Consider the following 57671-nt stretch of genomic DNA (forward strand, 5'->3'; position numbering starts at 1 on the left):
CATCTAAATTAGTGGATTGGTTCGGAAAATTTCTTACACCATTGTTAGTATTGATTGTTGCTGTTATTGTCGGAAAGGCAATTATTGATCCGATTGGAGAGCCAGCTGCGCCGCTAGCGGCATACAAAGAAAATGCTTTCTTTGGTGGATTTATACAAGGATATTTAACAATGGATGCAATCAGTGCTCTCGTATTTGGAATTGTCGTTGTACAAGTTATCCGCTCTAAAGGGATAAAAGAGAGTAGTGAAGTTGCAAAAATAACAGTAGTATCAGGTATTATTGCTGTACTTGGTTTAACGTTAATCTATTTATCACTTGCTTATCTTGGTTCAACGAGTACATCACTTGGTGTATCAGAGAATGGTGGGCTTATTTTAACGAATGTTGTAAATGAGTTATATGGAACAAGTGGTAAAGTTTTATTAGGACTTGTTATTATACTTGCTTGTTTAACAACTTCTGTTGGATTAACATCAGCTTGCGCGGGCTTCTTTACAAACTTATTCCCAAAACTTTCGCATAAAACGATTGTAACAATGGTATGTGTGTTTAGTTTAATTGTATCTAACCTAGGTTTAACACAATTAATCGCAGTTACTTTACCAGTGTTAATGATCATTTATCCAGTTGCAATTGTATTAATTGTACTTTCTTACTTCCATAAATGGATTGGGAAGCGTAATACCATTTATATTGGAGCTATTTTTGGAGCATTGTTAATTAGCTTCTTTGATGGTTTAGAAAGTGCGAACATTAAAATTGACGCGATTTCTAACGTACTACAAATGTTACCATTATATAAAGAAGGAATAGGGTGGTTAATCCCATCATGTATTGGCGGGATTCTCGGTTTCTTCTTCTATAAATCAAATGAATCAAGTGAACTACAAAAGAAAGGTGCTTAGGCGCCTTTCTTTTTTTAAAGGTGATTTTTACATTTTGTCTAAGTAATAAATGGGAGGAATGATAAAATGGCCAATTTTGAAGATTTTTTAACTTTGGATGTAAGAATTGGAACTGTAATACATGCTGAGGAATTTAAAGAAGCGAGAGTTCCAGCCATTAAGCTGAAAATTGATTTTGGAGAGCTTGGAGTTAAGCAGTCAAGTGCTCAGATTACGAAGAGATATACCCCAGAAGATTTAATCGGTCAGCAAATCGCTGCTGTTGTAAATTTTCCGCCAAAACGTGTAGCTGGATTTAAATCAGAAGTACTTGTTTTAGGAGGAGTACCTGAAGCTGGTGATGTCGTATTACTGCAGCCGAATATGGAATTACCAAATGGAACGAAAATTAGTTAGTGTAAAGGCGGGGGAACATGGATATTGGACGAGAATATTTACAATGTACCATTTCAAATTTTAAAGCAACAAAGAAACAAGGAGAGAGGGTACTTTCGCAATTATCGTATGAACAGATTGAATGGTCTTCTCATGAAGAAACAAATAGCATAGCAATCATAATTAAGCATCTGCACGGTAATATGCGTTCTAGATGGACGGATTTTTTAACATCTGATGGTGAAAAAATAGATCGTAACCGAGATGCTGAATTTGAAGGTGGCTATCATTCTAAAGAAGAGGTTCTCACAGCATGGAATAAAGGATGGGAATATGTTTTTAAAACAATGAATGTCCTAACGCCGGAACATTTATTACAGACGGTATATATTCGCGGTGAAGCACAGACTGTTATGCAAGCAATTGAAAGACAAATTTCTCATTACGCTTTGCATATTGGACAGATTATTTACATCGGTAAAATGTTAAAAGAAAATGAGTGGGAATGTTTAAGTATTCCGAGAGGACAGTCTGCACTTTATGTAGAGAAAAAACGTTCCAAATAATAATAGGAAAGAAACCGATATAAAATGGGAAATAAAAAAATAGCCCAAATAATAGAGTGTTCTGTAATCATAAGAATGCTGCCAAAAATAAGTCCATATATAATAAGAAAGAAATTAAAAAGCGTATTCACAGGGATGAATCGTGAGATGAACACTTGCTGTCGTTTAAAGCAATCACTGTGAAATAAATAAAAGCGGAAGTACGATGTGGCAGTAATAAGATCTTTCTTTCGCGCAATTCTTTTTTTGCATATATGACAGATGAATGGTGGTCGCATTTCATTACGCTCCATGTTTCATATTTATAATCATGTAAGACAAAAGTAAGTATAAAGTGTATATCCCTATATATGCTCCTGATATAAGAAAAAATGGATTTAGTAAAATACCATGAATGCTTGTCATGAAAACTAAATCTTGTATTAAAACATCGTATATATTGATAGAAATAATTGTACCGAGTACATAAAGTGCTAAGTACGCTGAAATATGTAGTGCAACACGGATTGTAGGATGCTTAGCAAGCCAATAAAAAATAAATGATAGTACAATGGGGAATGTTCCTATTAGTAGCTTCAATTCATTTCACCTCATAAACAATATAGCCGGAATTTAGACGGTCTATTCTCTAGAGCTTGTACATAACTTGGAATAGAGAGGGTGATAGTATGAATCGAGGCTTTTTTTATGTGAAATTCACAAGTGTACGTAAGTTAGTTTTATTTATTATTGCTACAGTACTAGCGACTTTTTTTCTTATTAGTATGATGGTAACTTCTATGAAAGAGACAAAGTCAACGTATTTATATAATTGGTTAAATGAGCTATCAATGAATGGTTACATGTACGTTCTTGGGAAAGAGAATCATTATTTTACACAGGAGTATCGAAATTTAAATAAAGATTTTTCGATTTCTTCTTTTCTCTTTTCGATGGCTACGAATATTCGCTTTAACGATGTTCGCAGTTTTGTCGGCAAAGAGCTACCTGGTTTTGGAAAGTACGATACAGAAATTGTAATTGCGGGTGAAGGGACAAATTATTCTAACTTACCGATAGAGTCGAGCGTTCCACTTGAAGAAGTAGTAAAAGAACGGACTGGTGAAGCTGGACAGGCTCAAAAGCCAGATACGAACAAAGAGAAAAAGCAACCGGCTCAAACGACAGGAAAAAGACAAGTTGCGTTTATTTATCATTCGCATAGTTGGGAATCTTATTTGCCGTTACTAAATTTAGCAAATGATCCCAATCCGAATAAAGCGACCAGTTCTGTCACGAATATTTCAATAGTTGGCGATCGGTTTCGTGAACAATTAGCAAGCGAAGGGATCGGAGCTACTAACGACAAGACAGATATCGGTCAAAAGTTGATTAGTAAAGGGTTAAATAGTAATAGTTCTTACAAAATGTCACGGGAAATTGTACAAGAAGCAATGACTGGTAATAAAGAACTACAATACTTTTTCGACATACATCGTGATAGTGCTCGGAAGAATGTTACGACAAAAACCATTGGCGATAAATCATATGCAAAGCTTGCATTTGTAGTAGGGAAAGGAAATAAAAACTATGAAAAAAACTTGCAATTAGCGACGGCTTTACATGAGGCGATTAGTAAGAAGTATCCAGGAGTGAGTCGAGGTGTCATTCAAAAAGGATTCCAAACAGGAAATGGTGTCTACAATCAAGACTTATCCGGGCAAGCGATATTAATTGAAGTTGGTGGTGTAGATAATACGGAGGAAGAACTAAATCGATCGATTGATGCCCTTGCTAAAGCGTTTGGTGAATATTTCTGGCAGGCAGAAAAGGTGAATGGATAAAGTGAAACATAAATAAGTGGAAGAATTTGAAAAAACGTGAGTGTAATACTTACGTTTTTTTGTCATGATGAGACGTCACAGAATAGACATAATTTGTCGTTGTTATAGTAATATCGAAATTTGTCAAATTATACTGGGAGATTTACAAAGGGATTTTCAGGAAAGTAGAGAAAATCTTTTTACAAGGAAAACTTTTTATTATGAAACTGATAGGGTGATAGAAGTGATTAGGGAGATCAAAATAGAAGATGCAGCACCATTTTTGCAATTAAGTAAGCAACTAGATGAAGAAACGAAATTTATGTTATATGAACCAGGAGAAAGAAAATTTACAGACGAGCAACAAGAACAGATGATTCATCGATTTATTGAAAATAAGTATGCAACGATATTGGTAGCAGTTGAAGATGAGAGAATCGTAGGGTTTATTTTAGTGAATGGAAATCATATTCAAAGAAAAAGACATGTAGCAAGTATTGTAATTGGTATTTTGCAAGAGTATAGCGGGCGAGGTATTGGGACGAGATTGTTTAAAGAGGCTGAGAAGTGGGCAAGATTACATGATATATGGCGTTTAGAATTAACGGTAATGGCCCACAATACAAGAGCTCAGGCACTATATACAAAAGCTGGATTTGAGAAAGAAGGTGTCAAAAGAGCTGCTCTTATTATCGATGGAGAGAACATCGATGAGTATGAAATGGCCAAATTATTAAAATAAGAGGTCGTTATATGAAAAAAAGATGGACACTACTTGGTATCGTAGCGATGATACTCATTGTTGGAGTAGCAGGAATCAATTATAAAATGTATAAGGATAAGCAGGCGCGTGAGGTAAATGTAAATAACATATTTCCGAAAGCGAAAGAAACGATTGCGAATATGGATGGTGATATTGCGGTAATTAGTAATCCAAATTCGATGCTTGTGCTTGTGAATAAAAATAGGCGTTTACCAGATGGGTATAGACCGCCAGATTTAGTTATTCCGAAAGTGCGTTACTCAAGTGAAGGTGATCAAGAAAAGAAAAAAATGAGAAAAGAGGCAGCAGGGGCGCTTGAGGAAATGTTTCAGCAAGCTGATAAGGAGGGCGTTTTTCTTTTTGCGGTTTCTGGATTTAGATCTTTTGATCGACAAAAAGCATTAAATACGATGTATAAAAAACAAGATGGAGAAGCAAAAACAGCGATGTCTAGCGCAGTTCCTGGAACGAGTGAACATCAAACTGGTCTAGCTATGGATATTACATCTCAATCTGCTAAGTTTCAATTAGAGACAATTTTTGGCGAAACGAAAGAAGGGCAGTGGCTTTCTGAAAATGCCCATAAATTTGGTTTTGTCATCCGATATACAAAAGAGAAAGAATCGCTTACAGGTTATCGATATGAACCATGGCATGTGAGGTATGTGGGAAATCCACAAGCTACATATTTATATGAAAATCAATTGACACTTGAAGAAGTAACGCAGTGAACAATTGAGGGGAGAGAAGGAGTATGACGGTGTTATATAAGAAAAAAGTACACGCATATGTAACAAGAGAAAAAGAAGGAGTTATGCAACTGCTTGTTTTTAAACATCGTGATATACCTGAAGCTGGTATACAAATACCAGGGGGAACAGTTGACGAAGGGGAAACGTTAGAAGCGGCGCTTTTACGTGAAGTACAAGAAGAATCTGGATTACGTCATTTATGCATAGAAAGATTCCTAGCCGATTACATCATACTTGTGAAAGACAAAAAAGAATATCAAAAGCGCCATTTCTTCCATGTAACGTTACTAACAGATGTAAAAGATGATTGGGAGCATATTGTAAGTGCCGGTGAGGAAGATGAAGGTTTAGTATTTTGCTACGAATGGATTGATATTGCAAAATGCCCTGAATTAGCCGGAAAACAAGGTGAGTTTTTACATTTGCTAGATGAGGTATATGTAAAGTAGTAAAAGAGTCTGAAGCGGAAGTTTATTCGTTTCAGACTTTTTTTATTTTTCAGGAAATAAAAGGTTTTTACATTGGTAAGTTGAATTCTTTTAAAGGGATTGTATTTGTATATACGAGGAGCGGAGAAAATGAACAAGTAATAAGATACATGATATCAATAAAAGGCTTTATCCCACTTTAATGGGCAGTAAGACCCCCACCTCAAAATGCAGCGAAAGCAAAGAATTTAGGTGGGGGATCAACTGCCCATTAAAGTCCGATTGGTTCAACTAATAATCAGTGGGGGATGAAGAAAACCCCCACTGATTAAAGTTTCACTTTACAGAAGGAGAATGACGATGGAGATTCAGTTCAATACACGATTACAAAAAGAATTAACAATTCATGAAATACAAGCAGCGATGGAAGCTGGGCAATTAACTTCAAAAGAATTAGTTATGTATTACCTCCATAGAATCGCAAAATATGATCAAGGCGGACCAAAAATTAATTCTATTTTAGAAATCAACCCGGATGCAATCTTTATTGCAGAAGCGTTAGATTATGAAAGAAAGATAAAAGGTGTAAGAGGTCCATTACATGGTATTCCTGTGTTACTTAAGGACAATATTGAAACGAATGATTCCATGCATACAAGTGCAGGTACGATTGCTCTAGAACAAAATATAAGTAGTGAAGATGCATTTCTTGTGACGAAACTGCGAGAAGCAGGAGCGGTCATAATAGGAAAAACAAATATGACAGAATTAGCAAATGCAATGTCATTTGACATGTGGGCTGGATATAGTGCAAGAGGTGGGCAAACAATAAACCCTTACGGTACAGGTGAGGATGATATGTTTGTTGGTGGCTCAAGTACAGGATCTGCGATAGCAGTTGCAGCTAACTTTACAGTAGTATCTGTTGGAACGGAAACAGATGCTTCTATATTAAGTCCAGCAGTTCAAAACTCTGTAGTCGGTATTAAACCGACTGTTGGTTTAATTAGTCGTAGAGGTATTATTCTGTTCACGTATTCGCAAGATACAGCCGGTCCATTTGCTAGGACAGTAACAGATGCCGCTATTTTGCTTGGGAGTTTAACTGGGGTAGATGAGAAGGATGTAGCTACTCATAAAAGTGAAGGTATAGCAGAGCGTGATTATACAAAGTATCTTGATGTTAATGGCTTACATGAAGCAAAGATTGGTGTATTTAGCAATGCACCGAAAGATTATTATGAAACTGGAGAGTACGATGAACAATTGTTTAAAGAAACAATTGAGGTGTTGCGTAGTGAGGGATCAACAGTAATAGAAAATATTGATATTCCTTCTTTTCATAGAGAATGGAGCTGGGGAGTTCCGCTTTATGAACTAAAGCATAGTTTAGATAACTATCTTTCTAAATTACCTTCTACTATGCCAGTACATTCTATTTCAGAGCTAATGGCGTTTAATGAAAACATAGCTGAAAGAGCTTTGAAATATGGGCAAACTAAGTTAGAAAGAAGAAAAGATTTTCCCAATACGTTAAGGAATCCTGAATATATAAACGCAAGATTAGAAGATATATATTTTTCGCAAGAACAAGGTATTGACTTTACACTGAAAAAATATAAACTTGATGCAATTTTATTCCCTTCCTATATCGGCTCCACTATATGTGCGAAAGCGGGTTATCCGTCTATAGCAATACCGGCGGGATATATGGATAAAGGGAGACCGTTTGGAATTACTCTTGCAAGCACGGCTTTTTCTGAGGGGACCTTGATTAAACTAGCATATGCTTTTGAACAAGCGACAAAGTATCGGAAAATCCCTAACTTATCATGAATAAAATAAATAGGACAGGAATTCCTGTCCTATTTATTTTGTTAATTAAAGTGAAATATCTTTTTGCTCTGTTTTATCATATTTTAATAAATTAAAGGATAAACAAGCAGAACATAGTATAAGGATTGAAGCGAGAATATAAATCGTACGAACACCAAATAAATCGGTAATAATTCCAACGCTAAGCATAGAAAGACCAGAAGCTGTCGAGAGGAGTGCGCCATGAGCTGTATACATTTTTGATAATAAAGTAGGAGCGACACTTGATTGTAGTACTGTCGTTTGAGAAATATCTCTAATTTGATAACATGGACCCATTAGAACGCATAGAAAAAGCGCAATAAACCCGCTACTTGTCATTCCATATAAAAATGTAAGAACACTAAACATAAGAGAACCTATCGCCATGGAACGTATTAAATTGTTTTGAATGTATGTACTCATCTTCCACGCTAATATCCCGCCAATTAACGTCCCTACATAATAACTTGTATTAATATACCCCCACCATTCTTCGCCTTTATGAAGGACAGTCGTTACATAAGCCATCGTAATAGCACCGATCCATATCGTCCCTGCGAAAGTTTCAATTAAGTCCATACATGTAACGATACGGAGAGACGGGTTCTGAAATAAGAGTTTCCAACCTTCCAATAAAGCATTGCCTTTTGAAGAAGAAGGCTCTATTACTCGTTCATTATGTATGGAACGTAATGAAACGTGTAGTGCAACACACCCGAAAATCATCAATATGTTATTCATCATAAGTGTAGAAGTAGCGCCGATAAGAAGAACAATAACACTTGTAAATGAATAAGCAGCGGCTTGCGTAATTTGTGTGGAAAAGGAAAAAATACTATTTACTTTTACTAATTTTTCTTTTCGTGTAAGGCGAGGCAGGATACTGTATAATAATGGTGCGCTCCAGCCGCTACATAATGAAATGAAAAAAATGAAAATGAATAGTGCTACAACGTTTGTGGACAGGACTGGGAATAATATCATTAATAAAAATAATAGAGCAGTTTTTGTCCATTGTAGTGTGAAAAGTAATGAATAAGATGGAAAACGATTCATTATAAGTGGTGCAGAAGTATTTGCTATAAGATTAGTTATGACTTGGAGTAATGGAAACAGAGCAGTTAATGTTGCTGATTTAGTTGTGATATACATATGGGTTGTAATAATCATGATGTATACGATGTCAGCGAGAGTAATGCATATTTTTGATCCTAAATAGTAAGTTAATGAACGATTTTGCAAATAAATACACCGCTTTCTTTAAAAAAATTCACTAGCCAGAATAATTATAATTTGGAAATTAAATTTTCGAAAGAATTTAATTTTTTGTCACTTTTTGAAAGGGATTTTCATGTATAATGAAGAATATATTAATATAGTATTTTAATAATACTCATTATAATAGTGAATATGTACAATAGCTTGTAGTAAGCGCCCATGTATAAGAAAGGGCGGATAAACCATTCTTTTTTTCATATACATATAGAAAATGAGAAAGAAAGTGAGGGTTGTATATGGCTGCTTGGGTAATTTGGTTTATAATAGCTGGTATTTTATTTATTGCAGAAATGTTGTCGATTACGTTTTATATGCTTTGGCTTGGAATTGGAGCTGTTGTCGGAGGTCTAATTGCTTTGTTTGCTCCTGATGCACTACTGTTACAAGTTATTGCTGGCGCGATTGTAAGTTTAACATTGACTTTCTTTACAAAAAGAATTTCAAAAAACTTTCGAGAAGCAAAAGGTTTTACTGATACAGTAGATATGCTAGTTGGTAAAAAAGGGATTGTTATGCAAGCGATTACAAGTGAAGCGAATGGTATTGTGAAGGTGGATGGAGATACTTGGACAGCTATTGCAGATGATCCAATTGATGCTGGAGAAAAAGTTATTGTTATAAAGAGGAATAGTACTATATTACAAGTGAAAAAGGAGAGTGAATAAATATGGCAGTAGCATTAACATTAACCATTATTTTCGCACTAATTGTTGTTACATTTATCGCATTAACAATTAAAATTATTCCACAGCAAAAAGTTGGAGTCGTTGAAAGATTTGGTAAGTTTCAGCGTATTATGGAGCCGGGATTAAATTTATTAATACCAATTGTAGACCGCGTTCGTGTATATCATGACTTACGTATTCAACAAACGAACGTACCACCGCAGAAGGTAATTACGAAAGATAATGTACAAGTAGAAATTGATACAATCATTTTCTATCAAATTGTGGAACCAGAACTTGCGACATATGGTATTTCGAACTATGAATATGGTGTTCGTAACATTACTTCTGCAACGATGCGCCAAATTATTGGTAAAATGGAACTGGATGAAACGTTATCTGGTCGTGAAAAAATTTCAACAGAAATTCGCTTAGCACTTGATGAAGCAACAGAAAAATGGGGCGTTCGTATTGAACGTGTTGAAGTTGTTGATATTAATCCGCCGAAAGATGTGCAAGCATCAATGGAAAAACAAATGAAAGCAGAACGTAATAAACGTGCGATCATATTAGAAGCGGAAGCTGCAAAACAAGATAAAGTCCTTCGTGCTGAAGGGGAAAAGCAAAGTAAAATATTAATGGCTGAAGGGGATAAAGAAGCACGTATTCGAGAAGCTGAAGGTATAAAAGAAGCAAAGGAACTAGAAGCGCAAGGGGAAGCAAGAGCGATTGAGGAAATTGCGAAAGCAGAACAAAATCGAATTGAATTACTTCGTGCAGCAGATTTAGATGAACGCGTACTCGCTTATAAATCATTTGAATCATTGATTGAGGTTGCGAAAGGACCAGCAAATAAAGTCTTTATTCCGTCTAATGCAATTGAGACGCTTGGTACACTTGGAGCGATTGGAGAAATCTTTAAAGAAAAACAAGCGAAGAAATTGCCTTCTTCAGATACACCAAAAGAACAATAAGAGTGAAAAAGAGAAATGGGATGCCATTTCTCTTTTTGTTTTTTATCATTGCATTAATTCATTGAGTACATTTTTTATTCTTAGATGAATGGGGATTACTTTATTATTTTGAAAAAATTCAATAATATGTTAAAATTTAATCTTGGTTTTAAGATGAGAAGGGGGAATAAGAATGCAAATACTACTAATAAGACACGGTGAATCCGAAGCGGACATTTTACATGTACATGAAGGGCGAGCTGATTTTGAATTAACAGAAAAAGGAAGACGGCAAGTGCAAAGGCTTGTACAGAAAGTGAAAGCAGATTTTCCGCCAGATTTCATTTGGGCAAGTACATTAAAGCGTGCTCGCGAAACTGGTGAAACGTTAGCTGAAGGAATTGGATGCCCAATTCAACTAGAAGAGGAATTAATGGAGTTTAATAACGGAGTGCAAGCTGGTTTATCATTTGAAGAAGCAAAGAAATATCCAGAGCCAAAGTTTCTTCATGATCGTTTTGAAAACGGAGAATCATTTATTGAATTTAGAATGAGAATAGAAGGAATCTTTTCTAAAATCGTGACAGAGAATACATATGATCGAATTGCAATCGTTGCACATGGTGGTGTAATAAATAGTCTATTACGTGCATTTTTCAAAATGCCAATTTCAATGGATTATTATTTTAAAATGGGAGATACGGGAATAAGCTTAATTGAAATTGATGGGGAACAAAAAACGGTACATTTCATTAATGATACGAATCATTTGGACGGGATCTAAAGACCCGTGTACAAAGTAGTGTTTTTTGATGTTGACGGTACGCTTTTAAGTGAGATTGATAGAAGTATGCACGAAAGTACAAAAGAAGCGATACAAAGATTAATAGCTAAAGGAATTCACGTAGTTGTTACTACAGGGAGACCATATAGCTTATGTTCGCAATTTAAGGAACTAGGGATACATACAATTATTTCCGCAAATGGTGCACATATTAAGTGTGGAGAAACAGTTCTACATAAATCGGTACTTTCTAGTGAAATCGTTCATGATATCTCGGGGTTTGCTGCATTACATGGTCACGGTATTTCTTATTTTACCGAGGATTTTGCAATGAACGGAATAGCCCCGGATAATGAGCGTGTAATGCAAGCGCTTAGCGAGACGTTAAATTTAGAGAAATATCCTGAAAAAAGCAGGGATTTATCTGAAGAGATTTATTGTTTATGCCTGTATGCGGATGAAATAGAATCTCAAAAGTTTATTGAAAAATACCCAATGCTTACATTTGACCGTTTTCATGGTTATGTCATAAATGTATTGGAAGATAATAAAGTATCGAAGCTAACTGCAATTCAAAAAGTATTGGAGCATTTAAACATTTGTAAATCAGAAGCGATTGCTTTTGGTGACGGTGGAAATGATATTGAGATGTTGCAGTATGTAGGATTAGGAATTGCGATGGGGAATGGCGGAGAAGTACTAAAAACAAGAGCTGATTTCGTTACAAAGAAGTCGAGTGAAGGTGGTATTTCCTTTGCCTTAAAGGAGTTTCGTCTTATTTAAAAATAATAGCTAGTCAGTTTGAAAAATTCTGTTTTTATGACAGGATTTTTTTGTAACAATATTCTTGCAATAAAAGGAAAAATGTGAGTATAATAAAAAAGTAGTTAGGTAAGCTAATTAAAGGGGAAGGAGACTGAAGATGGATGAATTCAAGAAATGATTCTCTTCCTTTAGGGATTGGGCCGTATGCAGAGTTAATAAAAAAGACGGCATCAGCAGATACGGATCCAATCGCAGCAAAACTTGGTTTGTTAATGTTATGGACGTCTGATAATGTTCTTGATGCTGTTGACGTAGATTTAGCTCCCCTTGGTATTTCGGAAAGTAAATTAGATTTTTTACTGTTGTTTATTTTACGTGAAATGGAATCGAATGGAGAAGAAGTGAACATGAGTCCTTCGGATATTGCAAGTCGATTAGGGATAACACGTGCTTCTGTCACTGGATTATTAGATTGGATGGAGAAACGAGAGTTAATCGTAAGATTCCATCATTCTGAAGATCGAAGAAGACTAAAAGTGAAAATTACTCCAAAAGGAAAAGAATTAGTTACGCACTCTTTACCAACTTTTTGGTTATCTTGCGCTTCGTTAGTTGACGACTTTAATCAAGAAGAGCGTCACGTTTTAGAGAAGCTATTAAATAAAATGCAAGTAAATATGCAGGCGAAATTAGGAGAAGGTAGGTAAATAAGTTGATTATGAGAATCAACTTATTTATTTGAGAATATAATTAGTTTACCTTATTATATGCTTAACTAACTTTTTTTTGAGGCAGTCATACTTTTTACGATGTAATTAAAATAAGTAAGCGTACTTTAGAGGTTTTAAAGTGATAAAAAATTGTAATAAGGGAGAGATATTCTGATGGAAATAGGAAAGGAAATAAATAGTGAAAAGAATTACACAATAATGACCGTTGTATTATGTTGGTCGGGTATGGTAGTGATGTCTAGCTTATATGTAACAATCCCTTTAATTGCACTATTTTCAGACCTTTTTAATGTTTCGCTAGCACAAGCTGCAGCTACAGGCAGTATATTTTCTGTTGGCTTTGCTATAGGTTGCTTGTTATTTGGGGCAATCTCTGATAAATATGGGCGGAAAAAAGTGATCTTCATTGGATTACTTGCTCTGTCGATTATTTCGTTTTCCTTAGGGTTTGTGGATAGTATATTGTGGATTGTTATTTTTAGGGGCCTACAAGGGATAGCAGCAGCTACATTTTCTCCGGTAGCGTTAGCTTACGTTGTAGAAATGTTTCCAGTAGAAAAAAAGGTTACAACGATAGGGTTTGTTAGTACCGGTTTTTTAGTAGCTGGAATTGTAGGTCAGGTAATAAGTACGGTCGTTAGTCAACATTTTGGATGGCATATGGTGTTCTTTCTTTTTAGCGTTGTCTATATGATTACTGCTGTATGGATTCAGTATTCTCTTCCGAAAGGGGAGATATCTCAATCTTATACTGATATTTTGGGACCAATTAAACAGATGGGTAAAGTCTTTACACATAAAAGCTTAGTATTAAGCTATATGATTGCGTTTGTTTTATTAATGTCTTTTGTTAATATGTATACTGTTTTAGGGAATTATTTGAGCTCTCCTACTTATAATTTAACTGCAGAACAAATCCTTTATTTTCGCTTAGCAGGGCTAATTGGTATGCTGCTGTCACCCATTGCGGGTCGTTTAACGAAGAGGTTCGAAGTAAGGAAAGTTCTGCAAGGTGGATTGCTAGTCGCTATTTTTAGTCTAAGCGCAATGGGCTTTGTTTCGTATTTGCCTCTTCTTGTCATAATGAGTGTCTGTTTTGTAATAGGGATTGCTGTATCCGTTCCGTCTTTAGTTGCTCTTGTCGGCCAATTGGGAGGGAAAGCAAGGGGAATAGCAGTTTCTATTTATACTTTTATTTTATTTTTAGGTACTAGTATAGGACCCCTCATTTCTATTTATCTTATGAATATAGGAAGTTATGCTCAAACGTTTATCTTATTAGGAATGTTACTTTTTATCGGGTTTATTGCTTCGCTATTTATAAATGATGAACGTGTATTGGATAATGAATGAGTGGAAAATCACTCAAATAAAGGAATGTGAGGATCTTTCGTATGCTCACATAATAAAATATGAATTTGCCCACGATGATGATAAAAGTGTGCAACAATTTCAAGCAACCATCCAAAGCGGGAATAAGAAATACCCCAATAAGCAGTCTTAACTTCTGCTAATTGTTCATGGGAATAGGATAAAAAAGTTTTAGAAAGTAAATCGTAGCCCTGTATCATCGTTTGTTGCATTTGCGTAATTGTTTCGGGTGTTTGTTCTTTATAGAAAGTATGTAGTTGTTTTTCCGTAATACCATTTAAAATGAGTAGATCTGCATGGCAAATAAGAGAAAGATGTGCCCACATTTCAAATACAGATCTCTTCGAGTGAATGAGGCGTATTTTTAAAGTGTCTTCATTATATTGGTTAAGCATTTGAATAGAAGTATCAACAGCAACTTTAAGTTGATGCAAGGCAGATTCTACAAACATTGTAATTCTCCTCATCTCCGTATATAATAGTTTCTTAAGGGTATTATATCATACTCAAAATTCCGAAAATTCTAGTAGTTTGACTAGCATATTGAAAAGTATTATATTGTAAAAGGTCATATGAAACGTGAAATAGAATGGAATGCAATTATTGAGTTAGGAGTTAGACCAATGAGTTTGAAATATGGAAGAGATACAATTATTGAAGTTGACTTAAATGCAGTAAAACATAATGTAAAAGAATTTAAAAAACGAGTGAATGATGAAAATATTGCAATGATGGCTGCTGTAAAAGCAAATGGGTATGGCCACGGGGCAGTTGAAGTTGCGAAAGCTGCTATTGAAGCAGGAATAAATCAGCTTGCAGTTGCATTTGTAGATGAAGCGATAGAGTTAAGAGAAGCAGGAATTAACGTGCCGATTTTAATTTTAGGTTATACATCAGTAGCAGCTGCTAAAGAGGCAATTCAATATGACGTTATGATGACTGTTTATAGAAGTGAAGATTTACATGGTATAAATGAAATCGCAAACCGTATTCAAAAGAAAGCGCAAATTCAGGTGAAAATTGATACAGGAATGAGTCGTATCGGTTTACAAGAAGAAGAGGTTAAACCATTTTTAGAAGAATTAAACCGTATGGAGTATGTAAAGGTAGTAGGAATGTTTACACATTACTCTACGGCAGATGAAATTGATAAATCATATACGAATATGCAAACAAGTTTATTTGAGAAAGCTGTCAATGCAGCTAAAGAATTAGGAATTCATATTCCATATATTCATAGTTCAAATAGTGCAGGTTCAATGGAACTTAGCAATACATTTCAAAATATGGTTCGAGTAGGTATTGGAATTTATGGAATGTACCCTTCAAAAGAGGTAGATCATGCAGTTGTTTCTTTACAGCCTGCGTTGTCGTTAAAATCAAAAATAGCTCATATTAAACATGCGAAGAAGAATCGTGGTGTAAGTTATGGGAATACGTATGTAACGACTGGTGAAGAATGGATTGCAACTGTACCGATTGGCTATGCTGATGGCTATAATCGTCAGTTATCTAATAAAGGGCATGCATTAATAAATGGAGTTCGAGTACCTGTTATTGGCCGTGTTTGTATGGATCAGCTTATGTTAGACGTTTCAAAAGCAATGCCAGTACAGGTTGGGGATGAAGTAGTATTCTACGGTAAACAAGGCGAAGAAAACATTGCAGTAGAAGAAATCGCAGATATGTTAGGTACCATTAACTATGAAGTTACATGTATGCTAGACAGAAGAATCCCGCGAGTGTATAAAGAAAATAATGAAACGGCTGCTGTCGTAAATATACTAAGAAAAACTGAATCGTTATGATTCAGTTTTTTTATTTTTGACAAATGAAAAATGCTCTATTTGTACCGTGTATTTGAATGTTCTTAAAACCTACAGATTCCAACGAAAAAATTATTTCTTCATTGGAATAACAAGCTTCCTCAAAAGAAAAGTCACTTCTTGTCCAAGTATTATCTAGATCATGTTTAAATAGTATAAAGTTCATTACTGCTTTTTTATTTTCGTTATCATAGGTAGAATCAATCGTACAAACATATTCTTCCGCTGAAATATGAAATGAAGCAATCCAATTTTCAAGAAAACCTTTCTCCATATTCATATCAAATACGAATGTACCTTCGCTATGTAATACGGAGTAAACATTACGAAAAACCTTTTTTAATTCATCTAATTTTAAAATATGGTTTAAGCTATCACCAGTAGAGATAACATAGTGAAACTGTTCATTTATATTGAAATAACGAGCATCATCGACGATAAAGGTTGCGTCTGGCGCGTTTTGACGTGCGTATTCAATCATTTGAGCAGAACCATCTATACCAGTTACTACAAAAGTATTATCAATTAATTTCTTAGTAAGGTGACCAGTCCCACAGCAAAGATCTAAAATATGAGAATGTGGTGGTGCATATTGTAAAACGAGTTTTTCCAAAAGTAGATAAGAGTGTTCAGCATAATGCCCCCAATGTTTATTATAAATGGATGCGAAAATATCATAATCAGAATAAATTAGTTTTTTAGACATATGTATTCACATCAAGATTCATTACATTATAATAGTCATGCTTCGTTTTTATTTCAAAACCACATTGTGTATATAGTTTTAAAGCATTGTTATTTTTCGTTTCGACGTCTAATTCAATTGTTGATATTCCTTCTGAAATAAGGGTATATACCATATAACTAAGAATATCTTTTCCGTATCCGTTACCTTGATAAGAAGGATGAACGGCGAAGCCTGATAGTGTAGTAGATTGTTCTTGCTCAGAAACTGTAATCGTTCCTATCACTTTTTCGTCGATAAGAGCACCGTAAACTTGATGGGAAGGTGAATTCATCATCTTTTGTAACCATGAAGCGGTATTTTCTACTGAATCTCCAAAGGCCTTACTGGAAAGTTCAATAAGATCAAGAAGTGACTCTGAAGATGCAAGAGCGAGCTGTATAGTATTCTTTGTTGGTTTTTGCACTTCTTTTGCTTTGAACGCCATACTATATTCACTATACAAATAAGGTAACTTCATATGCTTTGCAAATTCTTTTCCAGAAGCAAAATCTCCATTTATAATAAGAAGTGCTTCATCTGCCTCTTTTTTTCGTATTTCTTTCATTGCGGTTTGTAAAAGAGTAGTGCCTATATGTTGATTCCTATAGTTCGGGTGAACAAAGCCTATTAACTCCAGTTTTGTCGGTCTTTCAAAGTCATACATACTTAATGCACCAATTAATTTAGTATTATCATAAAATAGGAGATCATATATCTCTTCATTATTACGAGTAGTTAAAAAGTTTACATGTAAATCTGACGAGTAATCAATTTCATCGTGTTGCCCACAAATGTGAACTAAATCTTTCATTTGCTGAATTTCGTTCGCTGTTAAAGATTTCTTTCGTTCAATATTCATTTCATAATCCCTCGCATTCATATTTAAAAATAGGATGGATGACTTAGCCATTTTTTTAATTCCACACTGCCCTGAACAGATAATAATCGGTACAAATATCGATAGGGAGGTCTACATTCTGTAAGATCAGGAATGGGCATGATGGTTTCGTAACCTAGTTTAAAAGCATGAGCCTCTTTTTCGGTAAATATATATTCTAAGCCGATAAAATCAAACTCCCTTGGAGCAACTGCGTAGGCTTCTGTATCTACTAAACCTGTAATAGTAGTACCATCTGATAAAAACTGAGTAGGGTCCATATCAATTAAAACGAGCGTTGATTTCTTTGGTGCTGGTAAGGAAGAAAGTTGTGATTCAAAAGTAGAAAATGCATTTTGTATGTGTTCAATATCGGAATAAAACATATTCACAAGCTCTTTACTCACATTTAAAATGTGTGATTGGAATTCATCTAGTGTAATTTGGAAGGAACCTGACACATTTCCTATGTAATCGGCTTTAAATGTATGTATTTCTGCAAGCCCTTTTCCTAGACTAAATAAAATAGAATCTGGTTGCCCGATAAAAGATTGAACTGTGTTACCTACTAACTTTTCGGCTAAAACGAATTCACGACCATTTAAAATATGTTTTTCTAATATTGCTGGGATAGGAAGGTTAGTATGTTCTTGCAGCAATGTATGCACAGCTTCTAAATGATGTACGTTCCTTGGATCAATTCCAAATAGTTTTTTACATCCCCACCAAAAATCATTATTTGGTTCTTCATTGATTTTAGAAGAACGAACGATAACTTCTGCACCTTCTGTTCGGACGAGCAACACATCGCTTGCATGGTCTTCATAACCTGGGTGTAAAGTTTGAACAGATAAAATAGGTGAAGTGAATAGTTGTTGTAGCATGAAGTTACTCCTTTTTCTGTAAATTCTATAAATTTATTATATAACAGAACATGTTCAAAGTGGATAATGATAGGAACAACATAGAATTTAAATACATTCACGGTGAGAAATCAGTATGTAAATTATATTTTTCTAGTTTTGTATGAATTATCAAAATAATATTTTTGATGATAAATCTGCAAAAATGCCCAAATGTAAGTCTCTAATTTTTCAGTAAATGAAGAGTTAAGCGTGCTTTTATGAGAGTAATAATGTAGGTTATGAAAAATATTTCTCAATAATAAAATGCAGAGAAAAATATAAAGTAATAGAATAGATTCCTTTATAATAGTTTTAAATTAATTAATATTATTAATAATATTAGATAGGAGAGAATATGATGGCAAATGTACTCGTAATAAATTTCCCTGGAGAAGGTCATATAAATCCGACTTTAGCTATTGTAAGTGAGTTAATTCGGCGAGGGGAGACAGTTGTTTCGTATTGTATTGAAGATTATAGAAAGAAGATTGAAGCAACAGGTGCAGAATTCCGAGTGTTTGAGAATTTCCTCTCTCAAATTAATATTATGGAGCGAGTAAATGAAGGCGGGAGTCCTTTGACGATGCTATCTCATATGATTGAAGCATCAGAGCGTATTGTTATTCAAATTGTAGAAGAAACAAAAGGGGAAAAGTACGATTACATGATATACGATAATCATTTTCCGGTAGGACGTATTATAGCCAATGCTTTAAAATTACCTAGCGCTTCTTCTTGTACAACGTTTGCTTTTAATCAATATATTACTTTTAATGATGAACATGAATCAAGAAAAGTAGATGAAACGAATCCATTGTATCAATCTTGTTTAGCGGGAATAGAAAAATGGAATAAACAGTATGGAATGAAATGTAATAGTATGTATGATATTATGAATCATCCTGGTGATATTACTATTGTATATACTTCAAAGGAATATCAACCACGTTCAGATGTATTCGATGAATCGTATAAGTTTGTCGGTCCATCCATTGCTATGCGTAAAGAAGTAGGCAGTTTTCCTATGGAAGATTTAAAAGATAAAAAATTGATTTTCATTTCTATGGGAACAGTTTTTAATGAACAACCTGAGCTATATGAAAAATGTTTTGAAGCGTTTAAAGATGCAGAAGCGACAGTTATATTGGTTGTTGGTAAGAAGATAAATATAAGTCAATTTGAAAACATTCCGAATAACTTTAAATTGTTTAATTATGTGCCGCAATTAGAAGTGCTACAGTATGCTGATGTATTCGTGACACACGGTGGCATGAATAGTTCGAGTGAAGCACTATATTACGGTGTTCCGTTAGTTGTAATTCCGGTAACAGGAGATCAGCCTTTAGTTGCGAAACGAGTGAATGAAGTAGGAGCTGGAATAAGGCTTAATCGTAAAGAATTAACTTCTGAATTGTTACGTGAAGCTGTAGAGAAAGTCATGAATGATGTAAGGTTTAAGGAAAATAGTCGTAAAGTTGGAGAGTCACTTCGAAATGCTGGTGGATATAATAGGGCAGTTGATGAAATATTAAAAATGAAAATGAATTCATACTCAAAACTTAAATAAATGTTTGGAGCACACTTACTGTAATATGTAAGTGTGTTTTTGTAAAAAAATTACATAAAAATCACTGTAAAGGTGAAACTTTTGTGTATATAAACTCATATCTTTGAATTAGTAGTAAAATTACGTTAAAATAATACTAAGAAAATATATAAGTTTTGGGGGTAATGAATGAAAAGGTTATTTGAATACATATTATTAACAATTGGATCGATTATTGTAGCGGGTTCATTAGAACTTATTTTAGCACCTAATGGATTAGTAGATGGCGGGGTAACGGCCATTGCTATCATGGCAAATAAAGTTGCTGGATTACCGCTGTACGGGGTGTTTTTAGGACTTAATATTCCTATCCTGCTATTTACCGCAAAAGTAATGGGGAAGAAGTTCTTCATCCGTACATCTTATGCAAATGTAGTTACAACACTCGGATTAATTTATTTAAAACCATTTCCTGCGATTACAACTTCTGAACTATTAATTGTACTTTATGGCGGAGTATTGTTTGGAATTGGCGTTGGGATCGTTGTTAAAATGGGCGGAGCAATAGACGGATCAGAAATGTTAGCAGTTTGGATGAACAAACACTTTAAAGTACCGATTAGTACATTTTTACTTGCGGTAAATGCAGTTATTTTCACATTTGTAGCGATTTTATTTTCAATCGAACAAGCGATGTTCTCATTAGCAATTTTCTATATTGTTACGAAGATGATTGATTTCATATTAGATGGTATAAATCAAGGAAAGAGCGTTATGATTATTTCTGGTAAAAATAAAGAAATAGGCGATCTACTTATGAAAGAATTGCAATTATCCGTTACGTATCTACATGGAGAAGGTGGTTTTTTAGGAGAAGAAAAGAGAATCATTTATTGTATTACAAACCGTTTCATTTATCCGAAAATGAAAGATCTCGTTCTCTCTGTAGATCCAACTGCTATCATTGAAGCTTCCTATTCAACAGAAACAACAGGTGTTAAACGACCAGGAAGAACAGCGAAATCAGAAAAATAGTGAATGAAGGTAGCTCCACGTAAGTATAACTTGCATGGAGCTATTCTTATTTAGAGAACCAGGCTTTTTTCAGTAATTGGACAACATTTTCGATACGATCCTCTGGAATACTGCCAAAACCGAGTAATACATACGAGTCCTCTCTTATATTATGAACAGAATCGTATGTGGAGAGAGGGTATAACTTAATACGTTGTTTCGCAGCCGCATGAATAAGTTCTTGTTCGTTCATCCCATTATGAACGTGAAGTACGATATGAAGTCCAGATTGTTCACCAAGTACATGAACGTTATTTCCCATTTCGTTTGTAATACATTTAATTAAAGAAATATGTTTTCTTTTATATAACGTGCGGCTTCGGTTAATATGGCGTTCCCAATCACCATTTTGAATAAAGGTAGCAAAGGTAAGTTGTTGCAGCGTAGAAACTGTTTGTTTGAACATACCACCAAGTTCTTGATAAGCTCCTAATAGATGAGGTGGTAAAACGATATATCCCATTCGTAAAGAAGGTAAAAAAGATTTTGAGAAAGTTCCCATATAAATAACACGTTCATTTGAATCTAGCCCTTGTAAAGAAGGTATAGGTTTTCCTATATAGCGAAATTCCCCGTCGTAATCATCTTCAATAATATAGCCCTTACAGTCATCCGCCCATTTTAATAACTCGAGTCTTCTAGATAACGGCATAATGATTCCAAGTGGAAATTGGTGAGATGGAGTGACGTATGCTACATTGGAACCCGATTCACGTAAAGCGGAAATATGAATCCCTTTATCATCTAAAGGGATAGGGTGAACGGGAAGACCAGAACTTTGAATCATAGCAGGAATACGGTGAAATCCAGGATTTTCGATTCCATATTCTTTTTTTGAACCAAGTAGTTGAAGTAGTAGCCAAAGAAGAGGCTGCGTACCTGCCCCAATAATAATTTGATCAGGTGAAGAATGTACCCCGCGAGCATGATATAAATATTTTGAAATATGTTCTCGTAGAACGAGCTCACCTTGTGGATCTTCTTTAGCAAATAATTCATTTTCATACTGAAATAAAGTTTCTTGTATTGCTCTTTTCCAGTTTGTTATCGGAAAAGCTTTTTGATCAATAAGCCCTTGGCTACAATCAAAATCATATTGTTCGTTTTCAGTATTGTTAGCGCTGTTTGACGCGATTTGCTGTTTATTTTGAATGACATCGATATCAACTTCTGCAACAAAAATCCCACGTTTCGGTTTGCTTTCTACATACCCTTCAGCTAGTAATTGTTGATAAGCAGATTCAACTGTAGTACGGCTCACATTAAGTTGCATAGCTAAATTTCTGTGAGAAGGTAGGCGTGTACCGGCACGTAGTGACCCATGAGAGATTTCTCGTTTTATATATTCATAAATTTGTAAGTAAATGGGTATTTTGCTTTTTAATACTAATGGGATAGTCAGATCCATTTATAGACGCTCCTTTTTATACTGGCCTTATAAAAAAGAATAGAACTGTCACTTAAGCTAAGGGCAGTCGCTTTCTATAATGATGATATAACATTTAGAAAATTTTATAAATAGTAAGGGGAGAATCATAATGAACATTAGAGAAGTAGTAACAGAAGTGGATTTACATGATGTATTTCCCGTATTACAGCAATTACGAACTAAACTTTCAAAAGAAGAAGCAAGTTCTTTATTTCAAAAAATGAAAGAAGAAAATTATAAACTATTGGCGCTACGTAATGAAGAGGATGAAGCTGTGAGTCTGGCCGGTGTAGCAATTTGTACGAATTTTTATAATGAGAAACATGTTTTCGTATATGACCTTGTAACTGCGGAAGCTCACAGATCAAAAGGTTATGGTAAGGTTTTGCTGTCCTATGTAGAAAAATGGGGGAAAGAAAAAGGGTGCGGTTCTATCGTTCTAACATCCGCGTTTCCAAGAATTGAAGCACATCGTTTTTACGAAAGAGAGGGCTATGATAAGGTAAGCTATTCTTTTTATAAAGAGTTATAATACTAAGTAGGTTCCGTGTGTGAAAATATATGGAGCCTATTTTCTTTTCCAGATTTGAGCTAGGAACAGGTCTAGTAATATAATTTGTCGAATATTAGAATTTAACAAGGAAATGTTGAATTTAGAGCATGTTAGGAGCGTTTATACTTGGAAAAAATAAAGAAATTATCTATACCAAATGATGCAAGAGTCATCATTATTTCTGATATTCATGGGGAATTAGATCTTTTTAAGAAATTACTACATAAAGTTCATTTTAAAGATGAAGATTATTTAATTATTAATGGTGATCTTTGTGAGAAAGGAAGAAATAGCATTGGCGTCGTAAATTATGTGATGGACCTTATAGTTAGCAAGCCAAACGTTTATGTAATTGAAGGGAATTGTGAAGTTGTAGTTGAAGCACTTGTAAATGAAAATCCTGCGTTAATACATTATTTATGTACGCGAAAGAATACAATTTTTAATGAGTGGCTAGGGCAATTGAACGTTACTGTTAATGGAGAAAGTGATATTTGTGAAGTGAAAAACATACTGATGAGCCATTTTTCAAAAGAAATAAAGTGGCTAACAGAATTGCCAACAGCGATTGAAACTGAGGATTATATATTTGTACATGCTGGCCTTGAAGATAGAGAAGATTGGTATGAAACGGAACGAAAAAATGCGATAGCAATGCCGGAGTTTTTCAATAAATCACATAGCGCAAATAAGTATGTAGTTGTCGGTCATTGGCCTGTTGTAAACTATTCTGATGAAGCACCATCTAATAATCCAGTTATTGATGAGGAGAAAAAGATTATTGCGATTGACGGTGGAAATGCGATTAAAGAAGCAGGACAATTAAACGCATTTATCATTCAGAGGACAAGAGCAGGTGATACGTTTTCTTATACATATGTAGACTATTTTCCAGAGTATGAAGTGATAGCAGATTTTAATGCAAACTCAGAAATGCAGGGCGGGGTGACATATCCGTATTATTACATAGAGCCGATGGAGAAGATGAAAGATTATACGGTATGTAAGCAAAGAGAAACGAATAAATTACTCTCTGTGAAAAATGAATATATTAGGCAACTTGATTCAGGTGAATACATAGTGAAAACTGATATTTCTTGTGCACAAATAAGCGTAAGAAAAGGGGACATTGTTTCTCTTATTGATGATAGCTGTTCAGGATATGATTTGATTAAAAGAGATGGAGTAGAAGGCTGGATAGAGAAAGGTATTTTAGTTGAGATAGAAAAGATGAAATAGGAGGTATGGAGCCTTCTATTTTTTTATTATCTTTTTATAATCAATATTTGTTATGATTTTTCTGAAAAAATATTATAATAATATATGAAATAAAGAGGATTGTAGGAGGTAATTATGCAAAACGTAATAGTAAAAGGGGATAAAGTTACAATTCGTACAATTGAAGAATCAGATATAAAAACATTATGGGATCTCGTATTTAAAGAAGAAAATCCAGAATGGAAAAAATGGGATGCACCATATTTCCCGTTCTCAATGCAAGAATACCCGTCTTATAAAGAGAGAATGCAAACGCGTTTAAAAGAAGAACCTCTATCCAATTTAATTATAGAACATAACGGTCAAATTATAGGGACAGTCGGGTTTTATTGGGAATATAAACCGACGCGTTGGTTGGAGATGGGGCTTGTTATTTATAATCCAAATTACTGGAATGGTGGCTACGGTACAGAAACGTTAACGTTATATCGAGATTTACTATTTGAAAAGATGGAAATTGGTAGGGTAGGAATCACGACTTGGTCTGGTAATGAACGAATGATGAAAGTAGCGGAGAAAATAGGAATGACTTTAGAAGGTAGAATGCGCAAATGCCGTTATTATAACGGAACATACTATGATTCTATTCGAATGGGAATGATACGTGAAGAATGGGAAGCGCTACATGTAACGAAGGGGTGAGGAAGAATGTACGCTATTATTGCTACATTTGATCGTGTGTTTACTAATAAAATTACAGAATTGCAAAATGAAATAACAAATATCATTGGCACGAATCAATTAGCCGGAGTAGAACCTCATATTACATTAGCTGATTACCATGAGTTAGACGTTCATTTATATAAGGAGAAATTAGAGGAGTTTGTAGCAGTTCAAGAGAATATGGCTGAGGTAACTTTTCCTTCTGTTGGAACTTTTCCTACTAACGGAACGATCTTTTTAGCACCGACCATTACAGATGAATTGTTAAAACTTCATCATTCTTATCATGATTATTTTAAAACTTTTCATGATAATTTAAATTCATATTATGTGCCTGGAAAATGGGTTCCGCATTGTACAATTGCAAATAAGCTACATGTAAATTAGTTTTTAATTGCAATGGAATATATTTATGGAAAATTTAATTATGCAACAGCTTCAATTGAGAAATTAAAATTAATTAAAGTAAATTATGAAAATGGTTTTGCCATTTCTTCTAGTATATTAGCAGAATATAATTTTAAGAGAATGGAGACAACGAGATGACATATGTAATTAGAGAAATGAAGCAAGAAGATATTCATGCTGTACAATCAGTAGCGAAAATAGCTTGGCATGATACATACGAAGACATTATTCCGAGAAAGATTCAAGACAGTTTCTTAGACGAGGCTTATTCTGATGAAAAAATGAAATATCGTCTTGAAAATACACATTTATTCGTTGCGGAAGAAGAGGGAGAAGTAATTGGCTTTGCGAATTTTTCACCTGTTAGATTGCAAAACGAAGCAGAATTAGGTGCGATTTATTTGTTACCAGATCAGCAAGGGAAAGGGATCGGAAGTGCCTTATTACAAAAAGGGTTAACGGCATTAAAAGGAATTCGGAAATTATATATTCATGTAGAAGCAGCGAATGAAAAAGGAAAACGGTTTTATGAAGCAAAGGGTTTTGCGCAATTAGAGGAATTTGAAGAAGATTTTGAAGGACATATGATGCAGACAGTAAGGATGGTTTTATACGTATAAGGAGGACTAGAAATGAAGATATTTGATTTTAGTGAAAAAATAGGAAAACACATATCCGCATTTCAATCTGATTTCATAATGTCGAAAATAGTAAACCATAAAGGAAATATACATATCGGTGCTATGCATTTACAAGAGAATGGAATAATTGGATATCATGAAGCAGTTGTATTACAACTGCTTCTTATTGTGGACGGAGAAGGATATGTATGCGGAGAAGATAAAGAAAAAGTGAAGGTGGAAGCGGGACAAGCTGTATTTTGGGAGAAGGGTGAATTTCATGAGACGAGTACGGAAAAGGGATTGATGGCAATTGTAATTGAGTCGGAGGAACTTGAACGAGCAATATTAATGCCTATTAAAGAAGAGAGTTGTGAAAAATGATAGAAAAGGCAAATCGGGAAGAAACGGATGAAATAATACAATATGCAGCTCAATCGCTTTTTGAAGGCACGAGGGGAAATTGTCAGTTAAGTAGAGAGAAATCAATTGAAATTACAAGGCCGATTGTAGAAAAGGGAGCATATTATATAGTTGTTAAAGAAGAAAACAATGTAATGGGATGGATATTAATAGGGGAAAATAAGGACTATTTTTCTCATGAAAAACTAGGGTTTATATACGAATTGTATGTTTTTCCAGAGTACCGTGGGAAAGGGTTGTCAAGAAAGTTAATGGGGGCTGGTATTAAGGAATTACAAAAGAATTATTCAGAAATTCGTTTAAATGTATTTGCTGGAAATTTTGCGAAAGAGATGTATGAAGAGTTTGGTTTTGTTGAAAGACAGGTAATTATGACTTTGAAGTGAGAAAAATATCGTGAGTGGGAGGTGGGAAAATCATGATTTAGTAAACAATTTATTGTTGGAATTAAAAATGGATAAGTTCTTAAAGATATATAAAATAAAAGGTTTTCTTTAAATTTATAGTCGATTTATAGAGTATGTCTCAAAAATACTAAATTAGAATTATATAATATAATGTTATTATAGTAAAAGAGAAAATTTGGAAAAATATCATTTTTTTGTTTAGAAATTTTTAAATTATTGATATAATCAATTTGTAGAATTGATTTTTGGTTAATTTTACTATTTTTTAATTTTAAGGGGGATTTATTTATGGCAGGACAAATTCGTATGTCACCAGAGGAGCTTAAATCGAAAGCGACTCGATATGGACAAGGTGCAAATCAAATTGAGGACATTTTACGTCAACTACAAAACTTGCAAAATGAATTAAGAGGAGAATGGGAAGGTCGTGCTTTCGAAGGTTTTGATCAACAATTCAACCAATTAAAGCCAAAAGTACAAAACTTCGCACAGCTATTACAAGAAATTAATATGCAGCTTAATAAAACTGCAGAAGCTGTTGCAAGACATGACGAAGATCTTTCTCGTAATTTCGGTTTACAATAAGCCAGATAAAAAGAACTATATAATTTAGCCATGCAACCATACGTTGTATGGCTAAATTACTTTAAAACTAGAGTAAGATACGAAGTCTTTAACTTAATAGACTCGCAGTCGCAGGAGTGATAAGTAGTGAAAAAGTTCAAGTGGAGCATCTTGTTGTTTATTATTTTAGCTCTTGTGTTATCAACAGGGGTCTCCTATTTAGCGTTAAATCAAAATGTTAAGAAAGCAAATGAGAGTACCACGCAAAAAATGACAGTTGCATTAGTAAATGAAGATCAAGGTACTGTATTTGAAGGTAATAAAGTAGTATTTGGAGATCAGTTTGTTAAAAATGTCAATAAAAATACGAAACAAGAATGGTATGTAGTAAGTCGTGGTGTAGCAGAAAGTGGTTTGAAAAATAATAATTACAATATGATGATTGTAATACCTAACGATTTTTCTAGAAAGGCTGTTGCAATTGATTCAGAACTTCCAGAGAAATTAACATTAAATTACAAAGTAAATGCAACTGGGAATAAAGATTTGAAAGCTGAGGCAGAAAATACAGCTTCTGCTATTTTAGAAGATTTTAATAAACAAATCATCGATGTTTATTTTGCAAGTGTTATCGGTAAGTTGCAAGGTGCACAAGATAATATAGGTAAAATAATTGAAAAAGGGACCAATCAAACGACTATGTATAAAAAAGATGTACATAGCCCGTTGGCAAATTACACAAACCAATTTAAAACGGTACAAGATTACACTGGTATTTCTGTTAATAGTTTTAAAGGATTCCAAGATGTTTTAAAAGGGTTTGGTCAATCTTTAGATGAAGGGAATAAATCTAATAATACGTATTTAGAAGGATTTAATAACTTTCAAAAAATGCAAACTGATAATAATCTGTTAGCGAATAATTTTACAAATCAATTTAATCAGTATATGAGTGATATGAATACAGGCGATGTTTTAAAGCAGTTAAGTGCATTGGAATCTGCAAATAAAATTATCGCAAATCAATTTACGCTTTCAGAGAAAGATCCTAATATTTTAGCTGATGCTTCAACAATTCAAAAGTATTTAACAGATGTAAAAAAACAAGTGTCAGAATATGATACAGAACTTGCAGGAAAGTTAGAAAGTGATATTCAAGAGACGGTAATTAAAAAGTTAAAGCAATCTATGTCGAATGATGGAAAGCAAGAAATCTTTATAAATACATTAATGAAGCAACCAGATGTTCGAATAAAGAAACAAATCGAAAATTTAATTGCGAAATTACCTAGTTTAAACATGGAAGAAATCGGTCAAAGTGATTTGCCAGATACAACGAAATTACAACTGCAAAATGTAATTCAATTTACAAAAAAATATAATAAAGAAAATAATTTTTATTATGATCCTGTAAATAAAATATCTTTAGGAAGCGCTATTAAAGAAGTAAAGGATAAACTTTATACAGAGGGAATTACATTTAGTGATACTGCGAAAGTAATTAAAATGGAATCTTCACAAACTTTGAAGATAAATATTCCAGAAGATTTTAAACTAGATGGAAGTACAGAAGCGTTACATATTGATGGTGTGGATCGTACAAGTGACTTTCTTCAAAGCGAAGCAGGAGAAATTACAATAGCTCCTCGTAATGAAGGGGATATAAAGATTAGCTTGCATGTAAAGTTAAAAGATCCAAACATCAATATAGATGTTTTCTCTCCTGTAACGTGGCAGTGGGAATTGAGCGGGACTCATAAAAAAGAAACTAGTTCTGAAAAAGAAGAACCTAATAAAGAAGATAAAGGAACACAAACGGAAAATAGCAAGGTGGAAAATGTGGTTCATAAATCACAGTATGGCATAATGCCGTTAGTACACAGTGCTAAAAACCCTATTATTAAAAAAATGGAAAACACAACAGGGAAAGATAACGGAACCGGAGGAAGCCCAGGAGGCGGAACGGGAACAGACAACGGAACCGGAGGAAACCCAGGAGGCGGAACGGGAACAGATAACGGAACTGGAGGAAACCCAGGAGGCGGAACGGGGACAGATAACGGAACCGGAGGAAATCCAGGAGGCGAAACAGGAACAGATAACGGTAAAGTTATTGAAAGTACAACGAATCAAGTTGTACATCAAAAAACAGAAGTATTAACAAAAAATATATCTAATGCATTAATAAAAGAAGCAGTAGATACAGTTGAAAGTTATCAAGGTTTAATGAGCCTTTACGAAATGTATTATGGGATTGATTTAAGAACGAAAGATGTAGGTCCTAAGCTAGAAGAGGGAAGTTTAGATGCAATTGCAACTGAACAATCTTTGTATTACGTATTAAATAAACAAAGCTTAATTGACTTAATTTCAAATCTTGTTTCAGCTAGTATTACTAGTGAAGTAAAGCAAGATATGACAGGTTTAAAACAAAAAATAGACTCTTACCAACAGCTCATTACTAGTGCAGATCAAAATTCAATGCTACTAGCGGAGAAATTAAATGAAACGATGCAGCAAGCAACTAGTATGAATCAAAATTTAGGAGAGTATGTAAAAGGTTTAGCGAAATGGCGTGAGAGTAGCTTAAAGTTAGCTGAAGAACAACAAGTATTAACGACTAATAATGCAGGTGAGCAAACAGCTGTATTATCGTTAGACTCTGGTATTAAATCTTTAACGATGCAAACTCAGTCATTAGTAGAGAGTTCAAAGCATAGTTTAGCGACATCAGATGATGTGTATAAAACATTTGACCAAATTAATGGACAAGCAAAAGAAATTCAAGACAGCGGAACGACAATTGTTTCGAAAGCAGATTCCTTATTAAATGATTTTACGAAGAAAATGGAAGATGATAAAGCATTCTCGAAAAACTTTACGAAGATTTTGGCGAATAGTCGTATTGGAGATCGTCAAAATGAGATGCTATATGAGTTTTTATCTAGTCCAGTTCAGAAACAAAATGATGGGGTAATTGTAGCTGGTAATGCTTTTACACCATACTTAATCGTATTAACTTGTTTCATTGTTGCGTTATTTACGGCATATGCAATTGCGAATCAAGAAAAGAAACGAACACAATCAGATCATTTTGAAGAGAGATTCTCTTTAATTGATATGAATGTACCAACTACAGTAGTAGCATTTGGAATATCGATTGTGGAAGGAATCAGTATAGGAGTCATCTCAGGCCGTCTTTTAAAATTCGGTCAGGATCAAAGTTTACTATGGATTGCGTTTATCACAATCATTATGATGGCGTTCGTATTAGTTTCAACATACTTACTACGACAAATAAAAATGGTAGGAATGTTTATCTTATTAGTATTTTTAAGTATGTATCTATTTTTAACTGAAGCAGTTGGAAGTAAAGTAGACCAAATGTCTTCTGTAGGTAAATTGCGTCAATTTTCACCACTTCAATATATAGAAGGTTTTCTAAATGATTTTATTAGCGGTAAAGATACAGGAAAAGTTATTTTTATCGTATTGTTTGTAATTGCCATTATTGGATTGGTTAGTAATCTATTTGTATGGCACAAGAAATGGGAGGAAAAAGAAGTAAATGATCAAACAATGGAGCATAGTGGCTAAGTTATCATTTCTCTCTATCCTTTTACTGTTTGTCGCGCTACCGATAAGGAGCGCGGCTGACAGTTATCTTGGTGATGATGGGAAGATTAAGTTTAAAGTGGATCGACTTGAAGAAAGCGACCAAGAAAAAAATAAAAAGGAACATAAGGAAACAGAATTAGATAAAGCATCAATTGAGTTATTTAACAAAGATATAGAAGAAGAAATTGAGAAAAAGAAAAAGAAAGAACAAAAAGATATGGAAGCTTTGCGAGATTCTCTTTTTATAAAACAAAAAGAGAATAATAGTGTTAAAGATACGAAAAATAGTTTGTTTAGCAGTGAATACATTGTCAGAAAAAGTGCAAATGAAGTAGCGAGTAATGAAACAATGAATGAAGAGCCAATTAGTATAACAATAATATTATTATTTGGCGGCGGCATTCTACTTATTTGCATCGGTATTTATACGGTTCTTCGTAAAAGTTGGAGGTAAAGTGATGGCAATACAAACACATATCAATGTGACAGTAGATTTTAGTAAATGGAATGGAAATACATATGATTTGCGTATTCCGAATCATCAATCTATTAAATATTTATTGAAAAACTTATTAGATACGCTAAAGATTGATAATCATGAAGGTTCACATTTTGTAATTAAAGTGAAAAATAAGTCAATTGTTTTAACAGATAATGATCGTTTAATTGATCACCAAATAACAGATGGAGATATTTTGCAAGTTTTATAAAGAATATTTTTTACTTTTAGTTATTTGAAAATAAGTTATTACGGGTTATAAAGAAAAGGAGAAGAGGATAAACATGACGGAAAAAATAATTAAAATTGATGCAATGAACTATCAATTTCAAATAGAAAAAGAAAATTGGAAATTGGAGATGACCAAATCTCAAACACGTATAAAAGACTTCCGTCAATTCGATATAATTACGGGCGTATCATCTGAATTTGTACCATTAACAATAGAAGAAACGGATGATATGTTTACGTTTCTATATCAAGTAGATAAAAAATTATATAAATGGGACGATCTTAGCCGTTTTGGAAGAAATGAGAAATTAAGACTACTTCGGAATGTTGCGCAGTTTCGTAAATATTTAAATAAACGAATCACGTTCTTTTTACATCCAGACAATATAGTTTTTAATGCGAATTTAATACCAAGCATTATACATAGAGGAATTCGAGATATTGTTCCACCAACCCCGTTGTTAGAAGAGCAATTTTTAACGCAATACAAGTGTCTAATTATTGCTTTATTCTCCCAAAAACATAACTTTGATGATTTGTATGCTGGGTTACTAAAAGATGCAAAAGAAACAACATTTGAACAGACCGTTGCTCAAATGGAAAGCTTAGATGCATTACTGCAGTTTCTTGATGACAGCTTTGAGAAGGAACAAACAAAAACAGAAAAAAATATGCAGTTAGTACCTAAAAAAAGCTATAAATCGTTTAAATACTTAGCTTTTTCCTTCATAGCGGCGACAGTTATTTTAGCTGCTCCTTTAATATATTTCACTTTTATAAAATTTCCTTATCAAAATAAATTATTAGAAGCAAATGCGAGTTTCATAGCAACTGATTATGACAAAGTCATTACGCAATTGAATGAAGAGGAGTTTGAATCATTACCGATTGCATCTAAATATGAGTTAGCATTTGCATACATTACAGCTGAAAAACTAGGTGAAGCTCAAAAGAAATCGATTATGAAAAACATTAGTTTGAAAAGTGATGAAAAGTATTTGCTGTATTGGATGTATAACGGAAAAGGTAATTTTGATAAATCATTAGATTTAGCTAAGACACTTGATGATCCTCAGCTTATTATGTACGGCCTTGTTAAACAAATTGAATCACTGAAAAATAATCCGGATTTATCAGGAGAAGAACGTGATCAAAAGTTAAAAACATATGAGCAACAATTAGATGAATATAAAAAGAAATATGGCAATTCATCAAGCGATAAAAATTTGTCGGACACAGAAAAAAAAGAATAAGCACTTGATGAGACAGTTGAAAAGGAGCAGTGAACACGGATGGAGCAACTATTAGTATTGACTTATGGAGACAAAATATATAAGTGCACATTACATCCAAATGAGCAATCAATAGTGTCGATTGGAAAAGAGTGGACAAATGATATTACGAATCCAAGTTTAGAACAAGAAGTAGAGTTAAAGTGGAGTAATGAAGTAAATGCTTGGATGGTACAAAATCAATTAATAGAGTTCAATAAGGAAATTGAGATTGGGAAAACAAGAGATGTGAGCTTGAAAATCTTTATATCTATTGTTGGCACAACTAAAGTGTTTGATATCGGAACGAAACATTCTCTTACATTGAGTCAAAACAGTTATGATGATATTTCTATTGCTGGGACAAATGTAGATTTAATGCTATCTCGTGAAACGTTGTACGATTCTTTTAAAGTGAACGTATATGACGGAGATGTATTTCATAATTATACGAAGATAAAAGATAGCGTTATGTTAGAAGCTGGAGACGTATTATATTTTGATGGTGTTTTAGTAGAAATAGGCAGTGAAGATATTCAAGTATTGTCTTCAGAAGAGAACCTTAAATCTACGTTACCTATTTTAGTAGAATCAGAAACAAATTATCAAAGTGGTTATCCAGACTATCATCGTTCACCACGTATTATTTACCGTGAACCAGAAGAGAAAATGACAATTGCAAAACCTTCAAGTATGCCGTCAAAACCGACTGAGCATTTGGCAAGAATCATTGCACCATCTCTTGTCATGATTGTCGTAACAGTATTACTTGCTATCTTTATGAAATATGGAATGTTTATTATTGCATCGATTGCGATGACATTAGTAACGATTATTGTTTCTGTCACATCTTATATAAAAAATTTAAAGCAATATAAAATTGACATAGTTGAACGTGATAAAAGTTATAGAGAGTATATAAAACAAAAAACGAAAGACTTACATGCAGAAAGTGAAAAACAGCGTCATGCATTACAATATCATAATCCAAATGTTGAAGTGATACGTAATATGGCTGTGCAAGTAAATCCACGTATTTATGAAAAAACAATGCTACATCATGATTTTTTAACATTTAGCGTTGGGACAGGACAAGCTAATACGAGTTTTGAAATCCAATTTAATGAAGAAGAATTTAGTCAAACGAAAGATGAATTAATTGATATAGCACGTGAACTAAGACAGCGTTATCTTACTTTGGAAGATGTACCCGTTGTAACAGATTTGATTAATGGACCGGTTGGCTATATTGGACAACGCTCTTTAGTGTTAGAACAATTACAATTATTAGTTGTACAAACCGCGTTATTCCATAGTTATTATGACTTGCAGTTTATTACTATTTTTCCTGAAGAAGAAAAAGAAAAATGGGATTGGATGCGCTGGTTACCTCATGGAAGTGTTCGCGATATAAATGTACGTGGATTTGTATATCATGATCGTAGCCGTGATCAAGTGTTAAATAGTTTGTATCAAATATTGAAAGAACGAAAATTAAAACTAGATGAAAAAAGTTCCACGAATGAAAAAATGTACTTTGCACCGCACTACGTCGTTCTCATTACAGATGAAAAACTAATACTAGACCATGTTGTTATGGAATTCTTTAATGATGATCCGAGTCAATTAGGTGTATCACTTGTATTTGTACAAGATGTTATGCAAAGTTTACCGGAGCATGTGAAAACGGTAATTGATATAAGAGATGCAAAACAAGGGAACATCATCTTAGAACAAGGAGAGCTTGTTAACCGTCAATTTAAACTCAATCACGTACCGAAAGGGTTCAATTTAGAAGATGTTTCACGAGCATTAGCACCGTTAAATCATTTGCAAAACTTAAAAAATAGTATTCCAGAAAGCGTAACATTTTTAGAAATGTACGGCGTTGAAAAAGTAAAAGAACTGAATATCACAAGTCGTTGGGAGAAAAATGCAGCGCATAAATCTTTAGCTGTACCACTTGGATTACGTGGTAAAGAAGATATCGTAAACTTAAACTTACACGAAAAAGCACACGGACCACACGGGTTAATAGCAGGTACAACAGGTTCAGGTAAATCGGAAATTATACAATCGTATATTTTATCTCTAGCAGTCAATTTCCACCCTTACGAAGTAGCCTTTCTACTAATTGACTATAAAGGCGGCGGTATGGCGAATTTATTCAAAAACTTACCGCATTTATTAGGAACAATTACGAACTTAGATGGAGCACAAAGTATGAGGGCGCTCGCATCAATTAAAGCTGAATTACAAAAAAGACAACGATTATTTGGGGAAAATGATGTAAACCATATTAATCAGTATCAAAAACTGTATAAAGAAGGCTTAGTAAGTGAACCGATGCCACATCTATTTTTAATTAGTGATGAATTCGCGGAACTGAAGTCAGAACAACCAGAATTTATGAAAGAGTTAGTTTCAACAGCGCGTATCGGTCGTTCACTCGGAATCCATTTAATATTAGCTACGCAAAAACCGAGTGGTGTTGTAGATGATCAAATTTGGAGTAACTCGAAATTCAAACTAGCATTAAAAGTTCAAAATACGTCAGATAGTAATGAAATTTTAAAAACACCAGATGCTGCTGAAATTACATTACCAGGACGTGCTTACTTACAAGTTGGGAATAATGAAATTTATGAACTATTCCAATCAGCTTGGAGCGGAGCAGACTATGTAGAAAACAAAGAGGATAAAGAACATTTAGACGCAACAATCTATGCAATAAATGATCTAGGACAATATGAAATATTAAGTGAAGACTTAAGTGGACTTGGTAGCAGTAAAGAAGTAATAAGCGTACCATCTGAACTGGATGCTGTTATTGACTACATTCACGATTACGCAGAAATAAATGAAATTGAAGCGTTAGCTAGACCGTGGTTACCACCACTTCCAGAAAGCGTATATTTACAAGACTTACACGCTATTCAGTTCAAAGAAGCATGGACGAAAGAAAAGAAACCATTACAAGCAACAGTTGGTCTACTAGATCAGCCTGAATTACAATCACAAACACCATTAACACTAGATATTAGTAAAGACGGGCACGTAGCGGTCTTCTCAAGTCCAGGCTACGGAAAATCAACATTCTTACAATCAGTCATTATGGATGTAGCTCGTCAGCATAGTCCGGAGCATTTGCATGTGTATTTATTAGACTTCGGAACAAATGGCTTAATGCCATTAAAATCATTACCACATGTGGCGGACATCATTACATTAGACCAAGTTGAAAAATGCGAGAAGTTTCTTCGTCGCATAGAAGACTTATTAAAAGATAGAAAGCAATTGCTAAGTAAATATGGCGTTGCGAGTCTTGAAATGTATGAGAGAGCTAGTAAAGAAGTATTACCAACAGTATTAATTACGTTAGATAACTATGATGCTGTTAGAGAAGCTGGATTTGTCGAAGACTTTGAACGCATTGTTGCACAAATTGTACGTGAAGGGGCAGCAGTAGGAATTCATTTAATGCTTACGGCTACACGTCAAAATGCATTGAGAGTACAAGTAAATACAAATATTAAACTACAAATTGCTCTATATATGATAGATGAGGCAGAATCTAGAGCTATTGTAGGAAGAACAGAGTTAAAAATTGAAGAATTAGCAGGCCGTGGTTTAGTTAAAATTGACGAACCAACAATCTTCCAAACAGCTTTACCGACAAATGGAGAAGATGTCCTTACTCGAATTGAAAATATACAAGCTGAAGGAAAAGAGATGGATTCCTTCTGGGATGGAGAAAGACCGAAAGCAATTCCTATGGTACCTGAAGTTCTGGAATACAAAGAATTCATTGCATGGCCAGAAACAAGAAAAATTATTGAAGCAGGCAAACTAACATTTGGTGTAGAAACAGAAAGCGTTACGCCTCTCGAATTAGATTTAACGGAAGCGGCTAATATTGTTGTAGGGGGAATCAAGAAAGATGAAGTTGAAAATGTAGTTCATCAATTCCTTCAACAGTTAGCAGACAGTGGTCACTTTGACCTAGGTTTAATTGATACAAGAACACGCAATTTCTCAAACTATAGAGAGAGCTCTGCTTTATATGTAGCTGAAAAAACAGGAATTGAGAAAACGATTAAACAAGTTACAAATGCTTATAAATCGAGAGAAGCGGCGTTTAAAGAGGAGCAGGAAGCATCAAGTGAAACAGTGAACCCGGCAGAATTTATTAAGAAATTTAAGCCGATTGTAATCGTAATCGCAGATGTAAATGATATTTTAAGTAATTTAGAAGATAGCGATATATATAGTTTGGCGGAATTAATAACAAATGGTGCATTTATGGGCATCCACTTCGTAATTGGCTGTGATGTTGATTCAATTGACAGTCGATACGACTTAGTTTCAAAAACAATAAAAACGCAATCTCATGTTATTTTACTTAGAAAATCATCAGGCCAAATGGTCTTCGATGTATCTAATAAAGATTTAAGTAGTACAAAATTAAATCCATTTGAAGGGTATTTTGTTGAAAATCGTTTTGCTACTAGAATTAAAGTGCCAACTATTTAAGGGGGGATTTGCATGGGGATAGCGGAATTAAATAGTCAAAAATCTGGTTTATTAAGTAGTATAAGTCATCAACAAGGGCAATTGGCTGAATTACAAATGAAACTAAGAAGGCTAATAACTGCTAAAGGGAAATTTGTAAATAATCTTGAAGCAATTAAACAAAATCAAGAGCAGTTTAAGTCTTTAGAAATAAACGAGAGTAGTTGGAAAGGGCAAAGAGCAACTACTTTTAAAGAAACGTATGAACAACAAGTCATTTCGAATTTAGGGAGATTTATTGGAGAACTAGGGAGAGTGCAAGAAGACATCGATCAAGCTATACGGCGGCTTGAAAGAGAAATCGCTACATGTGAGTCTAGTATTCTTTCTCTAAGTAGAAGTGTTTCAATGGTTGACGCTAGTATTCAAGTAGAAGTACAGAAGGCGGGGAAATGATAAATGGGGGAAATTAAATTAAATAAAGGGGTATTTGACGCGAAAGTAAGTGATTTGAAAAGTGGGGCTAGTGATTTAGGTAAGACTAAATTTAATGGTATGCAGTTACATCGTACGAACTTGACTAGGCTGATTCAATATTGTGAAGCAATTGAACAGTTATCTCAAAAGGTGCAGCGATACGAACAGATATTAGAAAATGACTTAAATAAAATACAAAAAACTGGGGAGGAAATAGTCGAAAAAGACGAACAACTTGAGAAGCAATTAAGAATGATAGATTCAAATTATCATGCAAAATAGGGAGGGAGAAACGTGGATAAAAATATAGAGTTACAAGAAGTAAAAGAACTTCAGAGTAGATTTCAAGCAAGTGCCACTGAGTTGAATCAACAGTTTGAATCATTATTAGGAAAGATAGCGGATTTTAGTGAGATTAATTCATTTCAAGGTGCTGCTGCTGATGGAATTAAAGGCCATTTATCTAGAGTTCATGGAAGTGTTATTTCAGGTTGTATGGTCGCAGCAGAAAGCTTAAGTATGCAATTTGAAAAAGCATTAGAAGATTTTAATAGTTCTGTTGATAGTGATGCAGATACGAAGATTTATGGGAGTTATTTAGATAATGTAAAGCAAAAAATTAATGGGTATAGTAACAGTTTTAATCAATCGAATGAGTTAGCCCAACAGACTATCAGTTCAATTAATGATATTGTTCCGATCCATTATCCCTCATCATCAGGAATTTCTGAAGGGGTTGAAAAAAGTCAAAAAGAAATCAGTGATACGTTAGAAAAACTAGAGGCTTACAATAGTCAACAAAACGATCTTCAAAATTTTGATGACATGTTACGCGGATTAGATGGTGCTATGAGACAAATACAAGAGACTGAAGGGAACTTTTCTAGTGATACAACCGAAAAACTTCTGTCTGAAGGAACCTTCGCATCTATAGTTGGAGTAGCTAAAATGATTGCGGGATATACGGGTAAAGCGAAAAAAGGAGTAGTCGGATTATTTTCTGGTTATTTACGCCTTGTTTACATGAAAAAAAATTTGGGATTTGGTGTTGATTTTGATGTTAATGCTCGAAAAGGAAAAGGGGCATATGTATTTAAAACTTTAAACGATGCCGATATTGTAGCGGCTTCCAAACTTTTAGCTACAGATGCAAATGAAGATGCTATTTTTAAATTTATTTTTAAAGATAAATTTAAAGTCAAGTACAACAACGAAACAAGAAATGTAATAAAACAAGCAAAAAAAGATATTTATAAATTGCCTGAATTTAAAGCGGGTGAAGATTTTATGATGACTCGGAAGGAAGAAGGTTTTTTAAAAGCATTTAAAAATAAATGGACAGATTCATTTGGGACCGAATTTCAAAAGAGCATTGACGAATTCAATTTTAAGAAATGGCCAGAGACATTTAAAAAACTCAAAGGTACTGGGACGCTCTTCAAAAGTGTGGCAATTATGGGAACGGGGTTGACAGTTGTAGATAATATTATACAGTCACAAGATGATGGATTTCAGCTACAGGATGTAAGAGATGTTGCATTAGATACAGGTGTGGACTTAGCATATGCAGCGGGAGCAGCAGCAACTGGAGCAGCGATTGGGACTGCGTTAGGACCACTTGGTACCTTGGCAGGAGGAGCGGTAGGCGCAGTGGCTGGTGTTCTAATCTCAGTAGGCTTAAACACAAAATCTGATAGATTGGGAGGCGAAAGTGTAGTTAGCGGAACAAAGAAATTAGTAAAATGGGCGGTAAATATGAACGATAATTTAAAGTCTGGAAATTATAAAGAATTTACGAAAGAGAATGTAACAGTTATAAAAAAATTGAAGTCAATATTTTGGTGATGAATATAAAATTTGAAAGTAGGATAAGTGAATGTGGAACATAAAAGAAGAAGATTTAGACTTTTTCAAAGTTACAAATAAAAACCGATTAAGTCCTGATGGTGTAATGGCATTTTTAGTTGGAGTCTTTGTATATGGTTCATTACCGATGTTTTTTATTATTTTGGGTTTTTTACAACTTGGTTGGGAGGCTTATCCAAAATCTTTTGAACGAATAATTGTTTCTGTAGAGTTAGCATTATATATTCTGCAAATCCTTTTTTTGATAATCTATTCATTTCCGAAATTAAGATTTAAATTACAAAAGTTACAAGCCGTTGTAATTGTTTTTAACTCGTTTCAGGTTGCAACGGTAGGTTATGCGTATGTATTAATTGAAGCAATATTTGGATATTCTTGTGAAAATCTAACAGTATTTTATGTAGGTCTATTATTATTAGGAGCGATAATTACTCATATTGTAATAACAATCCATACTTTTAAAAAAGCAAAATATGGAGGCTATAAGTTAAAAGGGGAGTCAGCCTCATTTTTTACTAATACAAAACTTTGGATGTTAATTGGAATGTTTATTTATATAGTTGTCCTTTTGATATTAATCTTTGCAAGTATTCATTTTGCGCTAAAGCCAATGGTGTTCTATTTTTTACAAACAATAATATTATATGTATTTGCCGTTGCATCAGCAGAATTCGTCCTATTGGTGTATTGTCGCTTTAAATTCCCATCTTTTAATATTACGTGGGAACAACATGAAAAGGAACGCCAAGAATTTATAGCAAATAGAAAAAGAATCAGAGAAAAAGAACAAAAGAAAAATAAAAATTGAAATGAGATTTGTAAATGATAGTCATAAACTGTTTTTTTTATGTGCGTGGAAGAATCTATTTGTGAAGAAATAAATAAATCACTGTATAAGGGGTAGGGATTATGAAAGTTCAGTATAAAGCATTATCGCTTTTAAATTTAATAAGCATCACTCAAATAGTAAAAAAAGATGATTGGTTGTTACCAGCTATCGCACTTAGAAATCAAGTAGTTCATAACGATATATACCCAATAGGACCTGTTCTTTTTACGTATTCACCATTAGAGAATGAACCGGAATATGGTGAATATATGTATTGTGTCCCAGTGAATGGAAGGGTAAATATGGAAGAGGATTCACCTTATGAGTATATTGATGCAATTCTTATTGAAGAAGCACTTTGTGTTAGATTCTCAGATGAAGATGGTGATATTGAAGACGCTTATCGTGTTTTAAATGAATCTGCTGAACAGAATCATATGAAATTAGATAGTAGCTTTTATCACGTATGTTTAGATGTATATGGTGATATGTGGTTGGATATTTATGCTCCTATTATTGAAGTAGGTGAATTAGTGCGATGATAGTTGAGGAACAAAGCATTGCTTATACAAATGTTGTATCGAGAGAATATTTTTTTCACTATACTGATATGGAAAAAGTAATAGAAGATTTATTGACAGAAATTGCGCAAGCGAATTTAACGGCCAAAGGTCCAATGTTTTATGCGCTGAAAAATGTACCATCAGATGGAGATATGTTTATTGAATTATTTATGCCAGTATATGAGAGTAGTATTCCTAAATCAGAAACAATGAAGTTTCGAAGTTATTACTATGTTGATAACATGCTAATGAAAAGATATGCAGGAGATTTTGAAACATTAACAGAGTATGCATATGCTGAGATTCTTCAGTATATGGAAGATAATGAACTTGATATGATCTCACCTATTTACCATATTTTTAGTGGTGATGAAGAGTTACAGTATGTTGAAATAAAAATTGCAGTAGATACACAATAATAATTTAGTACACTTTTAGTAATAAAGATATGAAAAGTAAAACCCTAATTTTAGTTTTGTTTTATAGAAGTATATAAAGGTATTCTTGAATTAAGAGTTCTAATTGTTGTTTTTAGTAGTAAGGGGCCTACATATGTGGTTATTTTCAAAAGAAAAACCTTTGTACTTTCAGTAAGAGTGTGGGGATAAAACTGGGGGATTAATTGAACAGAAAATATTGGATAAAGTATCGGTGGATGATTGCATAATAGCTGTTGAAATGCTTGATATATTGTTTATATACCTAAATTTGCAGAAGAACTTGCAATGATTTTATATATTAGTAATAAAGAATTATCCCGAACGGTTGCTATGTTTGTTGGTACATTTGAAATTTTTGTACAAGTTTCAAACACAACAAAAGTTATTATCCAATGTATTCCGGTAGATGAGGAAATGGAAGAATAAGTATTTTTGGATATGAAAGTGATTGGTTTTAAATATAAGAAAAAATCCACTGACGAAGAGAAAGAAGAAATAGCAGAGTGGATGCTGGAATATAAAAAGATGTGTAAAAAAAATAGCAGAGCACTATGAAATAGCTTAAAAAGAATCATTATTATAATGTAAGAATATCTGAGATTAATAGAACCTTCTCTTTTCATCAAAATGAGAAGGTTTTTATTTTTAATCTACATGATTTAAGTGAATGTAGTTAAGGGTGGGACAATTGGATGTGGAATATAAAAGAAGAAGATTTAGATGAATTTAAAATAACATGTAGAAATCGTTTAAGCCCTGAAGGAGCTATGTTGTTTATGTTTGGTGGAATGCTTTATAGTTCGTTATTGATGCTTTTTATTTTTGGAGCACTAATTAGATTTGGCTGGGATTACTATCCGACTCTTTTTGACACAGTAATAGTCAGAATGGAATTGTTGTTATATAGCCTACAAGTAATCTTTTTTATTATATATCTGATCCCTAAGGTACGTTTTAAATTTCAAAAGCTCCAGACATTGGTGATATTATTATATGCGTTTCAGTTAGGTACTATAGGTCTTACGGCGTTTGTTCTTCCAGGGATGAGTAATTATTCTATTAATTTTATTACGCTTATTTATGTAGGTTTACTAGTATTAGGAGCAATACTTGTTCATGGTGTAACAACATTTGATACTTTTAAACAAGCAAGTAAAGGTGCGTTTAGTATGGGAGAAAGATCTACTTCATTTTTTAATAAGGCAAAGAAAAATGTAATGTTTGGTGTGGTAATTTATGTACTAATTCTTCTCGTTTTAATTTATATACAAAATAATTACTCATTGAGCATAATGTTTGGTTACTTTATATTTACGTTCATCATGTACGCGATAGCCATAGGTGCAGCAGAGTTCCAATTATTAGCCTATTGTAGATTTAAATTTCCATCATTTTATATTTCGTGGGAGGAACATGAAAGAGAACGTCAGAAAAGACTAAAGGTGTATGAAGAGAAGGAAAAGAAGAAAACTAAAGAAAAAAAATAAGTTTTGCGTCGAAATGAGGAAAGATGAATGCTTAAAATAAAGGAAGAAGATTTAGGTTTTTTCAAAATTGTAAATAAAAATCGCTTAAGTCCGGATTATATAAGAATCTTTTATGGGGGAGTTTTTGTATATACTTCTATACCCATGCTCATCATGTTTTTAGGTGTTTTGCTGAACGGTGATAAGATTTCTTTAACACCATTTGAAATATTTTTGGTACGATCTGAGGTAAAGTTATACATTTTGGAGTTGATTTTTTTAATAATTTTCATGTCTTCAAAGGTTGCTTTTAAATTACAGAAACTCCAAGCCATCGTGACTTTATTTTATTCTTTTCAATTAGCAACATTACCATTTATCGTTATGATGGTTGAAGGAATGTTTGATTTTCCAAGTAATAATAAAACGTTAGTTTATATTGGTTTAATAATGTTAGGGGCGCTTTGTACTCACATTGTAGCAACGATCGATGTTTTTAGAAAAGCAAAGTATGGAGGATATAAATTAGAAGGACCGGCCATCTCATTTTTTACTGACACGAAATTATATTTTTTTATTGGAATAACAATCAGTGTAATAGTTCTACTTGTATTAATTTTTTTAAACCTTAATTATACATTTGATGAAATGGCAATTTATGTGACACAAACAATAATATTATATATATTCGCTGTAGTATCAGCAGAATTCGTCCTATTGGTGTATTGTCGCTTTAAATTTCCATCATTTAATATTACGTGGGAACAACATGAAAAGGAACGTCAAGAATTTATAGCAAATAGAAAAAGAATAAGAGAGAAAGAACAAAAGCGAAACAAAAACTGAAATGAAAGCTGTAAATGATACTCGTAAACTTATATTGAAGATAGAATGAATACATTATTCATAAATTAACTAGCAAAGGGAGGAATGTAAGATCTTGAATAAAGATTCTAAAGCCGTAAAAAAAGAAAAAGGTTTTTTTGAAGGTGTAATAGCACCTATTATTGTTGGGATTATGTTTATTTTTTTAATCTTATATAAAATAGCAGAGTTTCTGGGGAAGTGGCTCATTATTTTGTCAATACCGAGCTATATTGTTACTATGTTTATTTTTTTATACCAGAAAGAATATGGAGGGGGATTGGTTTGTGGAATAGGCTTAATACTAATGCTATCGCTGTATTTTGTGTTTGTTAAAAAAAGTAAAAAAGGCTAGTTTAATATGAAATATCAAAACATTTATTTATTCCTAGTTTGTTTACAAATATAGAGTTATTACATGATTTTAGAAAAGATGGTGTAATTATATGTGGAATATAAAAGAAGAAGATTTAAATGAATTTAAAAGTACTTGCAAGAATCGCTTAAGTCCCGATTGGGCTACAGGGTTTATGTTTGGAACGATGTTTTTTATTTCATTAATAATGTTTTTTCTTATTGTAGGGTTAATAAGGTTTGGTTGGAGTTATTACCCGACTCTCTTTGATAAAATAATTGTTAGTCTTGAGTTAGTGCTTTATAGTCTTCAAGTAATTTTTTTAATTATTTATTTGTTTCCTAAGATGCCATTTAAATTTCAGAAACTACAAACACTTGTGGTACTGTTATATGCGTTTCAGCTAGGTACTATTACATTTACAATGTTGATAATCCCGGGGATGTCAAATTATTCAATTGATCAAATTACATTAATGTATGTTGGATTATTATTTTTAGGTGCAGTCATTTTACATGTTTTAGCGACTATTGATACTTTTAGACAGGCAAGTAAAGGGGCATTTAATACGGGAGAAGAATCCTCTTCATTTTTTAGTAAAACAAAGAGGATTGCAATTAAGTGTGCTCTAATTTATGTGTTAACTCTTCTCATTTTAATTTATGTGCATAATGATTATACACTAAATATTTTAGGTTTGTATGCGGGAGGGACTCTAATCATGTACGCGGTAGCCATAGGTGCAGCAGAGTTCCAATTATTAGCCTATTGTAGATTTAAATTTCCATCATTTTATATTTCGTGGGAGGAACATGAAAGGGAACGTCAGAAAAGACTAAAGCTTTATGAAGAGAAGGAAAAAAAGAAAACTAAAGAAATAAAATAAGTTTTGCGCCGAAATGAGGAAAGATGGATGCTCAAAATAAAAGAAGAAGATTTAGTATTTTTCGAAATTGCAAATAAAAATTGATTAAGTCCGGATTATATAAGAATCTTTTATGGGGGAGTTCTTGCATATACTTCTATACACATGCTTATTATGTTTTTAGATTTTTTGTTGAACGGTGACAAGATTTCTCTAACTCCTTTTGAAAAGATAGTTGTACAAACTGAGGTTAAGTTGTATGTTGATGTATTTTGTGTTTGTTAAACAAAGTAAAAAAGGCTAGTTTAATATGAAATGCCAAAAACATTTATTTACTCTCAGTTTGTCTACAAAAATAGAGTTATTACATGATTTTAGAAAAGATGGTGTAATTATATGTGGAATATAAAAGAAAAAGATTTAGATGAATTTAAAATAACATGTAGAAATCGCTTAAGCCCAGAAGACTCTGTGGGGTTTATGTTTGGAGGAATACTTTATAGTTCAATAGCTGTTTTTTCTATTATTGTATCAGGTGATTGGGATTACTGTATGGTCCTCCTTAATATAGGAATTGTTAAGCTGGAAGTGTTGTTATATGCTCTGCAAGTAATTTTTTTCATTCTATATTTATTTCCAAAAGCTCAGTTTAAATTTCAAAAGCTACAAACAATTGTTGTATTATTAAATGCATTTCAAATGGCAATAATATTACTCGTAGTTTTGATTGGTACTAAAATGGCTAATAATTCAATTGATCAGATTACATTACTGTATGCAGGATTATTATTTTTAGGAGCAGTAATTTTTCATATTTTGACAACAATTGATACGTTTAAACAGGCAAGTGAAGGTGCATTTAGTATGGATGAAAGATCCGCTTCCTTTTTTAGTAAAGCAAAAGGAACTATGATGAAAGTTGCTTCAATATACGCATTAATCCTTCTTATTTTGCTATATTTTCATAACGATTATGGATTTGATACTTTAGGTATGTATGTAGTAGGGACCTTTTTAATGTATACGATAGCCATTGGAGCTGCTGAATTTCAGCTATTAGCATATTGCAGATTTAAATTTCCAGCATTTAATAAAACGTGGGAGCAACATAAAAGAGAAACTCCAAGATATCAAAAGAAAAATAAAAAAGGTAAATCGAAACGTAAGGCATAAAGAAAGTGCGTATTGTAAGTTTTGATGATAGAAAAGTAATTATTTACAGGAGAGTATTTTAACTTCTAAAAGAAAATTTAATTATGTAAGGTGATTAAAGTGATTAGAAGGTTATCTGATCGAAAATGGAGAGTGGGTAGTGTGATGATGAAATGAACAAAAAAAGTGTTTCTAAAATAATTCCGATCATAATAGCAATCAGCCTACTACAAGCATGTAGTTTTTTTGAAGAAAAGATAGAGTATGAGCCATTTGTTAAGGCATTGGATGAAGGTGACATGAAAAAGGTTATGTCTGCGAGTGATGATGGATATGCTTTTGTGGGACAAAGAGGTATATATAGTACATATGAACAAAAAGAAGATGGAGAGCACAGTAAAACAATCTATCAAACTTCGAAAGGCATATATAATACGAAAGATAAAAGTTTATATGGAAATACAACACAAGAAATTACCTCGGAAGTAGATAATAAAAATTATAAAGAAGAAGTTAATTATAGTACAAATATTAGTTATGAGAATGGACAGGTACAAAGTACGGATTCAAGTCTGGATGTTTCATACGTGAACCTAATTGTAGATCGTTTAAAAGTGATAGGGAAACTAAAGATGAAGCCAGGAGGTGATATAAAAAAGTTTGATCAGCCTAGTACTGTTGGATATAAACTAACTGAATTAGAGTTTCAGAGTGTTATTAATGATAAGTTGAAAATACAATATGATGAATATGGTGGTGGATCAATCGCATTGCATATTGATTCTAAAAATGGTTCAAAGCAGATATTGGAAGTAAGTATTGTAATAAATTATAAGAAGCGAAATGATGAAGGTAAGTTAGTAGAATATATATCACAAATACATACATCTTTTGATAGTCACCAAGGTAATAATCAGGATGCGAGACAGGAATATATTGATTTTAAAGCACAGTATAATAAGAAGCAGTAATATTAAGAAGGGCATTTGCACGTAAAGATAATAGCGACATAAGTGTGATAAATGTTTCATAAATATTTCTATTTGTCGTGGAAAGAATTTGAGAATAAACAGGTAGCCCCAATTGCTGGAGTAGATGCAACAATTGGGGCTACCCGTTTATATTTAGTTTGAATGCATAACATTTTTTAGTTAGAGTCATCGCTTCGCAAGTAGTTTTTTCATCTTCATAATAACGGTGTGAAGTTTTTGTATAATCTGCTTGTATTGCTAAGTTACAACTATTTCCGCTTATAAAGTACCTCTTATTATCGATACATCGTCCACATCCCAATGTCTTTAAATCCTAGTCGTTTATAAATTCGTCCAGCAACTGGATTGTTATAAAATAAACAAAGTGTTCGGCCTTCTTTCGCAAAGTCTTGAATCATTTTTTGTAATAGGAGTGAAGCATATCCATTTCCCCGATAATTCGGGTGTGTACATACACCAACTACCATAGCAGATAATGAATTTTCAGCGGAAGTAGAGGCGGATGCGATGATTGTGCCGTCTTTTTCAATATAATATGTACGTCCTGTATTTGTTTCAATAGATTGTCGTAAAATTTTTTCTGATTCATTAGCAGTTGGAAATTCATCGATGCTACTTCTTAATTGCATAATTCGACCTACATCATTTATTGATGCAAGTTTAATCGTCTCATGAATAGGCGTGTCAGGTAAGTTGTTGCCATTTAGACATTCACAAAAATACATATCACTTTTGACACCTAGTTGAATAGCAGGAGAAGTTTCAAATTTTTCTACGATAGTTGACTTGCCAGATAGTTTAAGCGGCTTATACGCTGAAAGAAGTGCCTCATAGTCAGTTACTACAAACTCTTCTTTACTATATGGTATAAATGAATCGTGAAAGCGAAGTAAAATTGATTGTAATGTTCCATTCTCTTTAAATACTCCCCATAGTTCTTGAAAATCTGTATCATAACCGAAAGCTTCAATATCTCCAATAATAAATAAGTTAAGGGCTGCTTCTTCTTTTAGGTAAGCGAATACTTGTTTATGATCTTCCTTTGTTAATTTTCGCATCATAACGAATTGACCTCTTTTTTTATTTTTCTAAATATTACAACTTAAGTTTTTTGAAATCAACATAAAATTTTATGTTTAGTTCACCAACTTTCGGAAAAACTAGGAAAGATATGACAAAGGAGGTTATGAACGGTGGATCATCCAATTCAAGGATTAATGAAAGCGGCAATGGAAAATTTAAAAGAAATGGTCGATGTGAATACGATTGTTGGGGAGCCTGTTCAAACGGCTGACGGTGGTGTGGTGTTAACGGTTTCTAAAGTAGCGTTCGGGTTTGGAGCAGGAGGTTCTGATTTCCAAACGAATGATGGACAAAGAGCGAACGGTAACCCTGCATTTGGTGGCGGTAGCGCGGGTGGTGTTTCTATTACACCAGTAGCATTTCTTGTGGTGAATAAAGATGGAGTAAATATTCTACATCTACAAAATGCGACACATTTAGCAGAAAAAATGATTGAATTAGCTCCACAAACAATTGATAAGATTCAATCGATGTTCCAAAAAGATGAAAAGAAAGAGGGAAATCATCATCCTCAAAACCCAGATGAAATCCTTTAAAAACGCCTGCTCACGAGCAGGTGTTTTTTCTTGTAATCACTATGTAATAAAACACATGAAATTGTAAATAGTTTTTGAATTTTTTTCTATGTTTCTAAAATTTTTCATGTTAAAATATGCTATAGAATTGAAACATATAAAACGAAGGTGGCTAGGTGCTTTGTCTGGAGGATCTGACCAAGTAAAGAATATGATATATATTAATGGTAATCGTCGGGGTCATTGTTTTATTACATCAGGAATTACGTTTAAAGAGTTTGCAAGTAACATCCCTTCACCGCTTCATCAAGTGTTGCTTTTGAAGCACAACTTTGAATGGACAGATTTTCACTATCATACTTTATTTGAATATGTTGAGGAAGAAAATATACATAAGTTAATTCAAGCAGAGATTGATGAATTTGATGAATTTTGTTGGGTAGATTTTGATGATGCAAGCGATTTAGATGAACTAGAGCCAAAAGAAATTGCAGAGCTTTTATATTTGGCTCACAAAAAAGAACCACTTGCAAGAACATTCTTTCCGCTATTGAAAAATAGATTTGTTTATTTTTCACATGATGACGGATGGTACAACAAAGTGTATTATCGTAGAATTGCTGACTTTGTAGGAATGTTAAGTAAAGTCATTCCTTATAAACTCGGTGCTTTCGGTAAGAAACGTTTTTCTTTGTTCCAAAAATCAAAAATTTTCCCAGCAATTTCGAAAGAATTGATCATGGGGCTTATTCCATTAATGGAAGATGGTCTTTATATTGATCTAGCAGGGAAAATTGAGTCAAGAAGGGGTCTTGAAATTCCGGTATATGTAGTTGGTTCGTATGAAAGTACGGATGAGGTACTAGATAATATCGATGAATTGAAAGAAGAAGCAACAGAGACAGGTTGGCTCATTTTTGATAAGAAAGAACAAGAATGGCAATGGGTTGTGGACTAAGAAAACTTGGCGCATGAAGTCAAGTTTTCTTGTCATTTGAAAGGAGTACAAATGAAGAAATATTATACAATTGTGGGTATTGTAAGTATTATTCTCGTGGCGATTTTACTTATTACTTGTCCGAAAGAATCAGATTTTAAAGTGTATGTAGAGGATAAGTATGCATTGAAATGTGATGAGAGTAGTTTTGAATGCACACAAAATGTAGATGGTAAAAAAGAAAAATTAAAATTTGAAAGTACAGATGCACGAAATGGTGTATTCTTTATGACTGTAAAGCAAACATTTAAAACAGAAGCTGATGTTACGAAAGAATATAGCGGAGTAGGAATGTTTGGTACATTTCTTTTTGTTTCAGAGAAGACTTTCTAGTAATAGAAGGTCTTTTTCTTATGCTTATGTTCATATAGATGAAGTAAGACAAGCATAGGAGGGGTAGTAATGAAGAAAACATGTATCGTTTGCGGTGGTGAGGAGTTTTTTTCCTCCACTTTGTATGCACGTACGAAACAAGATTGGGCATATGCACAAAATATGTATCGATTTGAAAAGGTGTTTATTGAGCATCGGGATGAAGAGAATTATCCAGTGTTTCAAGAAATTACAGCGAAACATTGCTGTGGATGCGGTCATATTATGTTGTATCACGAATGAACACACCAAGTATAACTTGGTGTGTTTTTTTTAAAACGCTGACAAAGCAAGCGGATAGAGTAAAGTAAATAAAACAGAAAAACTTCCAAAACCAATTGCAGTATATCCAAGTGTTCTTGCTCCGAAATTGACAGCTAATAAGCCGACTAAAATCGCAAGAGAGCCGAGTGTAACCGGATAAAATGCAATTGAGAAAAGCGAAAGAAATAAAGCGACATAGCCTACCATTGCACCAGTATTTGTACCTTCTATTTCATTTGCAATTTCTTTACGCTTATGTCTAATCGGAATGCCAGCTGGTGATATTTCAGCTGCATACTCTTCGTTTTTTTCACCACTTTTAAAATGATGATTTCTCTTTCTTCGCATGTACATCCCTCTCTTTCAATTGGGTGTACCTATAGTATCTTACATAAAGAGAAGAACATGAGTATGAGTTAAACCCAAGTAAAGCAAAAATTGGAGAATAAAGATTCCATTATTAGCTTATACATCTCCTAATGAAGATAAACAGGAATTTTGGAAAATGATGTAGAATGAAATGAGTGATAAAACGTGAAGGCAGGGGAATGTATGACGAAATTTAATTGGCATGAATCAGCAGAGAAAAAATGGGATAGTAGTGCAGAATTTTGGACTCAGAATAGTCAGGAGATGTGGGATAGCGGGAGTAGAAGTACAATTATTCCATTTTTTGAACAGTATGTGAAGAAAGAAGCTCGGGTGCTTGATGTTGGTTGTGGGGATGGATACGGTACATATAAATTAAGTCGCGCGGGCTATAAAGCAGTTGGAGTAGATTTATCAGAAGTAATGATTCAAAAAGGGAAGGAGCGCGGAGAAGGACCGAATTTATCTTTTATAAAAGGAGATCTTTCTTCCTTACCATTTGAAAATGAGCAATTTGAATCAATTATGGCAATTAACTCTTTAGAATGGACCGAGGAGCCATTACGAGCATTAAATGAGATAAAGCGCGTTTTAAAAAGCGATGGGTATGCATGTATTGCAATTTTAGGACCGACAGCAAAGCCTCGAGAGAACAGTTATCCTCGTTTATACGGCAAAGACGTTGTTTGTAATACGATGATGCCGTGGGAATTTGAACAGTTAGCGAAAGAACAAGGTTTTGAAGTTGTAGATGGCATCGGTGTATATAAGCGCGGAGTAAATGAGAAGATGCTAGGTCAACTACCTATCGAGTTACAACAATCGTTAACCTTCTTATGGGTATTTATGCTGAAAAACGCATAAAGAAATGAAAGAATTTTTAGGAGGTAAATAAGTGCAGAAAATACAAAAAACTGATACAATATCATCAGAACCAATTAAAGGGGGACTAGGGTATATGACAACTACTACAACAGTTAAATCCGACATTGAAATCGCACAAGAAGCGAGTATGAAGAAGATTCAAGAAATTGCAGCTGAATTAAATATTTTAGAAGATGAATTAGAGCCATACGGGCATTATAAAGGTAAGTTATCTCTTGACATTTTTAAGCGCTTACAGAACGAGAAAGACGGTAAAGTTGTTTTAGTAACAGCGATTAACCCAACTCCAGCTGGAGAAGGTAAATCAACAGTAACAGTTGGTTTAGGTCAAGCTTTTAATAAAATTGGTAAGAAAACAGTAATTGCACTTCGCGAACCATCTCTTGGACCAACGATGGGACTAAAAGGCGGAGCAGCAGGTGGTGGTTTTTCACAGGTAGTACCTATGGAAGACATTAACCTTCACTTTACTGGAGATATCCATGCGATCACAACTGCTAATAACGCGTTAGCAGCGTTTATTGATAATCATATCCAACAAGGAAACACACTTGGAATTGATACACGTAAAATCGTTTGGAAACGCTGTGTTGACTTAAATGATCGTGCCCTTCGTAACGTAGTAATTGGTCTTGGTGGACCAGTTCAAGGTGTACCACGTGAAGACGGTTTTGATATTACAGTAGCATCTGAAATTATGGCGGTATTCTGCCTTGCAACAGATATTCAAGATTTAAAAGCGCGTCTATCTCGCATCGTAGTTGCTTATAACTTTGCAAATCAACCTGTAACGGTTAAAGATTTAGGTGTAGAAGGTGCGTTAACATTATTATTAAAAGATGCATTAAAACCAAACTTAGTACAAACGTTAGAAAATACACCAGCTATCATTCACGGCGGACCATTTGCGAATATCGCTCACGGTTGTAACAGTGTTATCGCTACAACAATGGCAGCAAAATTAGGTGATTATGTTATTACAGAAGCTGGATTCGGTGCTGATTTAGGTGCAGAGAAGTTTTTAGATATTAAAGCTCGTGCAGCTGGCATTAAACCAGAAGCAGTTGTTATTGTTGCGACTATTCGTGCGCTTAAAATGCATGGTGGCGTAGCAAAAGATCAATTAAAAGAAGAAAATGTAGACGCATTAGCAAAAGGTATGGAAAACTTACAGAAGCATGTTGAAACAATTCAAAGCTTCGGTGTGCCTTTCGTAATTGCAATTAATAAATTCATTACAGATACAGATGCAGAAGTTGCATACTTACAAGAGTGGTGCAATGAGCGTGGCTATGCAGTATCCTTAACGGAAGTTTGGGAGAAGGGTGGCCAAGGCGGAGTTGACCTTGCTGAGAAAGTGTTAAAAGAAATTGAAAAAGGTGAGAACAACTACGCACCACTTTATGAATTAGAATTACCATTAGAAGAAAAAATTCGTACAATTGCTCAAAAAGTGTACGGTGCAAAAGACATTGAATTTGCTCCGAAAGCACGTAAGCAATTAGCTCAATATGAAGGAGAAGGTTGGAGTAACCTACCAATTTGTATGGCGAAAACACAATACTCTCTTTCTGACGATGCAACAAAATTAGGTCGTCCATCAGACTTTATCGTTACAATTCGTGAGCTGAAACCATCAATTGGTGCAGGATTTATCGTTGCGTTAACAGGAACAATGTTAACAATGCCAGGCCTTCCAAAACAGCCAGCAGCACTACAAATGGACGTAAATGAAGATGGAAAAGCAGTAGGTTTATTCTAAAAGGTTGTAATTCATCTCGTTTATCTGTAAACTATATATACATCAAGTGGCGCCTTTCCATCGAAAGGCGCCTGTTTTTTGGAGGAAATTATGTTTGATCCAACTGCTTTTGATAATTTAAAAGTAATCGTGGAAGGTGCTGTATATGATTTTGATTTACATGGAGATATTCTTGTAACAGATCGAAAAGATATGATGGACCTTGCCTCATTAAGTCGTATATACAATATTTCATTTCAATTAACAGAGCCGTTCGAACAGTTAGTAGAAGCAACATTTTCACTATCTGTAGATGCAAAGAACTTATCTGGTGAAATATTGGAAGTACCACAATTTACACCAGGTTGTGAAATGAAGTTAGCATTTTCATTCCCGATAGAAAAGCCAGAGGTAATGTGCGAAGAAATTGAAACTTTCATGCATTCTATATGGGGAAAAGAAAGAATGATTACGCAAAAACTTTCATACGAATATAATAAGCAAGCGATTTCATATCATAATAAGGTAGAGGTTCTATTTCAAAAAGCGATTACAGAAGACCATGTTGATGATTTAATAGCTGTTATTTCACACATGATAGAAACGGTGCGAACAATACAACATTTTCTTCAAAAATAGAGATAAAGGAGAAAAACAAATGATAAAAGATATGCAACCATTTTTACAACAAGCTTGGGAGAAGGCTGGTTTTAAAGAATTAACTGAAATTCAAAAACAAGCGATTCCAACTATTTTAGAAGGACAAGACGTTATAGCTGAATCTCCAACTGGAACAGGAAAAACATTAGCGTACTTATTACCCCTTTTACATAAAATTAATCCTGAAGTAAAACAACCACAAGTTGTTGTTTTAGCGCCAACACGTGAGCTTGTTATGCAAATTCACGAAGAGGTTCAAAAGTTTACAGCAGGGACTGAAATTTCAGGGGCATCTTTAATTGGTGGTGCAGATATTAAGCGCCAAGTTGAAAAATTAAAGAAACACCCGAGAGTAATTGTCGGTTCACCAGGACGTATTTTAGAATTAATTCGAATGAAAAAGCTAAAGATGCATGAAGTAAAAACAATTGTATTTGATGAGTTTGATCAAATTGTAAAACAAAAGATGATGGGCGCAGTACAAGATGTAATTAAATCAACGATGCGCGACCGTCAATTAGTATTCTTCTCAGCGACAATTACCAAAGCTGCAGAAGACGCGGCACGTGATTTAGCAGTTGAACCACAGGTGGTACGTGTAACACGTGCAGAGTCAAAAAGCTTAGTTGAGCATACGTATATCATTTGTGAGCGACGCGAAAAAAATGATTATGTAAGAAGAATTATGCATATGGGCGATGTAAAAGCAGTTGCTTTCTTAAACGACCCATTCCGTTTAGATGAAATTACTCAGAAATTGCAGTTCCGTAAAATGAAAGCAGCAGCTCTTCATGCAGAAGCAGGTAAGCAAGAGCGTGAAGCAACGATGCGTGCTTTCCGCGGCGGGAAATTAGAAATTCTACTTGCTACTGATATTGCAGCACGCGGTATTGATATTGATGATTTAACACACGTAATTCACTTAGAATTACCAGACACAGTAGACCAATACATTCACCGCTCAGGACGTACAGGACGTATGGGTAAAGAAGGAACAGTCGTTTCTCTTGTAACACAACAAGAAGAGCGTAAATTACTTCAATTTGCAAAAAAACTAGGCATCGTATTTACGAAGCAAGAAATGTTCAACGGATCGTTTGTAGAAACGAAACCGAAAGCACCAAAGAAAAAGAAACCAGCGTTTACTGGGAAGAAAAAGCCTAGATAAAGAATGGGAAAGACGTAACTATTTGTAGTTACGTCTTTTTTATCTGCAATTGAATAATACAAGGAGGTTTATTAATGGTTATTAAAATGTATCTAGCATCAGTTTTTAAATCAACATATGTACAAGGAAGTAATATAAAGAGAGTCGAATATTAAACTGATACGAAATAATAAAAAGAAGGTACATATATGAATAGGAAATTAGGGATGTTTTTAAATACGAAACATATTGAAGTAAACGAAGGAATAAAAAAGGCGAGAGAATGGAATTTAGAATGTATTCAATTGTATGCTATGAATAAGAACTTCAACTTAGCTAATATTCCAATGGTAGAATGGACTACTTTAAAGAAAGGTTTATCTTTTAATGGAATAAAGGTTCCGTCATTAGCAATTAACTTTGGAGAAAATGGAATTATAGGCACGGAAGTTGACGGTGCAATAGATCAGTTTAAATATATTGCTGACAGAGGTTTGGAGCTAGGAGCAAAGATAATAACAGCTCATATCGGGGGAATTCCAGATGATGAAAAAAGTGCGTACTATGATAAAATGGAACGGGTTTGTTATGAGGTAGGGAATTTAGCATTCAAATTTGGAGGAGTCTTCGCTATTGAGACAGGCTCTGAAAAAGCAACAGTGTTAAAACGATTTTTAGAAAATATAAACTCAAAAGGACTAGCTGTTAACTTTGACCCAGCAAATTTAATAAGTGATGTAAATGAAAATCCGGTAGAAGCTTTATTACTATTAAAAGATTATATAATACAAACTCATATTAAAGATTGTAAAGAAGTAAAAAATAAAAATTCAAGTAAGTATATAGAAGTCGCAGCAGGAAATGGTGAAGTAGATTTCGATATATTCTTCAAGGTATTAGATGAAATTGGATTCGACGGATATAATATGATTGAAAGAAATGATTATTTTGACGAGCTGGATGGGATGAGTCAGTCGATAAATTTTGCAAAGAAGTACATATCAACTCAAAAGGAATAACGATAGCACCTGTAGAAAGCTACATAGAATATAAAAAACATTAGGAGGAATACAAATGATTCATAAAGTCGGACAAATTATGTTATATGTAAACAATCAAGATGAGGCAGTCAATTTTTGGACGGAAAAGGTAGGATTTCATGTAGTAGCAGAGGAAGATAACAAGCAAGGAATGAGATGGATTGAAATCGCTCCGAAAAGCGGTGCAGAAACGAGCATTATATTACATAATAAAGAAGTGATTTCTAAGATGAGCCCAGAATTAAATCTTGGTACACCATCTTTAATGTTCTTCTCAGAAAATCTTGATCAATTATATACAGATTTAAAAAATAAAAATGTTACTGTTGGCGAAATGGTAACTATGCCTTCTGGTAAAGTATTTAACTTTGCTGATAGTGAAGGGAATTATTTTGCGGTTATGGAAAAGAACAAATAATAATATCACTATGTGAAAATCCCCCTCAAATATATTGAGGGGGATTTTCACATGTTTGAAGGCGATTTTTCATTAGAGAGTTGATTAATATAAAATACGCCTTTTTCAATAGCTGTCTCAATATAACCAACGATTTGATTAAACGTAAACACTTGTAAGTCTTCATGCAAATGTTGCTCTGGATACAACATATCTTCAAAAAGATACTTTCGAAAAGCTAATACGTTTTCTTTAGAAACCTCTTCAATATCCATAATGTGAACCTCTTGATTGAGAAGAGAGAAGAGTTGTTGTTCTTTATCGTAATGATGAAGCAATTTTGCATTTAACAATTTAAAATCGTTATAGTACATAGGTGCGATAGTTTCGTCATTTTCTATTCTATTTTTTAGCCAAGGGAGAAAAAAGCCACTTAGCCAAATATCATCGGCAATGAGATGGGTGTAATAGCCTAAGAGAAAAGGGGAATCCATTTGAGCATTATATTTTTGAAAAAAAGAATTGAAATCTATCCTTCTCGTATAGTTTTTCGTTGTGCCAGCGTAAAAGTGTGAAGCGCCTTTTTCTTCTGCTGAATGAACAGCATCAGGGGCTACACCTCCAAGTATGAAAGAAGTTTTATCTTGAATAGATAATTTTTCGGCAATCCTGTTAGCGATAATAGCATGCATAATTCGTGATCCCATGAATGACACCTCGGTTTCAAGTATTCATTTCAGGAAGAGGACTGGACAGTTAGTATTACTTTCCCTGTACTTTTTCTACTTTCGACCCATTCATGTGCTTTCCCTGCATCTTGAAGTGGAAAAGATTTCGTAGCCTTAATTTGCAAACTTCCGTCACTTAAATAACGGAAAACTTCATTTGCAGTTTCTTGGAGTA

Annotated in this window: 64 protein-coding genes and 2 pseudogenes (2 of these 66 only partly in view); 54 read left to right on the plus strand and 12 right to left on the minus strand. The window is 33.8% G+C overall.

The genetic code is table 11. The annotated features are described in order from the left end of the window. The 3 genes from brnQ4 to MR115_RS13670 all read left to right on the plus strand — a co-directional run. Positions 1 to 908 carry the 3' portion of a branched-chain amino acid transport system II carrier protein BrnQ4 gene (brnQ4, locus tag MR115_RS13660; RefSeq protein WP_396133800.1) on the plus strand. The gene continues 430 nt to the left of window position 1, outside the view, so the window shows 908 of its 1338 coding nt (coding positions 431–1338); its start codon lies beyond the left edge, outside the window; the stop codon is at positions 906 to 908. A gap of 66 nt (positions 909 to 974) precedes the next feature. Then, positions 975 to 1304: a chaperone CsaA gene (gene csaA / locus MR115_RS13665; protein ID WP_071721684.1), complete on the plus strand. Its 330-nt coding sequence runs from the start codon at positions 975 to 977 to the stop codon at positions 1302 to 1304. 17 nt (positions 1305 to 1321) lie between these two features. Further along, positions 1322 to 1849 carry a DUF1572 domain-containing protein gene (locus MR115_RS13670; RefSeq protein ID WP_242241656.1) on the plus strand — a complete coding sequence of 176 codons (528 nt, stop codon included), beginning with the start codon at positions 1322 to 1324 and terminating at the stop codon, positions 1847 to 1849. On the opposite strand, the gene MR115_RS13675 is transcribed toward MR115_RS13670, so the two are convergent. Next, complete coding sequence (locus MR115_RS13675) at positions 1822 to 2127, minus strand: permease (RefSeq protein WP_242241657.1); 306 nt, start codon at positions 2125 to 2127, stop codon at positions 1822 to 1824. The two genes, MR115_RS13670 and MR115_RS13675, sit on opposite strands and share 28 nt — an antisense overlap. A gap of 4 nt (positions 2128 to 2131) precedes the next feature. After that, on the minus strand, positions 2132 to 2428 hold the full coding sequence (locus MR115_RS13680; RefSeq protein WP_242241658.1) for a hypothetical protein: 297 nt from the start codon (positions 2426 to 2428) through the stop codon (positions 2132 to 2134). Positions 2429 to 2517: 89 nt separating this feature from the next. On the opposite strand from MR115_RS13680, the gene spoIIP reads away from it, so the two are divergent. The 5 genes from spoIIP to MR115_RS13705 all read left to right on the plus strand — a co-directional run bounded on the left by spoIIP (position 2518) and on the right by MR115_RS13705 (position 7430). Then, on the plus strand, positions 2518 to 3672 hold the full coding sequence (gene spoIIP / locus MR115_RS13685) for a stage II sporulation protein SpoIIP (RefSeq protein WP_242241659.1): 1155 nt from the start codon (positions 2518 to 2520) through the stop codon (positions 3670 to 3672). Between the two features lie 223 nt (positions 3673 to 3895). Beyond that, positions 3896 to 4393, plus strand: coding sequence for a GNAT family N-acetyltransferase (locus tag MR115_RS13690; RefSeq protein ID WP_242241660.1), 498 nt, complete (start codon positions 3896 to 3898; stop codon positions 4391 to 4393). A gap of 11 nt (positions 4394 to 4404) precedes the next feature. After that, a complete protein-coding gene (locus tag MR115_RS13695; protein WP_073518574.1) occupies positions 4405 to 5145 on the plus strand; it encodes a M15 family metallopeptidase in 741 nt (246 codons plus the stop codon). A 23-nt stretch (positions 5146 to 5168) separates the two neighbouring features. After that, positions 5169 to 5615: an NUDIX hydrolase gene (locus MR115_RS13700; protein ID WP_061676422.1), complete on the plus strand. Its 447-nt coding sequence runs from the start codon at positions 5169 to 5171 to the stop codon at positions 5613 to 5615. A 339-nt stretch (positions 5616 to 5954) separates the two neighbouring features. Further along, positions 5955 to 7430 carry an amidase family protein gene (locus MR115_RS13705; RefSeq protein ID WP_242241661.1) on the plus strand — a complete coding sequence of 492 codons (1476 nt, stop codon included), beginning with the start codon at positions 5955 to 5957 and terminating at the stop codon, positions 7428 to 7430. A gap of 45 nt (positions 7431 to 7475) precedes the next feature. Here the strand turns inward: MR115_RS13705 and MR115_RS13710 are convergent, their stop codons facing one another. Next, positions 7476 to 8693 carry an MFS transporter gene (locus tag MR115_RS13710; protein WP_242241662.1) on the minus strand — a complete coding sequence of 406 codons (1218 nt, stop codon included), beginning with the start codon at positions 8691 to 8693 and terminating at the stop codon, positions 7476 to 7478. A gap of 272 nt (positions 8694 to 8965) precedes the next feature. Here MR115_RS13710 and MR115_RS13715 point away from each other — a divergent pair, with 272 nt between their 5' ends. The 6 genes from MR115_RS13715 (at position 8966) to MR115_RS13740 (ending at position 13980) form a co-directional block, all read left to right on the plus strand. Then, positions 8966 to 9394, plus strand: coding sequence for an NfeD family protein (locus MR115_RS13715; protein WP_061676419.1), 429 nt, complete (start codon positions 8966 to 8968; stop codon positions 9392 to 9394). Positions 9395 to 9396: 2 nt separating this feature from the next. Continuing rightward, a complete protein-coding gene (locus MR115_RS13720) occupies positions 9397 to 10368 on the plus strand; it encodes an SPFH domain-containing protein (RefSeq protein ID WP_000257391.1) in 972 nt (323 codons plus the stop codon). A 172-nt stretch (positions 10369 to 10540) separates the two neighbouring features. Further along, positions 10541 to 11131: a histidine phosphatase family protein gene (locus tag MR115_RS13725; RefSeq protein ID WP_151035409.1), complete on the plus strand. Its 591-nt coding sequence runs from the start codon at positions 10541 to 10543 to the stop codon at positions 11129 to 11131. Between the two features lie 6 nt (positions 11132 to 11137). Beyond that, positions 11138 to 11914, plus strand: coding sequence for a Cof-type HAD-IIB family hydrolase (locus MR115_RS13730; RefSeq protein WP_242241663.1), 777 nt, complete (start codon positions 11138 to 11140; stop codon positions 11912 to 11914). 143 nt (positions 11915 to 12057) lie between these two features. Then, on the plus strand, positions 12058 to 12603 hold the full coding sequence (locus tag MR115_RS13735; RefSeq protein ID WP_242241664.1) for a MarR family winged helix-turn-helix transcriptional regulator: 546 nt from the start codon (positions 12058 to 12060) through the stop codon (positions 12601 to 12603). Positions 12604 to 12780: 177 nt separating this feature from the next. After that, the gene (locus MR115_RS13740; RefSeq protein WP_242241665.1) at positions 12781 to 13980 is read left to right on the plus strand and encodes an MFS transporter; all 1200 of its coding nucleotides are present in this window, start codon (positions 12781 to 12783) and stop codon (positions 13978 to 13980) included. 8 nt (positions 13981 to 13988) lie between these two features. Here the strand turns inward: MR115_RS13740 and MR115_RS13745 are convergent, their stop codons facing one another. Next, positions 13989 to 14450: a DinB family protein gene (locus MR115_RS13745; protein ID WP_242241666.1), complete on the minus strand. Its 462-nt coding sequence runs from the start codon at positions 14448 to 14450 to the stop codon at positions 13989 to 13991. 171 nt (positions 14451 to 14621) lie between these two features. On the opposite strand from MR115_RS13745, the gene alr reads away from it, so the two are divergent. Further along, complete coding sequence (alr, locus tag MR115_RS13750; RefSeq protein ID WP_242241761.1) at positions 14622 to 15806, plus strand: alanine racemase; 1185 nt, start codon at positions 14622 to 14624, stop codon at positions 15804 to 15806. 10 nt (positions 15807 to 15816) lie between these two features. Here the strand turns inward: alr and MR115_RS13755 are convergent, their stop codons facing one another. The 3 genes from MR115_RS13755 to MR115_RS13765 are packed head-to-tail and all read right to left on the minus strand — an operon-like array spanning position 15817 to position 18312. Then, positions 15817 to 16530, minus strand: coding sequence for a class I SAM-dependent methyltransferase (locus MR115_RS13755; protein WP_242241667.1), 714 nt, complete (start codon positions 16528 to 16530; stop codon positions 15817 to 15819). Beyond that, entirely contained in the window at positions 16523 to 17410 is an 888-nt protein-coding gene (locus MR115_RS13760; protein ID WP_242241668.1) for a GNAT family N-acetyltransferase, read from the minus strand. Before MR115_RS13760 ends, MR115_RS13755 begins: the two co-directional genes overlap by 8 nt. Before the next feature lie 23 nt (positions 17411 to 17433). Beyond that, positions 17434 to 18312, minus strand: a complete 879-nt coding sequence (locus MR115_RS13765; RefSeq protein WP_242241669.1) for a nitrate reductase — start codon at positions 18310 to 18312, stop codon at positions 17434 to 17436. 379 nt (positions 18313 to 18691) lie between these two features. On the opposite strand from MR115_RS13765, the gene MR115_RS13770 reads away from it, so the two are divergent. Both MR115_RS13770 and MR115_RS13775 read left to right on the plus strand, forming a co-directional pair. After that, a complete protein-coding gene (locus MR115_RS13770) occupies positions 18692 to 19900 on the plus strand; it encodes a macrolide family glycosyltransferase (RefSeq protein ID WP_242241670.1) in 1209 nt (402 codons plus the stop codon). Between the two features lie 168 nt (positions 19901 to 20068). Continuing rightward, positions 20069 to 20914 carry a YitT family protein gene (locus MR115_RS13775; protein ID WP_242241671.1) on the plus strand — a complete coding sequence of 282 codons (846 nt, stop codon included), beginning with the start codon at positions 20069 to 20071 and terminating at the stop codon, positions 20912 to 20914. A 46-nt stretch (positions 20915 to 20960) separates the two neighbouring features. Here MR115_RS13775 and pdxR read toward each other — a convergent pair whose 3' ends face one another. Continuing rightward, positions 20961 to 22361, minus strand: a complete 1401-nt coding sequence (pdxR, locus tag MR115_RS13780; protein ID WP_242241672.1) for a MocR-like pyridoxine biosynthesis transcription factor PdxR — start codon at positions 22359 to 22361, stop codon at positions 20961 to 20963. A 130-nt stretch (positions 22362 to 22491) separates the two neighbouring features. On the opposite strand from pdxR, the gene MR115_RS13785 reads away from it, so the two are divergent. From MR115_RS13785 to MR115_RS13915, 27 genes and pseudogenes are all read left to right on the plus strand, one after another. Beyond that, positions 22492 to 22914, plus strand: coding sequence for a GNAT family N-acetyltransferase (locus tag MR115_RS13785; RefSeq protein WP_098342818.1), 423 nt, complete (start codon positions 22492 to 22494; stop codon positions 22912 to 22914). A 147-nt stretch (positions 22915 to 23061) separates the two neighbouring features. Continuing rightward, positions 23062 to 24174, plus strand: coding sequence for a metallophosphoesterase (locus tag MR115_RS13790; protein ID WP_242241673.1), 1113 nt, complete (start codon positions 23062 to 23064; stop codon positions 24172 to 24174). Positions 24175 to 24288: 114 nt separating this feature from the next. Continuing rightward, the gene (locus MR115_RS13795) at positions 24289 to 24855 is read left to right on the plus strand and encodes a GNAT family N-acetyltransferase (RefSeq protein ID WP_242241674.1); all 567 of its coding nucleotides are present in this window, start codon (positions 24289 to 24291) and stop codon (positions 24853 to 24855) included. Positions 24856 to 24861: 6 nt separating this feature from the next. Continuing rightward, positions 24862 to 25422 (plus strand): annotated as a pseudogene (locus tag MR115_RS13800) (2'-5' RNA ligase family protein). Continuing rightward, the gene (locus tag MR115_RS13805; RefSeq protein WP_061676405.1) at positions 25419 to 25904 is read left to right on the plus strand and encodes a GNAT family N-acetyltransferase; all 486 of its coding nucleotides are present in this window, start codon (positions 25419 to 25421) and stop codon (positions 25902 to 25904) included. The pseudogene MR115_RS13800 and the gene MR115_RS13805 overlap by 4 nt, the downstream one beginning before the upstream one ends. Positions 25905 to 25916: 12 nt before the next feature. Next, on the plus strand, positions 25917 to 26288 hold the full coding sequence (locus MR115_RS13810) for a cupin domain-containing protein (protein ID WP_242241675.1): 372 nt from the start codon (positions 25917 to 25919) through the stop codon (positions 26286 to 26288). Beyond that, positions 26285 to 26713 (plus strand): GNAT family N-acetyltransferase, encoded by a 429-nt coding sequence (locus tag MR115_RS13815; RefSeq protein WP_242241676.1) that lies wholly within the window; start codon positions 26285 to 26287, stop codon positions 26711 to 26713. Before MR115_RS13810 ends, MR115_RS13815 begins: the two co-directional genes overlap by 4 nt. A gap of 309 nt (positions 26714 to 27022) precedes the next feature. Next, entirely contained in the window at positions 27023 to 27319 is a 297-nt protein-coding gene (locus MR115_RS13820) for a WXG100 family type VII secretion target (protein WP_000918601.1), read from the plus strand. Positions 27320 to 27445: 126 nt separating this feature from the next. Further along, a complete protein-coding gene (gene esaA / locus MR115_RS13825; RefSeq protein ID WP_242241677.1) occupies positions 27446 to 30895 on the plus strand; it encodes a type VII secretion protein EsaA in 3450 nt (1149 codons plus the stop codon). Next, positions 30867 to 31370, plus strand: coding sequence for a type VII secretion protein EssA (gene essA, locus MR115_RS13830; protein ID WP_242241678.1), 504 nt, complete (start codon positions 30867 to 30869; stop codon positions 31368 to 31370). Before esaA ends, essA begins: the two co-directional genes overlap by 29 nt. A 4-nt stretch (positions 31371 to 31374) precedes the next feature. Further along, the gene (locus MR115_RS13835) at positions 31375 to 31626 is read left to right on the plus strand and encodes an EsaB/YukD family protein (RefSeq protein WP_001007571.1); all 252 of its coding nucleotides are present in this window, start codon (positions 31375 to 31377) and stop codon (positions 31624 to 31626) included. Positions 31627 to 31699: 73 nt separating this feature from the next. Continuing rightward, positions 31700 to 32899, plus strand: a complete 1200-nt coding sequence (essB, locus tag MR115_RS13840) for a type VII secretion protein EssB (protein ID WP_098149671.1) — start codon at positions 31700 to 31702, stop codon at positions 32897 to 32899. 39 nt (positions 32900 to 32938) lie between these two features. Then, on the plus strand, positions 32939 to 37450 hold the full coding sequence (essC, locus tag MR115_RS13845) for a type VII secretion protein EssC (RefSeq protein WP_242241679.1): 4512 nt from the start codon (positions 32939 to 32941) through the stop codon (positions 37448 to 37450). Positions 37451 to 37462: 12 nt separating this feature from the next. Then, positions 37463 to 37885: a YwqH-like family protein gene (locus tag MR115_RS13850; RefSeq protein ID WP_242241680.1), complete on the plus strand. Its 423-nt coding sequence runs from the start codon at positions 37463 to 37465 to the stop codon at positions 37883 to 37885. A gap of 3 nt (positions 37886 to 37888) precedes the next feature. Then, positions 37889 to 38188: a TIGR04197 family type VII secretion effector gene (locus MR115_RS13855; RefSeq protein ID WP_242241681.1), complete on the plus strand. Its 300-nt coding sequence runs from the start codon at positions 37889 to 37891 to the stop codon at positions 38186 to 38188. A 12-nt stretch (positions 38189 to 38200) separates the two neighbouring features. Next, a complete protein-coding gene (locus MR115_RS13860) occupies positions 38201 to 39751 on the plus strand; it encodes a T7SS effector LXG polymorphic toxin (RefSeq protein ID WP_242241682.1) in 1551 nt (516 codons plus the stop codon). A gap of 31 nt (positions 39752 to 39782) precedes the next feature. Further along, a complete protein-coding gene (locus tag MR115_RS13865) occupies positions 39783 to 40580 on the plus strand; it encodes a hypothetical protein (RefSeq protein WP_242241683.1) in 798 nt (265 codons plus the stop codon). A 101-nt stretch (positions 40581 to 40681) separates the two neighbouring features. Further along, a complete protein-coding gene (locus tag MR115_RS13870; protein WP_242241684.1) occupies positions 40682 to 41143 on the plus strand; it encodes a DUF5085 family protein in 462 nt (153 codons plus the stop codon). Then, a complete protein-coding gene (locus tag MR115_RS13875; protein ID WP_242241685.1) occupies positions 41140 to 41583 on the plus strand; it encodes a DUF5085 family protein in 444 nt (147 codons plus the stop codon). The genes MR115_RS13870 and MR115_RS13875 overlap by 4 nt, the downstream gene beginning before the upstream one ends. A gap of 306 nt (positions 41584 to 41889) precedes the next feature. Next, positions 41890 to 42030 carry a hypothetical protein gene (locus tag MR115_RS13880; protein WP_238601968.1) on the plus strand — a complete coding sequence of 47 codons (141 nt, stop codon included), beginning with the start codon at positions 41890 to 41892 and terminating at the stop codon, positions 42028 to 42030. Positions 42031 to 42296: 266 nt separating this feature from the next. Next, positions 42297 to 43091 carry a hypothetical protein gene (locus MR115_RS13885; protein ID WP_242241686.1) on the plus strand — a complete coding sequence of 265 codons (795 nt, stop codon included), beginning with the start codon at positions 42297 to 42299 and terminating at the stop codon, positions 43089 to 43091. A 27-nt stretch (positions 43092 to 43118) separates the two neighbouring features. Next, on the plus strand, positions 43119 to 43916 hold the full coding sequence (locus MR115_RS13890) for a hypothetical protein (RefSeq protein ID WP_242241687.1): 798 nt from the start codon (positions 43119 to 43121) through the stop codon (positions 43914 to 43916). Between the two features lie 94 nt (positions 43917 to 44010). After that, positions 44011 to 44289, plus strand: coding sequence for a hypothetical protein (locus MR115_RS13895; protein ID WP_242241688.1), 279 nt, complete (start codon positions 44011 to 44013; stop codon positions 44287 to 44289). Positions 44290 to 44380: 91 nt separating this feature from the next. Next, positions 44381 to 45175, plus strand: a complete 795-nt coding sequence (locus MR115_RS13900; protein WP_242241689.1) for a hypothetical protein — start codon at positions 44381 to 44383, stop codon at positions 45173 to 45175. Positions 45176 to 45202: 27 nt separating this feature from the next. Then, positions 45203 to 45418: pseudogene (locus MR115_RS13905) on the plus strand (hypothetical protein); the annotation flags it as partial. A gap of 132 nt (positions 45419 to 45550) precedes the next feature. Then, on the plus strand, positions 45551 to 46327 hold the full coding sequence (locus tag MR115_RS13910) for a hypothetical protein (protein ID WP_242241690.1): 777 nt from the start codon (positions 45551 to 45553) through the stop codon (positions 46325 to 46327). A gap of 176 nt (positions 46328 to 46503) precedes the next feature. Then, positions 46504 to 47277, plus strand: coding sequence for a DUF3952 domain-containing protein (locus MR115_RS13915; protein ID WP_242241762.1), 774 nt, complete (start codon positions 46504 to 46506; stop codon positions 47275 to 47277). Positions 47278 to 47573: 296 nt separating this feature from the next. Here the strand turns inward: MR115_RS13915 and MR115_RS13920 are convergent, their stop codons facing one another. After that, positions 47574 to 48359, minus strand: a complete 786-nt coding sequence (locus tag MR115_RS13920; RefSeq protein WP_063261707.1) for a GNAT family N-acetyltransferase — start codon at positions 48357 to 48359, stop codon at positions 47574 to 47576. 132 nt (positions 48360 to 48491) lie between these two features. Here MR115_RS13920 and ytfJ point away from each other — a divergent pair, with 132 nt between their 5' ends. The 4 genes from ytfJ (at position 48492) to MR115_RS13940 (ending at position 50508) form a co-directional block, all read left to right on the plus strand. Then, on the plus strand, positions 48492 to 48917 hold the full coding sequence (ytfJ, locus tag MR115_RS13925; RefSeq protein WP_000349987.1) for a GerW family sporulation protein: 426 nt from the start codon (positions 48492 to 48494) through the stop codon (positions 48915 to 48917). Positions 48918 to 49077: 160 nt separating this feature from the next. Continuing rightward, positions 49078 to 49854, plus strand: a complete 777-nt coding sequence (locus MR115_RS13930) for a hypothetical protein (protein WP_061678612.1) — start codon at positions 49078 to 49080, stop codon at positions 49852 to 49854. Positions 49855 to 49905: 51 nt separating this feature from the next. Continuing rightward, positions 49906 to 50226, plus strand: a complete 321-nt coding sequence (locus tag MR115_RS13935) for a hypothetical protein (protein WP_061678611.1) — start codon at positions 49906 to 49908, stop codon at positions 50224 to 50226. Between the two features lie 69 nt (positions 50227 to 50295). Beyond that, positions 50296 to 50508, plus strand: coding sequence for a hypothetical protein (locus tag MR115_RS13940; RefSeq protein ID WP_151630658.1), 213 nt, complete (start codon positions 50296 to 50298; stop codon positions 50506 to 50508). Positions 50509 to 50538: 30 nt separating this feature from the next. Here MR115_RS13940 and MR115_RS13945 read toward each other — a convergent pair whose 3' ends face one another. After that, positions 50539 to 50877, minus strand: coding sequence for a hypothetical protein (locus MR115_RS13945; RefSeq protein WP_001253201.1), 339 nt, complete (start codon positions 50875 to 50877; stop codon positions 50539 to 50541). Positions 50878 to 51081: 204 nt separating this feature from the next. Between MR115_RS13945 and MR115_RS13950 the strand changes: the two genes are divergently transcribed. From MR115_RS13950 to MR115_RS13975, 6 genes are all read left to right on the plus strand, one after another. Further along, a complete protein-coding gene (locus MR115_RS13950; protein ID WP_242241691.1) occupies positions 51082 to 51762 on the plus strand; it encodes a class I SAM-dependent methyltransferase in 681 nt (226 codons plus the stop codon). 94 nt (positions 51763 to 51856) lie between these two features. Continuing rightward, the gene (locus MR115_RS13955) at positions 51857 to 53545 is read left to right on the plus strand and encodes a formate--tetrahydrofolate ligase (protein ID WP_012644371.1); all 1689 of its coding nucleotides are present in this window, start codon (positions 51857 to 51859) and stop codon (positions 53543 to 53545) included. A 90-nt stretch (positions 53546 to 53635) separates the two neighbouring features. Beyond that, on the plus strand, positions 53636 to 54163 hold the full coding sequence (locus tag MR115_RS13960; protein ID WP_063261704.1) for a hypothetical protein: 528 nt from the start codon (positions 53636 to 53638) through the stop codon (positions 54161 to 54163). Positions 54164 to 54182: 19 nt separating this feature from the next. After that, the gene (locus MR115_RS13965) at positions 54183 to 55352 is read left to right on the plus strand and encodes a DEAD/DEAH box helicase (protein ID WP_061678608.1); all 1170 of its coding nucleotides are present in this window, start codon (positions 54183 to 54185) and stop codon (positions 55350 to 55352) included. Between the two features lie 188 nt (positions 55353 to 55540). Further along, entirely contained in the window at positions 55541 to 56350 is an 810-nt protein-coding gene (locus MR115_RS13970) for a sugar phosphate isomerase/epimerase family protein (RefSeq protein WP_242241692.1), read from the plus strand. A 55-nt stretch (positions 56351 to 56405) separates the two neighbouring features. Next, positions 56406 to 56789 (plus strand): VOC family protein, encoded by a 384-nt coding sequence (locus tag MR115_RS13975; RefSeq protein WP_000581463.1) that lies wholly within the window; start codon positions 56406 to 56408, stop codon positions 56787 to 56789. A 47-nt stretch (positions 56790 to 56836) separates the two neighbouring features. Here MR115_RS13975 and MR115_RS13980 read toward each other — a convergent pair whose 3' ends face one another. Beyond that, entirely contained in the window at positions 56837 to 57475 is a 639-nt protein-coding gene (locus MR115_RS13980; RefSeq protein WP_242241693.1) for a zinc dependent phospholipase C family protein, read from the minus strand. A 29-nt stretch (positions 57476 to 57504) separates the two neighbouring features. After that, positions 57505 to 57671, minus strand: partial view of a quinone oxidoreductase family protein gene (locus tag MR115_RS13985; RefSeq protein ID WP_242241694.1) — the end only. The gene runs 820 nt beyond the window's last position; the window shows 167 of its 987 coding nt (coding positions 821–987); the start codon falls outside the window, past its right edge; the stop codon is at positions 57505 to 57507.

Source organism: Bacillus cereus group sp. BfR-BA-01309 (assembly GCF_022664315.1).
Lineage (GTDB): Bacteria > Bacillota > Bacilli > Bacillales > Bacillaceae_G > Bacillus_A > Bacillus_A mobilis.

Bases quoted from the DNA above. Each gene is read 5' to 3' on its own strand.
- MR115_RS13890 (WP_242241687.1), top strand. From the start codon at position 43,119: ATGCTTAAAATAAAGGAAGAAGATTTAGGTTTTTTCAAAATTGTAAAT.
- csaA (WP_071721684.1), top strand. From the start codon at position 975: ATGGCCAATTTTGAAGATTTTTTAACTTTGGATGTAAGAATTGGAACT.
- MR115_RS13735 (WP_242241664.1), top strand. From the start codon at position 12,058: ATGAATTCAAGAAATGATTCTCTTCCTTTAGGGATTGGGCCGTATGCA.
- essA (WP_242241678.1), top strand. From the start codon at position 30,867: ATGATCAAACAATGGAGCATAGTGGCTAAGTTATCATTTCTCTCTATC.
- MR115_RS13810 (WP_242241675.1), top strand. From the start codon at position 25,917: ATGAAGATATTTGATTTTAGTGAAAAAATAGGAAAACACATATCCGCA.
- MR115_RS13945 (WP_001253201.1), bottom strand. From the start codon at position 50,877: ATGCGAAGAAAGAGAAATCATCATTTTAAAAGTGGTGAAAAAAACGAA.
- MR115_RS13805 (WP_061676405.1), top strand. From the start codon at position 25,419: ATGACATATGTAATTAGAGAAATGAAGCAAGAAGATATTCATGCTGTA.
- MR115_RS13795 (WP_242241674.1), top strand. From the start codon at position 24,289: ATGCAAAACGTAATAGTAAAAGGGGATAAAGTTACAATTCGTACAATT.
- MR115_RS13765 (WP_242241669.1), bottom strand. From the start codon at position 18,312: ATGCTACAACAACTATTCACTTCACCTATTTTATCTGTTCAAACTTTA.
- MR115_RS13965 (WP_061678608.1), top strand. From the start codon at position 54,183: ATGATAAAAGATATGCAACCATTTTTACAACAAGCTTGGGAGAAGGCT.
- MR115_RS13975 (WP_000581463.1), top strand. From the start codon at position 56,406: ATGATTCATAAAGTCGGACAAATTATGTTATATGTAAACAATCAAGAT.
- MR115_RS13880 (WP_238601968.1), top strand. From the start codon at position 41,890: ATGATTTTATATATTAGTAATAAAGAATTATCCCGAACGGTTGCTATG.
- MR115_RS13745 (WP_242241666.1), bottom strand. From the start codon at position 14,450: ATGTTTGTAGAATCTGCCTTGCATCAACTTAAAGTTGCTGTTGATACT.
- MR115_RS13865 (WP_242241683.1), top strand. From the start codon at position 39,783: ATGTGGAACATAAAAGAAGAAGATTTAGACTTTTTCAAAGTTACAAAT.
- MR115_RS13770 (WP_242241670.1), top strand. From the start codon at position 18,692: ATGGCAAATGTACTCGTAATAAATTTCCCTGGAGAAGGTCATATAAAT.
- MR115_RS13935 (WP_061678611.1), top strand. From the start codon at position 49,906: ATGAAGAAATATTATACAATTGTGGGTATTGTAAGTATTATTCTCGTG.
- MR115_RS13675 (WP_242241657.1), bottom strand. From the start codon at position 2,127: ATGCGACCACCATTCATCTGTCATATATGCAAAAAAAGAATTGCGCGA.
- MR115_RS13670 (WP_242241656.1), top strand. From the start codon at position 1,322: ATGGATATTGGACGAGAATATTTACAATGTACCATTTCAAATTTTAAA.
- MR115_RS13920 (WP_063261707.1), bottom strand. From the start codon at position 48,359: ATGATGCGAAAATTAACAAAGGAAGATCATAAACAAGTATTCGCTTAC.
- MR115_RS13700 (WP_061676422.1), top strand. From the start codon at position 5,169: ATGACGGTGTTATATAAGAAAAAAGTACACGCATATGTAACAAGAGAA.
- MR115_RS13910 (WP_242241690.1), top strand. From the start codon at position 45,551: ATGTGGAATATAAAAGAAAAAGATTTAGATGAATTTAAAATAACATGT.
- MR115_RS13870 (WP_242241684.1), top strand. From the start codon at position 40,682: ATGAAAGTTCAGTATAAAGCATTATCGCTTTTAAATTTAATAAGCATC.
- MR115_RS13705 (WP_242241661.1), top strand. From the start codon at position 5,955: ATGGAGATTCAGTTCAATACACGATTACAAAAAGAATTAACAATTCAT.
- MR115_RS13940 (WP_151630658.1), top strand. From the start codon at position 50,296: ATGAAGAAAACATGTATCGTTTGCGGTGGTGAGGAGTTTTTTTCCTCC.
- pdxR (WP_242241672.1), bottom strand. From the start codon at position 22,361: ATGGATCTGACTATCCCATTAGTATTAAAAAGCAAAATACCCATTTAC.
- essB (WP_098149671.1), top strand. From the start codon at position 31,700: ATGACGGAAAAAATAATTAAAATTGATGCAATGAACTATCAATTTCAA.
- MR115_RS13695 (WP_073518574.1), top strand. From the start codon at position 4,405: ATGAAAAAAAGATGGACACTACTTGGTATCGTAGCGATGATACTCATT.
- MR115_RS13855 (WP_242241681.1), top strand. From the start codon at position 37,889: ATGGGGGAAATTAAATTAAATAAAGGGGTATTTGACGCGAAAGTAAGT.
- MR115_RS13850 (WP_242241680.1), top strand. From the start codon at position 37,463: ATGGGGATAGCGGAATTAAATAGTCAAAAATCTGGTTTATTAAGTAGT.
- MR115_RS13980 (WP_242241693.1), bottom strand. From the start codon at position 57,475: ATGGGATCACGAATTATGCATGCTATTATCGCTAACAGGATTGCCGAA.
- MR115_RS13875 (WP_242241685.1), top strand. From the start codon at position 41,140: ATGATAGTTGAGGAACAAAGCATTGCTTATACAAATGTTGTATCGAGA.
- MR115_RS13815 (WP_242241676.1), top strand. From the start codon at position 26,285: ATGATAGAAAAGGCAAATCGGGAAGAAACGGATGAAATAATACAATAT.
- MR115_RS13885 (WP_242241686.1), top strand. From the start codon at position 42,297: ATGTGGAATATAAAAGAAGAAGATTTAGATGAATTTAAAATAACATGT.
- MR115_RS13760 (WP_242241668.1), bottom strand. From the start codon at position 17,410: ATGAATATTGAACGAAAGAAATCTTTAACAGCGAACGAAATTCAGCAA.
- MR115_RS13900 (WP_242241689.1), top strand. From the start codon at position 44,381: ATGTGGAATATAAAAGAAGAAGATTTAAATGAATTTAAAAGTACTTGC.
- MR115_RS13970 (WP_242241692.1), top strand. From the start codon at position 55,541: ATGAATAGGAAATTAGGGATGTTTTTAAATACGAAACATATTGAAGTA.
- MR115_RS13715 (WP_061676419.1), top strand. From the start codon at position 8,966: ATGGCTGCTTGGGTAATTTGGTTTATAATAGCTGGTATTTTATTTATT.
- MR115_RS13955 (WP_012644371.1), top strand. From the start codon at position 51,857: ATGACAACTACTACAACAGTTAAATCCGACATTGAAATCGCACAAGAA.
- spoIIP (WP_242241659.1), top strand. From the start codon at position 2,518: ATGAATCGAGGCTTTTTTTATGTGAAATTCACAAGTGTACGTAAGTTA.
- MR115_RS13775 (WP_242241671.1), top strand. From the start codon at position 20,069: ATGAAAAGGTTATTTGAATACATATTATTAACAATTGGATCGATTATT.
- MR115_RS13755 (WP_242241667.1), bottom strand. From the start codon at position 16,530: ATGTCTAAAAAACTAATTTATTCTGATTATGATATTTTCGCATCCATT.
- MR115_RS13835 (WP_001007571.1), top strand. From the start codon at position 31,375: ATGGCAATACAAACACATATCAATGTGACAGTAGATTTTAGTAAATGG.
- MR115_RS13725 (WP_151035409.1), top strand. From the start codon at position 10,541: ATGCAAATACTACTAATAAGACACGGTGAATCCGAAGCGGACATTTTA.
- MR115_RS13960 (WP_063261704.1), top strand. From the start codon at position 53,636: ATGTTTGATCCAACTGCTTTTGATAATTTAAAAGTAATCGTGGAAGGT.
- MR115_RS13950 (WP_242241691.1), top strand. From the start codon at position 51,082: ATGACGAAATTTAATTGGCATGAATCAGCAGAGAAAAAATGGGATAGT.
- essC (WP_242241679.1), top strand. From the start codon at position 32,939: ATGGAGCAACTATTAGTATTGACTTATGGAGACAAAATATATAAGTGC.
- MR115_RS13785 (WP_098342818.1), top strand. From the start codon at position 22,492: ATGAACATTAGAGAAGTAGTAACAGAAGTGGATTTACATGATGTATTT.
- alr (WP_242241761.1), top strand. From the start codon at position 14,622: ATGAGTTTGAAATATGGAAGAGATACAATTATTGAAGTTGACTTAAAT.
- MR115_RS13740 (WP_242241665.1), top strand. From the start codon at position 12,781: ATGGAAATAGGAAAGGAAATAAATAGTGAAAAGAATTACACAATAATG.
- MR115_RS13820 (WP_000918601.1), top strand. From the start codon at position 27,023: ATGGCAGGACAAATTCGTATGTCACCAGAGGAGCTTAAATCGAAAGCG.
- MR115_RS13720 (WP_000257391.1), top strand. From the start codon at position 9,397: ATGGCAGTAGCATTAACATTAACCATTATTTTCGCACTAATTGTTGTT.